This window comes from Streptomyces sp. WM6378 (assembly GCF_001279695.1).
Classification (GTDB): Bacteria; Actinomycetota; Actinomycetes; order Streptomycetales; family Streptomycetaceae; genus Streptomyces.
The window spans coordinates 1-54,368 of record NZ_LGDD01000311.1 but is presented as its reverse complement, the minus strand read 5'-3'; the positions used below and the strand labels follow the sequence as shown (position 1 = coordinate 54,368).

General features: G+C 71.3%; 58 protein-coding genes (1 of these 58 running past the window's edge). 31 read left to right on the top strand and 27 right to left on the bottom strand.

The features are described 5' to 3' along the window. The 4 genes from ADK54_RS30785 to ADK54_RS30770 all read right to left on the bottom strand — a co-directional run. Positions 1-1,412, bottom strand: the 5' portion of a protein-coding gene (locus ADK54_RS30785; protein WP_053729029.1) for an SCO6880 family protein. 136 nt of this gene lie to the left of the window's left edge; the window shows 1,412 of its 1,548 coding nt (coding positions 1-1,412); the start codon lies at positions 1,410-1,412; its stop codon lies off the left edge, out of view. Then, a complete protein-coding gene (locus tag ADK54_RS30780) occupies positions 1,409-2,782 on the bottom strand; it encodes a hypothetical protein (RefSeq protein WP_199827064.1) in 1,374 nt (457 codons plus the stop codon). Before ADK54_RS30780 ends, ADK54_RS30785 begins: the two co-directional genes overlap by 4 nt. Continuing rightward, positions 2,772-3,638 carry a hypothetical protein gene (locus ADK54_RS30775; protein ID WP_053729028.1) on the bottom strand — a complete coding sequence of 289 codons (867 nt, stop codon included), beginning with the start codon at positions 3,636-3,638 and terminating at the stop codon, positions 2,772-2,774. The genes ADK54_RS30780 and ADK54_RS30775 overlap by 11 nt, the downstream gene beginning before the upstream one ends. A 174-nt stretch (positions 3,639-3,812) precedes the next feature. After that, on the bottom strand, positions 3,813-4,121 hold the full coding sequence (locus tag ADK54_RS30770; protein WP_053729027.1) for a hypothetical protein: 309 nt from the start codon (positions 4,119-4,121) through the stop codon (positions 3,813-3,815). Between the two features lie 439 nt (positions 4,122-4,560). On the opposite strand from ADK54_RS30770, the gene ADK54_RS30765 reads away from it, so the two are divergent. The 3 genes from ADK54_RS30765 (at position 4,561) to ADK54_RS30755 (ending at position 7,459) form a co-directional block, all read left to right on the top strand. Further along, positions 4,561-5,460 carry a trypsin-like serine peptidase gene (locus ADK54_RS30765; protein ID WP_063802083.1) on the top strand — a complete coding sequence of 300 codons (900 nt, stop codon included), beginning with the start codon at positions 4,561-4,563 and terminating at the stop codon, positions 5,458-5,460. Between the two features lie 84 nt (positions 5,461-5,544). Next, on the top strand, positions 5,545-6,552 hold the full coding sequence (locus ADK54_RS30760) for a bifunctional lytic transglycosylase/C40 family peptidase (protein ID WP_324610205.1): 1,008 nt from the start codon (positions 5,545-5,547) through the stop codon (positions 6,550-6,552). 202 nt (positions 6,553-6,754) lie between these two features. Next, complete coding sequence (locus ADK54_RS30755; RefSeq protein ID WP_053729026.1) at positions 6,755-7,459, top strand: phosphatase PAP2 family protein; 705 nt, start codon at positions 6,755-6,757, stop codon at positions 7,457-7,459. Between the two features lie 12 nt (positions 7,460-7,471). Here the strand turns inward: ADK54_RS30755 and ADK54_RS30750 are convergent, their stop codons facing one another. Both ADK54_RS30750 and ADK54_RS46900 read right to left on the bottom strand, forming a co-directional pair. Next, positions 7,472-9,028 (bottom strand): FAD-binding oxidoreductase, encoded by a 1,557-nt coding sequence (locus ADK54_RS30750; protein WP_053729025.1) that lies wholly within the window; start codon positions 9,026-9,028, stop codon positions 7,472-7,474. Positions 9,029-9,406: 378 nt separating this feature from the next. Beyond that, positions 9,407-9,559, bottom strand: coding sequence for a hypothetical protein (locus ADK54_RS46900; protein WP_199827063.1), 153 nt, complete (start codon positions 9,557-9,559; stop codon positions 9,407-9,409). 89 nt (positions 9,560-9,648) lie between these two features. Here ADK54_RS46900 and ADK54_RS30745 point away from each other — a divergent pair, with 89 nt between their 5' ends. After that, entirely contained in the window at positions 9,649-10,440 is a 792-nt protein-coding gene (locus ADK54_RS30745; RefSeq protein ID WP_053729037.1) for a hypothetical protein, read from the top strand. A 138-nt stretch (positions 10,441-10,578) separates the two neighbouring features. Continuing rightward, entirely contained in the window at positions 10,579-10,776 is a 198-nt protein-coding gene (locus ADK54_RS30740; RefSeq protein WP_053729024.1) for a hypothetical protein, read from the top strand. Positions 10,777-10,898: 122 nt separating this feature from the next. On the opposite strand, the gene ADK54_RS30735 is transcribed toward ADK54_RS30740, so the two are convergent. After that, a complete protein-coding gene (locus ADK54_RS30735; RefSeq protein ID WP_053729023.1) occupies positions 10,899-11,243 on the bottom strand; it encodes a metal-sensitive transcriptional regulator in 345 nt (114 codons plus the stop codon). A 221-nt stretch (positions 11,244-11,464) separates the two neighbouring features. On the opposite strand from ADK54_RS30735, the gene ADK54_RS30730 reads away from it, so the two are divergent. Beyond that, positions 11,465-12,085: a DUF47 domain-containing protein gene (locus ADK54_RS30730; protein WP_053729022.1), complete on the top strand. Its 621-nt coding sequence runs from the start codon at positions 11,465-11,467 to the stop codon at positions 12,083-12,085. 5 nt (positions 12,086-12,090) lie between these two features. Next, a complete protein-coding gene (locus ADK54_RS30725) occupies positions 12,091-13,089 on the top strand; it encodes an inorganic phosphate transporter (RefSeq protein ID WP_053729021.1) in 999 nt (332 codons plus the stop codon). Positions 13,090-13,644: 555 nt separating this feature from the next. Here the strand turns inward: ADK54_RS30725 and pstB are convergent. The 13 genes from pstB to ADK54_RS30660 form a co-directional block, all read right to left on the bottom strand. Next, a complete protein-coding gene (gene pstB / locus ADK54_RS30720; RefSeq protein ID WP_053729020.1) occupies positions 13,645-14,421 on the bottom strand; it encodes a phosphate ABC transporter ATP-binding protein PstB in 777 nt (258 codons plus the stop codon). A 53-nt stretch (positions 14,422-14,474) separates the two neighbouring features. After that, positions 14,475-15,548 carry a phosphate ABC transporter permease PstA gene (pstA, locus tag ADK54_RS30715; protein WP_053729019.1) on the bottom strand — a complete coding sequence of 358 codons (1,074 nt, stop codon included), beginning with the start codon at positions 15,546-15,548 and terminating at the stop codon, positions 14,475-14,477. Between the two features lie 109 nt (positions 15,549-15,657). Next, on the bottom strand, positions 15,658-16,656 hold the full coding sequence (gene pstC / locus ADK54_RS30710) for a phosphate ABC transporter permease subunit PstC (RefSeq protein WP_053729018.1): 999 nt from the start codon (positions 16,654-16,656) through the stop codon (positions 15,658-15,660). Positions 16,657-16,792: 136 nt separating this feature from the next. Continuing rightward, positions 16,793-17,935, bottom strand: a complete 1,143-nt coding sequence (gene pstS / locus ADK54_RS30705) for a phosphate ABC transporter substrate-binding protein PstS (RefSeq protein ID WP_053729017.1) — start codon at positions 17,933-17,935, stop codon at positions 16,793-16,795. A gap of 268 nt (positions 17,936-18,203) precedes the next feature. After that, positions 18,204-18,632: an NUDIX hydrolase gene (locus ADK54_RS30700; protein WP_053729016.1), complete on the bottom strand. Its 429-nt coding sequence runs from the start codon at positions 18,630-18,632 to the stop codon at positions 18,204-18,206. Beyond that, positions 18,629-19,651, bottom strand: coding sequence for a CHAD domain-containing protein (locus ADK54_RS30695; RefSeq protein ID WP_234392268.1), 1,023 nt, complete (start codon positions 19,649-19,651; stop codon positions 18,629-18,631). The genes ADK54_RS30700 and ADK54_RS30695 overlap by 4 nt, the downstream gene beginning before the upstream one ends. Then, positions 19,638-21,863, bottom strand: a complete 2,226-nt coding sequence (locus ADK54_RS30690) for an RNA degradosome polyphosphate kinase (RefSeq protein ID WP_053729015.1) — start codon at positions 21,861-21,863, stop codon at positions 19,638-19,640. The genes ADK54_RS30695 and ADK54_RS30690 overlap by 14 nt, the downstream gene beginning before the upstream one ends. A gap of 267 nt (positions 21,864-22,130) precedes the next feature. Further along, a complete protein-coding gene (gene mshD / locus ADK54_RS30685) occupies positions 22,131-23,054 on the bottom strand; it encodes a mycothiol synthase (RefSeq protein ID WP_053729014.1) in 924 nt (307 codons plus the stop codon). 78 nt (positions 23,055-23,132) lie between these two features. Further along, entirely contained in the window at positions 23,133-24,533 is a 1,401-nt protein-coding gene (locus tag ADK54_RS30680; RefSeq protein ID WP_053729035.1) for a sensor histidine kinase, read from the bottom strand. Between the two features lie 5 nt (positions 24,534-24,538). After that, positions 24,539-25,270, bottom strand: coding sequence for a response regulator transcription factor (locus ADK54_RS30675; protein ID WP_053729013.1), 732 nt, complete (start codon positions 25,268-25,270; stop codon positions 24,539-24,541). A gap of 92 nt (positions 25,271-25,362) precedes the next feature. Next, on the bottom strand, positions 25,363-26,625 hold the full coding sequence (locus ADK54_RS30670) for a S1C family serine protease (protein ID WP_078966759.1): 1,263 nt from the start codon (positions 26,623-26,625) through the stop codon (positions 25,363-25,365). Positions 26,626-26,736: 111 nt separating this feature from the next. After that, positions 26,737-27,759, bottom strand: coding sequence for a LacI family DNA-binding transcriptional regulator (locus tag ADK54_RS30665; protein ID WP_053729012.1), 1,023 nt, complete (start codon positions 27,757-27,759; stop codon positions 26,737-26,739). Between the two features lie 103 nt (positions 27,760-27,862). Beyond that, the gene (locus tag ADK54_RS30660; RefSeq protein ID WP_053729011.1) at positions 27,863-28,630 is read right to left on the bottom strand and encodes a response regulator transcription factor; all 768 of its coding nucleotides are present in this window, start codon (positions 28,628-28,630) and stop codon (positions 27,863-27,865) included. Positions 28,631-28,894: 264 nt separating this feature from the next. On the opposite strand from ADK54_RS30660, the gene ADK54_RS30655 reads away from it, so the two are divergent. The 8 genes from ADK54_RS30655 to ADK54_RS30625 all read left to right on the top strand — a co-directional run bounded on the left by ADK54_RS30655 (position 28,895) and on the right by ADK54_RS30625 (position 34,568). After that, complete coding sequence (locus tag ADK54_RS30655) at positions 28,895-29,713, top strand: alpha/beta hydrolase (RefSeq protein ID WP_063802082.1); 819 nt, start codon at positions 28,895-28,897, stop codon at positions 29,711-29,713. 32 nt (positions 29,714-29,745) lie between these two features. Beyond that, positions 29,746-30,000, top strand: a complete 255-nt coding sequence (locus ADK54_RS30650) for a MoaD/ThiS family protein (protein WP_053729010.1) — start codon at positions 29,746-29,748, stop codon at positions 29,998-30,000. Between the two features lie 10 nt (positions 30,001-30,010). Next, positions 30,011-31,288, top strand: a complete 1,278-nt coding sequence (locus ADK54_RS30645) for a hypothetical protein (protein ID WP_053729009.1) — start codon at positions 30,011-30,013, stop codon at positions 31,286-31,288. Between the two features lie 127 nt (positions 31,289-31,415). Beyond that, positions 31,416-32,165 carry a DUF2993 domain-containing protein gene (locus tag ADK54_RS30640; protein WP_199827062.1) on the top strand — a complete coding sequence of 250 codons (750 nt, stop codon included), beginning with the start codon at positions 31,416-31,418 and terminating at the stop codon, positions 32,163-32,165. 587 nt (positions 32,166-32,752) lie between these two features. Next, a complete protein-coding gene (locus tag ADK54_RS48915; RefSeq protein WP_350751515.1) occupies positions 32,753-32,833 on the top strand; it encodes an Ms5788A family Cys-rich leader peptide in 81 nt (26 codons plus the stop codon). A gap of 148 nt (positions 32,834-32,981) precedes the next feature. Beyond that, the gene (locus ADK54_RS30635; RefSeq protein ID WP_053729007.1) at positions 32,982-33,827 is read left to right on the top strand and encodes a sulfurtransferase; all 846 of its coding nucleotides are present in this window, start codon (positions 32,982-32,984) and stop codon (positions 33,825-33,827) included. Between the two features lie 45 nt (positions 33,828-33,872). Beyond that, complete coding sequence (locus ADK54_RS30630; RefSeq protein ID WP_030362227.1) at positions 33,873-34,160, top strand: DUF1416 domain-containing protein; 288 nt, start codon at positions 33,873-33,875, stop codon at positions 34,158-34,160. A 150-nt stretch (positions 34,161-34,310) separates the two neighbouring features. Then, positions 34,311-34,568, top strand: coding sequence for a DUF3099 domain-containing protein (locus ADK54_RS30625; protein WP_053729006.1), 258 nt, complete (start codon positions 34,311-34,313; stop codon positions 34,566-34,568). A gap of 31 nt (positions 34,569-34,599) precedes the next feature. On the opposite strand, the gene ADK54_RS30620 is transcribed toward ADK54_RS30625, so the two are convergent. After that, complete coding sequence (locus ADK54_RS30620) at positions 34,600-34,968, bottom strand: DsrE family protein (RefSeq protein ID WP_053729005.1); 369 nt, start codon at positions 34,966-34,968, stop codon at positions 34,600-34,602. 254 nt (positions 34,969-35,222) lie between these two features. Between ADK54_RS30620 and ADK54_RS30615 the strand changes: the two genes are divergently transcribed. The 5 genes from ADK54_RS30615 to ADK54_RS30595 all read left to right on the top strand — a co-directional run bounded on the left by ADK54_RS30615 (position 35,223) and on the right by ADK54_RS30595 (position 38,973). After that, on the top strand, positions 35,223-35,579 hold the full coding sequence (locus ADK54_RS30615) for a hypothetical protein (protein WP_053729004.1): 357 nt from the start codon (positions 35,223-35,225) through the stop codon (positions 35,577-35,579). A gap of 24 nt (positions 35,580-35,603) precedes the next feature. After that, on the top strand, positions 35,604-36,497 hold the full coding sequence (locus ADK54_RS30610; RefSeq protein ID WP_234392267.1) for a hypothetical protein: 894 nt from the start codon (positions 35,604-35,606) through the stop codon (positions 36,495-36,497). A gap of 440 nt (positions 36,498-36,937) precedes the next feature. Then, positions 36,938-37,510 carry an FABP family protein gene (locus ADK54_RS30605; protein WP_053729003.1) on the top strand — a complete coding sequence of 191 codons (573 nt, stop codon included), beginning with the start codon at positions 36,938-36,940 and terminating at the stop codon, positions 37,508-37,510. 49 nt (positions 37,511-37,559) lie between these two features. Further along, positions 37,560-37,997, top strand: coding sequence for a Fur family transcriptional regulator (locus ADK54_RS30600; protein WP_053729002.1), 438 nt, complete (start codon positions 37,560-37,562; stop codon positions 37,995-37,997). A gap of 10 nt (positions 37,998-38,007) precedes the next feature. Continuing rightward, entirely contained in the window at positions 38,008-38,973 is a 966-nt protein-coding gene (locus ADK54_RS30595) for a YgfZ/GcvT domain-containing protein (protein WP_053729001.1), read from the top strand. Positions 38,974-39,019: 46 nt separating this feature from the next. On the opposite strand, the gene dtd is transcribed toward ADK54_RS30595, so the two are convergent. Continuing rightward, complete coding sequence (gene dtd, locus ADK54_RS30590; protein ID WP_053729000.1) at positions 39,020-39,445, bottom strand: D-aminoacyl-tRNA deacylase; 426 nt, start codon at positions 39,443-39,445, stop codon at positions 39,020-39,022. Positions 39,446-39,613: 168 nt separating this feature from the next. On the opposite strand from dtd, the gene ADK54_RS30585 reads away from it, so the two are divergent. From ADK54_RS30585 to ADK54_RS30575, 3 genes are all read left to right on the top strand, one after another. Then, positions 39,614-40,207, top strand: a complete 594-nt coding sequence (locus ADK54_RS30585; protein WP_053728999.1) for a hypothetical protein — start codon at positions 39,614-39,616, stop codon at positions 40,205-40,207. 61 nt (positions 40,208-40,268) lie between these two features. Further along, on the top strand, positions 40,269-41,228 hold the full coding sequence (locus ADK54_RS30580; protein ID WP_053728998.1) for an asparaginase: 960 nt from the start codon (positions 40,269-40,271) through the stop codon (positions 41,226-41,228). 25 nt (positions 41,229-41,253) lie between these two features. Then, positions 41,254-42,513, top strand: a complete 1,260-nt coding sequence (locus ADK54_RS30575) for a GNAT family N-acetyltransferase (protein WP_053728997.1) — start codon at positions 41,254-41,256, stop codon at positions 42,511-42,513. Between the two features lie 123 nt (positions 42,514-42,636). Here the strand turns inward: ADK54_RS30575 and ADK54_RS30570 are convergent, their stop codons facing one another. Then, positions 42,637-43,611, bottom strand: a complete 975-nt coding sequence (locus tag ADK54_RS30570) for a zinc-binding dehydrogenase (protein ID WP_063802084.1) — start codon at positions 43,609-43,611, stop codon at positions 42,637-42,639. A gap of 176 nt (positions 43,612-43,787) precedes the next feature. Here ADK54_RS30570 and ADK54_RS30565 point away from each other — a divergent pair, with 176 nt between their 5' ends. The 3 genes from ADK54_RS30565 (at position 43,788) to ADK54_RS30555 (ending at position 45,704) form a co-directional block, all read left to right on the top strand. Next, positions 43,788-44,393: a TetR/AcrR family transcriptional regulator gene (locus tag ADK54_RS30565; RefSeq protein ID WP_053728995.1), complete on the top strand. Its 606-nt coding sequence runs from the start codon at positions 43,788-43,790 to the stop codon at positions 44,391-44,393. Positions 44,394-44,531: 138 nt separating this feature from the next. Beyond that, positions 44,532-45,218, top strand: a complete 687-nt coding sequence (locus tag ADK54_RS30560) for a class I SAM-dependent DNA methyltransferase (RefSeq protein WP_053728994.1) — start codon at positions 44,532-44,534, stop codon at positions 45,216-45,218. Positions 45,219-45,317: 99 nt separating this feature from the next. Further along, the gene (locus tag ADK54_RS30555) at positions 45,318-45,704 is read left to right on the top strand and encodes a hypothetical protein (RefSeq protein ID WP_053728993.1); all 387 of its coding nucleotides are present in this window, start codon (positions 45,318-45,320) and stop codon (positions 45,702-45,704) included. Between the two features lie 24 nt (positions 45,705-45,728). Here ADK54_RS30555 and ADK54_RS30550 read toward each other — a convergent pair whose 3' ends face one another. Then, complete coding sequence (locus ADK54_RS30550) at positions 45,729-46,337, bottom strand: dihydrofolate reductase family protein (RefSeq protein WP_234392266.1); 609 nt, start codon at positions 46,335-46,337, stop codon at positions 45,729-45,731. A 208-nt stretch (positions 46,338-46,545) separates the two neighbouring features. Here ADK54_RS30550 and ADK54_RS30545 point away from each other — a divergent pair, with 208 nt between their 5' ends. From ADK54_RS30545 to ADK54_RS30535, 3 genes are all read left to right on the top strand, one after another. Beyond that, on the top strand, positions 46,546-46,962 hold the full coding sequence (locus ADK54_RS30545; RefSeq protein WP_053728991.1) for a helix-turn-helix domain-containing protein: 417 nt from the start codon (positions 46,546-46,548) through the stop codon (positions 46,960-46,962). 22 nt (positions 46,963-46,984) lie between these two features. Then, a complete protein-coding gene (locus ADK54_RS30540) occupies positions 46,985-47,572 on the top strand; it encodes a hypothetical protein (protein WP_053728990.1) in 588 nt (195 codons plus the stop codon). Between the two features lie 131 nt (positions 47,573-47,703). Next, entirely contained in the window at positions 47,704-48,048 is a 345-nt protein-coding gene (locus tag ADK54_RS30535) for a DUF2516 family protein (protein ID WP_053729032.1), read from the top strand. Positions 48,049-48,069: 21 nt separating this feature from the next. On the opposite strand, the gene ADK54_RS30530 is transcribed toward ADK54_RS30535, so the two are convergent. The 3 genes from ADK54_RS30530 to ADK54_RS30520 all read right to left on the bottom strand — a co-directional run bounded on the left by ADK54_RS30530 (position 48,070) and on the right by ADK54_RS30520 (position 51,832). Then, positions 48,070-49,311, bottom strand: a complete 1,242-nt coding sequence (locus ADK54_RS30530; RefSeq protein ID WP_053728989.1) for a PP2C family protein-serine/threonine phosphatase — start codon at positions 49,309-49,311, stop codon at positions 48,070-48,072. A gap of 343 nt (positions 49,312-49,654) precedes the next feature. Beyond that, entirely contained in the window at positions 49,655-50,713 is a 1,059-nt protein-coding gene (locus tag ADK54_RS30525) for a C40 family peptidase (protein WP_053729031.1), read from the bottom strand. A gap of 324 nt (positions 50,714-51,037) precedes the next feature. Further along, complete coding sequence (locus tag ADK54_RS30520; protein ID WP_053728988.1) at positions 51,038-51,832, bottom strand: class I SAM-dependent methyltransferase; 795 nt, start codon at positions 51,830-51,832, stop codon at positions 51,038-51,040. A gap of 366 nt (positions 51,833-52,198) precedes the next feature. Between ADK54_RS30520 and mshA the strand changes: the two genes are divergently transcribed. Together mshA and ADK54_RS30510 are read left to right on the top strand one after the other, a co-directional pair. Beyond that, the gene (gene mshA / locus ADK54_RS30515) at positions 52,199-53,542 is read left to right on the top strand and encodes a D-inositol-3-phosphate glycosyltransferase (RefSeq protein ID WP_053728987.1); all 1,344 of its coding nucleotides are present in this window, start codon (positions 52,199-52,201) and stop codon (positions 53,540-53,542) included. A 95-nt stretch (positions 53,543-53,637) separates the two neighbouring features. Continuing rightward, on the top strand, positions 53,638-54,126 hold the full coding sequence (locus ADK54_RS30510) for a YbjN domain-containing protein (protein WP_053728986.1): 489 nt from the start codon (positions 53,638-53,640) through the stop codon (positions 54,124-54,126). Positions 54,127-54,368: the final 242 nt, after the last annotated feature.

Sequence of the window (54,368 nt, the reverse complement as noted above, 5' to 3'; positions counted from 1 at the left end):
GGTGAACGCGAGGACACCGTGATGTAGCCGACCAGGTTGACGCCCGCGGCGCCGCTCGCGAGGTCTTCGCCGCGCTGGTCGAGGCGGCCGTGGGCGGCGATGTCGCGGGGGTCGACGGTGCGGTTCATCTTGGCCGCGCGGGACGCCTCCGCCTCGTCGTTGGTCTTTTCCGTGAGCATTCGCTCAATCGCAACTTCGGTCGGTTCGAGGTCCATGCAGACGGCGACCGTACGGATGACGTCCGGGGTGTGGACGAGCAGCGGGGCAAGGAAGTTGACGCCGACCGGGGTCATCGGCCACTCCTTCACCCACGCGGTGGCGTGGCACCAGGGCGCCCTGGTCGAGGACTCGCGGGTCTTGGCCTGGAGGTACGTCGGCTCCACGGCGTCCAGCTCGGCCGGCCAGGCGTTGCGCTTGGTCATGGCCTGGATGTGGTCGATGGGGTGGTCCGGGTCGTACATGGAGTGCACGAGCGAGGCGAGCCGGCTCTGGCCGAGCGGCTGGCGCACCCGGATGTCGGCCTCCGCCAACCGGGCGCAGATGTCGGTCAGTTCACGCGCCATGACGACCGCGAGCCCCGCGTCCCGGTCGAGCTTGCGGCCGTGCGGGTTCGCGGCGCGGGCCATCGCGTGGGCCTCGGCGGCGAGCTCGCGGCTGTACTGCATGCAGGCCACGAGGTATGCACGGTGCTGCTCGCTGGAGGTGGACACCATCGACTGGAGCTGTTCGTACGACTCCTTCAGCCAGTCCGGGGACTTCGTGTCGCCGCGCTGGGCTACGTCCTTGGCGTGCGCGTCGGGGTCGGCGGGCAGCGTGCGGGCCAGCATCTGAAGCCGCGTCACAAAGCCGTCGCCGTTGGCGACATGCTTGAGCAGCGTGCCGAAGCGGTCGACCAGGGCCTCTTGGTCCTCGCTGTCGCGCAGCCCGACGCCGGGGCCCTCGATCTCGATGGCGGCGGTGACGGTGCGCCGGTCCGCGTGCAGCAGGACCGCGATCTCGTCGGGGCCGAAGGGGGCGGCGAGCCAGCTGATGTGACCGATGCCGGGCGGCGGCCCGACCTCGACCTCGCGCCCGTCGAGGCCCACGCCCGCCTCGGCCGAGCCGGAACGGTAGGTGGTGCCGCGCCGGAGCGAGCGCTTGTAACTGCGGTTGATTTCAAACCACTTGTAGAACGTGCGGTGCTTGTACGGGAGGTACACCGCGGCGAGCGCCAGGAACGGGAAGCCCATCAGGAGCACGATCCGCAGGGACAGGACGGGGACGAGCAGTCCGCACATCATGCCGAGGAAGGCGCCGCCGATGATCAGCACGATCTCGCCGGTCTCGCGGTTCTTGCCGACGACGGCCGACGGCCGGGCGCGGCCGATCAGATACGTACGGCGGGGCGTGACCGGTTGGGACTGGGTCGTCAACGCCCTCCACCTCCAGTGTTCTTGTTACCTGTGCCGCCGGTGTTGTGGCGGTGGGAGTGCGGTGTGCCGGACGTCGGCGCGGAGCCGCTGCGCGGCGGAGGTGCGGCGGAAGGGACAGTTCCGCCGCCGACCCCGCCGCCGGAGCCCCGGCTGCTGTGGGCGGCCACGCCACCGGACATGGGGTTGGCGGGGCGGGCCTGGGCGGCGCCGCCCCCCTGGTTGCCCCGGCCGCTGTGGGTCTTGATGCCCTGCGAGACCAGTGCGGCGGGCGAGGAGATGAGGGCGGCGGCCTGGGAGCCGTCGGTGGCCTGCTTACGGTTCGTACGGGCCGAGGCGATCTCGTCGCCGAAGCCGGGTACGAAGCGGTAGATCATCGCCGAGGCGAAGATCGCGAGCAAGATGATCGCCAGGCCCGAGACGACGGCCGAGAACGAGTCGGGGCCCTTGCCGGAGGAGAGCGCTCCGGCCAGGCCGAGCACGATCACGATGACCGGTTTCACCATGATCACGGCGATCATGATGCCCGCCCAGCGGCGCACGTGGCCCCACATGTTCTTGTCGACGAGCCCCGCGTACACGACGGTGCCGAGCAGCGCGCCGACGTACAACAGGGCGGCGCGGATGACCAGTTCGAGGAACAGCACGCCCGCGGCGAGGATCGAGACCAGGGCGACGACGATCAGCATGATCGGGCCGCCGCCGATGTCCGTGCCCTTCTTGAGCGCGGCCGAGAACGACCCGAAGAACACGTCCGACTGGTTGCCGGTCGCGTTCGCGATGGCCTCGGTCACGGCGTCCGTCGCCGATACGACGGTGTAGAGGATCAGCGGGGTGAACGCGGAGGCCAGCACGGTCAGCCACAGGAAGCCGACGGCTTCCGAGATCGCCGTCGACAGCGGCACCCCACGGATCGCGCGCTTGGCCACGGCCAGGAGCCACAGGACGAGGGTGAGGAAGGTGGCGGCGGCGAAGACGACGGCGTACTGGGTGCGGAAGCTGTCGTTGGTGAAGTCCACGGTTGCGGTGGACTTCACCGCGTCGGAGAGCTTGCCCACGATCCAGGCGGCTGCGTCGGCACAGCCCTTGGCCAGGGAGGTGAGGGGGTCGGCGGCTTGGTTGGGGTCGGTTACGGGTGCGCTGCCCTTGCTGGAGCCGGATTCGCAGTAGTCCCTGGCGGGGCCGCGGATGAGGTCGCACGCGTTGTTGCTCGGGCTGGGACTGGGGCTCGGGCTGCCGCCCGACGCCCCGCTCGGAGTCGGCGTGGGGGAGGGCGCGGCATACGCTCTGCTCGCGAGCAGGATGGCCGCCGTCTGGACGGCCGTGAACGCGGCAGTGACGGAGAAGGCGCGGCGGGGCGGCTTACCGGGCATACGTGAACCCTCCGAACTGCTCCACGGCGTCGGTCATGTCCTTGGCCGGAGCGGCGGCCTGGTCACGGCCGACGGGTGCCGGACCGTCCTTCTGCGTGAAGTCGGCGATCTTCCAGTCCCCGCCGGTCCACTTGAGCTGGAACGTGTTCGTGAACCAGCTCTCGGACACCGGATTCTTGGAGCCCTCGCCCGCCAGCCCGAACAGCGCCGAGTACCAGACCGACACGGTCGCGGTGGCACCGTCGAACTTGTCGGCCTTGGCGCCGACCGGGTTGGTCCGGGAGATGAACGTCTGCCCAGCGGGCGCCGTTCCGTCCGGGTTGAGGCCGATGCGGGTCAGGAAATCCTTCCCGGAGTACACCTTGTCGAGGTCGCCCTGCCGGGCCGTTGCGACGTCGGGGGCGTACACCGTGTTCACGATCTCGTGTCGGCGGCTGGTGCTGAACATCCCGTCGGAACCGAGCGCCACCGCATAGTTGGCCGCAGCCGACTGCGCCCCCTGCTCGGTCTGCGGGAAGCCGGACGCGATTCCGGCCTGCTTGCCGGCCACCGGCTTCGTGCCCGTCGCCGCCGTCGACTGCGGGTCCGGCTTCTTCGCGTTCTGGTTGTCCGAGGTCGAACCGGAATCGCCGCCCCGGTTCGCGAAGGCGATCGCGGCCACCAGCAGGACCACTACGCCCACCACCATCACCAGCGAGCGGGTGTTGCGCGGGGGGCGGCGGGCGCCGCCGTAGATGTCGCCGGTGCCTTCGGGCAGGCGGGTGCGGGTCTGGCGGGTGCCGCCGAGCGTGCTGAAGCGGTCGCCGGCGGGGCCGGGATCGCCTCCGCCGTGGCCCGGCTCGTCGTCGAAACTCATGCCTGCGCCCCCTCGACCGTGTGCGGTTCCGCGTAGTACGACGGTAGCCGTGCTGGTTCCCGCGCGGGCGCGGTGTGGTGACTCGACATCAGGGAGACGCAACCTCTGCCGGTGGGCACGACGGACGGGTGGTGTGAGGGGGGACGGAGAAGGGAACGGTTGGCTGACGCGGGGTCAGACGGCCATCCCGTACACGATGGTGAAGAGCGTGCCCAGTGAGCCGATGATGAAGACTCCGGTCAGGCCGGCCACGATCAGGCCCTTGCCCTGTTCGGCGCTGAAGGTGTCGCGCAGCGCCGTCGCCCCGATCCTCTGTTTGGCCGCGCCCCAGACCGCGATGCCGAGGCAGAGGAGGATGGCGACCGCCATCACCACCTCCACCATGATGCGGGCCTCGTTGCCGAGCGTCCCGAACGGCCCCCAGTTGGGGGCGATTCCGCCGATGATGGTGGTGATGTCGCCTTTTCCGGCTGCCAGGTACATGTAACTCACCGCCCCTGTCGGGTAGTTCGAAGCCCCTGCCCCACGGCATGGGTCAGGTTCTATCTTCGCTGATGAAACCGCCGGAGTAGGACGCCTTGGCGCCTCTCTTTGCGCGACCCTGCACGGCAATGCCGGTCGCACCGCCCTGACCTGCGGTGAACCGGGTGTATGCGAAAACGCGTATGGTCACTCTGTGTATCACGCGGCGTGACTCCGGGCAATTGTTGTCGTTGTTGCACCCTTGGGCCGGTTGTCTTGTCGGCGTGCGTCAGGCGTGCGTCAGGCGTGCGTCAGCGGGCGTCGGCGCAGGTGCGCGGGCGACGGGCCGGTTCATAGAAACTTCTCAGAAAAGCTTCATGGTCGTTCTCAGCCGGGTCCGAGAGGGTCACAGTGTTCGCAGTCCGCAAGCAGGCCCGCCGACCACCAGGAGACGCACCGTATGAAGCGCACTGGCATCTCCGGGATGAAGTTCGCGACCACCACGCGCGGAAGGTTCGGCGCGCTGTCGGCCGTGGCGGTGCTCCTGGTCATACCGATGTACGGGGACCATGACGCCGGGGCCAAGAACCTGACCTCGACAGCGCCGGCCACGGCGGCCAACGCCCGTGTGGGCGCCCTGTTCAACGGGGACCTCGACGGGGGCCACTACTGCACCGCGTCGGTCGTGCACAGCTCGGGCCGTGATCTCATCGTCACCGCCGCGCACTGCCTGCCCGCGGACCAATCGGAGGGCGGCAAGGCGGTGTTCGTGCCGGCCTATCGGGACGGCTCGGCGCCGTACGGGACTTGGCCGGTGCAGTCGGTGTACGCCGACGACAGCTGGAACGAGGACGGCGACCAGGACAGCGACGTCGCCTTCGCGGTGCTCGGGCCCGGCTCCGACGGCGGCAAGAAGGTCGAGGACGCGGTGGGCGCCGCCCCGCTGTTCGCCGGCCGCGCGACCGGCGAGGCCGTGACCATCACCGGATACCCGGGCGACACCGAGGTCCCGCAGGTCTGCACGAACACGTCCGTCGCGTACGGCGACACCCAGCAGCGCATCGACTGCCCCGCCTTCCCCGGCGGCACCAGCGGCAGCCCGTGGGTCGTCGAGGGCGGGGCGATCGCGGGGGTGATCGGCGGGTACGAGTTCGGCGGGGACGACCCCGACGTCTCGTACAGCATCGTCTTCGGGCAGCACACCAAGTCGCTGTACAAGCTCGCGGAGGCGGCCGGCGACCCCAAGCCCGCGGCGCCGGCCTCGACGGCCATCGACCCCCAACCGGCCGCTGCCAGCGAGCCGTTGACGGCACCTCAGGCAGCGAACCAGCCCATCACGTGCGCCTGCATACTTCCCTGATCCACGGACCGCGCCGGCTTCGCCTGTTCGGGATTCCGCGCGAAATGGGCGGTGAACGTGCCACTCATGGGGGAGGGTTGGGGGGTGCGCAAAGTCTGGGTGGTCGGTGGGATCGGGTTCGGGGTGTGCCTGAGCTTCCTTGCGCTGCTCGTCGTGGGCACGTACTCGGCGGCCGCGGGGCTTGCTTCGAGCGGGGCCGGGGCGGTCGGGCTGGCCAAAGGGGCTGTTCCGGCCATGTATTCGCCGCTCGTGCAGAAGTGGGGCAATCTCTGCCCCGCCCTCAACCCCGCGATGCTCGCCGCCCAGCTCTACCAGGAGAGCGGCTGGGACCCCAACGCCAAGAGCCCGGCCAATGCCCTGGGGATCGCGCAGTTCATCCCCGGCACCTGGGCCACGCACGGCATCGACGCGAACGGGGACGGGAAGGCCGACATCTGGGACCCGGCCGACGCCATCCCCTCGGCAGCCTCGTACGACTGTGAACTGTCCAAAGACGTCAAGAGCGTGCCGGGCGATCAGAGCAGCAACATGCTCGCCGCCTACAACGCCGGCGCGTACGCCGTCATCAAGTACGGGGGCGTTCCGCCGTACAGCGAAACCCAGGGCTACGTGAAGACGATCCGCTCCCTTGAGAAGAGCTTCGCCGCCCCCGTCGGCCGGGTGCAGCCCTCGCAGCAGGCGGCCGGGGCCATTTACTACGCGCAGCAGAAGCTCGGGACGCCCTACCTCTGGGGCGGGGAGGGGACGCCCGAACAAGGGGGGCGGTTCGACTGCTCGGGGCTCACGCAGGCCGCGTACGAGAGCGTCGGGATCACGCTGCCGCGCGTCGCCAACGACCAGTACAACGCCGGCCCGCACCCCGCCCGGAACGAACTGCTCCCCGGGGACCTGGTGTTCTTCTCGACCGACCTCAGCAATTCGCGGGCCATCCACCACGTCGGGCTGTACGTGGGCGGCGGGTACATGATCAACGCCCCTTACACCGGCGCCGTCATCCGCTTCGACAAGATCGACGCGCCCGACTACTTCGGCGCGACCCGGGTCACCAAGGACGGTGCGGCCGCCCTGCCCAGCTTCAAACCGGGGGCTTGAACAAGCTCCCCCGATGGCTGGAACTCTCCGTGAAGCCAAGGCCCTGAGCTGCGACGATGAGTCACTCTTCGATAACGTCGGCGTGATCATTCAGTGGAGAGTGGAACGTGATGGGCGCTGAGGGCGTTCCCTGGACAGTGACTGATGTACGTACTGACCACGGGGGTTGGTAGCAGGACGGAACAAGGCAAGGGGCCGCAGCATGGCTGGACTCGCATTCGACGGCGCGAATCCCGATGTCAGCCTGCTCTACGACATCAACGGACTCGCCAAGGACGCCCCGTCCTGGCTCGATCGCGCGATGGCGTTCGTCGGGGAGTACGGGATCCTGCTCGGCCTCGTGCTCGTCGTGCTGTGGTGCTGGTGGAGCGTGCGGCGCGGGGAGGACCGGCAGTCGGCGGTCGCGTCCGTGGCCGGGATCGTGTGGGCGCCGCTGGCCGCCGGGATCGCCGTCCTGGTCAACATCCCCATTCGTGGCTTCGTGGAACGGCCGAGGCCCTTCCTCGACCACAAGGGCCTCGAAGTCCTCGCCGACGGCAAGACCGACTTCTCGTTCGTCTCCGACCACGCCACCCTCGCCATGGCGCTCGCGGCCGGGCTCTTCGTCGCCAACCGGAAGTTCGGCCTCGTCGCGCTCGGTCTCGCCCTGCTCGAAGGGTTCTGCCGGGTCTACATGGGCGTGCACTACCCGACCGACGTCGTGGGCGGCTTCGCGCTCGGCACCGCCGTCGCGCTGCTGCTCGCCCCGCTCGCCCAGCTGCTGCTCACCCCGGTCGTCGCGGCCGTCGCCCGCTCGCCGCGGCTCGGCCGCCTTGTGCACTCGCGCAAAGCGCTGACGGTGGTTCCGGCGGCGGCCGGCGGCACGGTCGAGTACCCCGGCTCCGAGGAGCGCGACCTCGCCGCTTGACCTGACGCTCCATCAGAGCGCTTGGGGGAAGTCGAACAGCCTGGTCGGGTCGTACTGCTTCTTCAGCTGGGCCAGGCGAGGCGCGGCCGAGCCGTAGTAGGCGGTACGCCAGTCGGCGAGCGCCGGGTCCGGATAGTTCTGGTAGGCCGCGCCCGACGCGTACGGGCGCATCGCGCCGTGGGTGCGGGTCAGCCAGGACTGCTGGGTGGCGCCCGGAGTGCCCGCCTGCCATGAGGCGATGTACTGGGCGAGCACCCGCGAGGTGCGGTGTACGAAGGCGGTGGCGTCCGGGGCGATCCGGTTGACGGCGCCGCCGAGCGCGGTGAGCACGATGGTGCCGCCGCCCCCGCCGTCCGCGGCCGCGATGCGGGTGAACTCCTCGGATCCGGTGAGGAGTTGATGTACTCCCGCCGGTGGGAGCGCCTTGGTGTAGAAGTCGGACTTCGCGGCGTACGTCTCGCGCTGGAGCACACCCTGGGGGTTGCGGCCCGGGGTCTTGCCGGGCATATGGCACTGGGCCTGGCTGAACGTGGAGCAGCCCGCGTACAGCAGCATCGCGTCCTGGAAGCCGGTGCGGTGCAGGGACACCGAGGCGGCGGGGGCGCCCGCGCGGTCGGCGAGGCGGTCGAGCGCGTTCTGGAAGTCGCCGTACGAACCGATCGAGAACGCGGCGATGTTGATGGTCGGGTTGCCGCCGCCGGCCGCGCTCGCCAGGTGCGCGGCGGACCAGATCTCGTCCGCCTGGGCCGGGCCCCACTCCTGCCAGGCCTCGATCAGGCCCTGCGCCTGCCGCCAGGGCCAGGTGAGGAAGGCGGTCACACCCTGCGGGGACGGGTGCGTACGGAAGGTGAATCCGGTGACCACCCCGAAGTTGCCGTTGCCCGCGCCGCGCAGGGCCCAGAACAGATCCGGGTTCTGCTTCGCGCTCGCCGTCAGTTTTCGGCCATCGGCGGTGACGAGGCTGACGGAGGTCAGGTTGTCGCAGGTCAGCCCGTACGCGCGGGCCGTGACGCCGTGGCCGCCGCCGAGGGTGAGGCCCGAGACGGCGACGGTGGGGCACGAGCCGCCGGGGATCGCGCGGCCGCTCTCGGCGAGGTCGGTGTAGACGTCGATCAGCCGCGCGCCCGCGCCGATGGTGCCGTCGGCCGCCACGCCGCTCAGCCGCGACACGTCGATGACGAGGCGGCCCGTGCCCGATGACCACCCGGCGTAGTCGTGGCCCCCGCTGCGGACGGAGATCGGGGTGCGGTGGGCTCGGGCGTAGGCGAGGCATTCCTGTACGTCCGCCTCGTGGGCGACGTAGGCGACCGCGTCGGGCTTCTGGTCGTCGTAGCGGGTGTTGTAGAGCTGGCGGGCCGTCGCGTAATCGGCGTCGTCGGGGCGGACGAGCTTGCCCTGCAGGGAGTGGGCGAGGGCGTTCCAGTCCGCGGGCGCGGATGCCGATGCGGATGCGGAGGGGGTGGTGCTGGGTGGGGGCGGTTTGTGCGTGCCGGTGCCGGTGGTGCAGGCTGCTGCGGTGAGGGCGGTCGGGGTGGCCGCGGCGGCGGTCAGGAGGGTGCGGCGGCGCATTCGGGGCTCCCGGGGGCGTGTGGGGCACTGCGCTTGCTCATTCCCCACCCCGCCCCTTCCCTAGACCCTCCGGGGGTGAATCGTTCTGGCTGCGGCCCGGTGGGGGTTCCCTGGGGCTCCGCCCCAGACCCCGGTCGCGCCTGAAGGGCGCTCGTCCTCAAACTCCCCCAAGGCCTTCAGGGCCAGGGGGACCCCCATGACGGGCTGAAGGTGGGCACATGTCCGTGATCCCCTGACGGGCTGAAGACACCGGTGCTGGCCAGAACCCGCGCTGCTAGGGGCGCGGGGATCTGTGCGACCAGCCACTGACGGCCCGCAGTGGAACGACCGCACAACCGCGGGAGGCAGGTGGGGTGGAGGCAGCGCCTCCGGAGCTGGTCAGGCGCCGGACGGGACGGAGAGGGGCGGGCTGTGGGTCTGGGCGTCCGTCCGGGCTCTGTCGCGGCTTCGGCGGGCCGGGCCCGTCCAGCCGCAGGAGCAGCGGGCGATCGCGAAGCTGCCGCGTTCCGTGATGGTGGTCTGGTGGGGCACCTCACCACCGTACTGCGGGCGTGACGGGGGCCGTACCGGAGTCGTTAGGAGTACGGGCTAGGCCAGTGGGCGTTGGGGGTTTGGCGACGATGGTGGTGCAACGGCACGGAGCCGGGCGAGCGGGTGCGATCGCGGTCGCCGCGCTGGTGGGCGGGGTGATCGCGAGCGCCGCCGGGTGCGGCGCGAGCAGCACGGAAGTCGCGAGCGGGGGCACCGCCGACCCGGCGGCGCTGGTGCGCGGCGCCGCCGACCGCCTTGTGGCGGCGGGGAGTTCGAAGGCCACCACCTCCATGGAGATGGCCACCGGCGGCACCCGGGTCGCGATCCGAGGCCAGGGAACGTACGACTTCCGGCACAGGACCGGGCAGTTGACGGTGGTGCTGCCCAACGACGCCGCGGGGGAGGTCGACCACCAGCCGATTACCGAGCTCCTCGCGCCCGGCGCGCTCTACATGAAGAACCGGGGGGCCGGGGTGCCCGCGAACAAGTGGGTGCGGGTCGACACCGCCGCGCTCGCCGACGGCAACCTCGTCACGGGCGGCGTCACCGACCCGTACACGGCCGCCGAGCTGCTGCGCGGCGCGCAGGGCGTGACGTACGTCGGTGAAGAGGAACTGGCCGGGGTGAAGGTGCGGCACTACCGGGGGAGCGCCGTACTGCCCGCGAGCGTGGCGAAAGGGTTCTCCAAGGGGGCGGTGCCGTTCGACGCGTACCTCGACGAGGCGGGGCGGCTGTGCAAGGTGCGCCAGCAGTTCAGTTACGTCAACCGGGGCCGGCCCGTCGCGGTCGCCTCGACGACGCTGCTGTACGCGTTCGGGGCGGCCGTGAGCGTACGGCTGCCGGACGCGCGGGACATCTTCGACGGGAAGATCCAGCCGTAATCAGCCAGAAATGGCCCCCTCAGGTGGGCCTGTGATGGCGGAAATGGTCCGTCCGTGCCATGCGCGGTCCGTGTCCCTCTCCCTACGCTAGGAAGCCGACGATGGCGAGAAGAGCGGGAAGAGGTCGAGGAAGAGGTGATGTGCGTGGCTTCGCTTCGCGGTGCGACCGTCCAGGACCACGTGGCCCTCGTCGAGATCGAGCTGTGCGGTGAACTGATGATCGCGGCGTCCGCCGCGGAGGGGGACCGGCTCAGCCCGGACCTCATCGACGAGGTGCTGAACGTGGGGCAGCCCGGACCGGCCGGGCAGCCGCCGGAACGTAACTCTCGGGGTTAGGTCCTACCGGTCCCTGCTGGGGGCGCCGGTCCCTACGGGGGCAGAGGGCGCGGCCGGTCCGGGCCCGCCGCGCCCCGTTCGTACGGGTGCCTGCTTGCGTCACGTACGGCCGCGTCCTCGCGTCACGTGCGCATCATGCGGGCGATGGCCTTGGTGGCTTCCTCGACCTTGGCGTCGATCTCGTCGCCGCCCTTCACCGCCGCGTCCGCCACGCAGTGCCGCAGGTGCTCCTCCAGGAGCTGGAGGGCGAAGGACTGCAGGGCCTTGGTGGACGCGGAGACCTGGGTGAGTATGTCGATGCAGTAGACGTCCTCGTCGACCATCCGCTGCAGACCGCGGATCTGGCCCTCGATCCGGCGCAGCCGCTTGAGGTGCTCGTCCTTCTGCTTGTGGTAGCCGTGCACGCCGTGGTCGTGATCGGTCACAGGGGTCTCGACCGGGGGGCCGGCTGCCTCGGTGGTCGTCATCGCGTCCTCCCGTTGTCTGCCATGTGCCTGGTGGCCTGCCGTGTGCGGCAAGGGGTTCGATACCCCTCATGGGTATATGGTAACGAATTTCCGGATCCCCGGCGGGGGCCCGTGCTGATCACTGTGCCTGATGGGCGACACTGAAGAACGCCGGTTAGCCGTGGCCGGATGATGCGCCTAGCATCAGCCTGACCGAATCCCAAGCACTCCGAGGACCCCACGTGCGCTTTCGTCTGACCCCCAGGGAGACGAGCTTCTACGACATGTTCTCCGCATCCGCGGACAACATCGTCACGGGCTCGAAGCTCCTCATGGAACTGCTCGGAGCGGACTCCGCGTCCCGGGCCGAGATCGCGGAGCGCATGCGGGCAGCGGAGCACGCGGGGGACGATGCCACCCACGCGATCTTCCACCAGCTGAACTCCTCCTTCATCACGCCGTTCGACCGCGAGGACATCTACAACCTCGCCTCGTGCCTCGACGACATCATGGACTTCATGGAGGAGGCCGTCGACCTGGTCGTCCTCTACAACGTGGAGGAACTGCCCAAGGGCGTCGAGCAGCAGATCGAGGTGCTCAACCGGGCGGCCGTGCTGACCGCCGAGGCGATGCCGAACCTGCGGACGATGTCCAATCTGACCGAGTACTGGATCGAGGTCAACCGTCTGGAGAACCAGGCCGACCAGATCCACCGCAAGCTGCTCGCCCACCTCTTCAACGGCAAGTACGACGCCATCGAGGTGCTGAAGCTCAAGCAGATCGTGGACGTACTCGAAGAGGCGGCGGACGCGTTCGAGCACGTGGCGAACACGGTGGAGACCATCGCCGTCAAGGAGTCCTGACCTCCGTGGACACCTTTGCGTTGATCGTGACCATCGGGGTCGCGCTCGGATTCACGTATACGAACGGCTTTCACGACTCGGCGAACGCCATCGCCACGTCGGTGTCCACGCGGGCACTGACGCCGCGGGCCGCGCTCGCCATGGCTGCCGTCATGAACCTCGCCGGTGCCTTCCTCGGCAGCGGCGTCGCCAAGACCGTGAGCGAGGGGCTCATCTCCACGCCCGAGGGCAACAAGGGGATGGGGATCCTGTTCGCGGCGCTGGTCGGCGCGATCATCTGGAACCTGGTCACCTGGTACTTCGGGCTGCCCTCGTCCTCCTCGCACGCGCTGTTCGGCGGCATGGTCGGGGCGGCGCTCGCGGGCGGCATCACGGTGTACTGGTCCGGGGTGCTCGACAAGATCGTCATCCCGATGTTCGTCTCGCCGGTGGTCGGTCTGATCGTCGGCTACCTCGTGATGTGCGCGATCCTGTGGATGTTCCGCAAGGCCAATCCGCACAAGGCCAAGCGCGGGTTCCGCATCGCGCAGACCGTCTCGGCGGCCGGCATGGCGCTCGGCCACGGCCTCCAGGACGCGCAGAAGACCATGGGCATCGTGGTGATGGCGCTGACCATCGCCAACGTTCAGTCCGCGGGTGACGAGATCCCGATCTGGGTCAAGATCGCGTGCGCGGCGATGCTGTCGCTCGGTACGTACGCGGGTGGCTGGCGGATCATGCGGACGCTGGGGCGGAAGATCATCGAGCTCGATCCGCCGCAGGGGTTCGCCGCGGAGGCGACGGGTGCCTCGATCATGTTCGGGTCCTCCTTCCTGTTCCAGGCGCCCATCTCCACGACGCACGTGATCACCTCGGCGATTATGGGTGTGGGGGCGACGAAGCGGGTCAACGCGGTGCGGTGGGGGGTCGCGAAGAACATCATCCTGGGGTGGTTCATCACGATGCCGGCCGCGGCGGGGGTCGCTGCGCTGAGCTATCTGGTGGTGCGGCTCTTCTTCGGGTAGGCCCCGGTGGGGCGGGGCGGGCTCCTTGGGGCTGCGCCCCAGACCCCGGGGCGTTTGCCCACCCGCCCGCCCGTTGCTCGGGGTTGAATGGCTCGGGCCTCCTGGGGCTCCGCCCCAGACCCCCGCGGGGACTTCGTCCCCTGCCCTCCTCTCGGGGGCTCCGCCCCCGGATCCCCCGCTCGGTTTTCGGCCCCGGGTCGTGTGTGGCTGGTCGCGCAGTTCCCCGCGCCCCTAGCAGGGTTGATGCTGGCCCGCATCGAGCATTTCAGCCTGTCATCGGGGTCCCCCTGAGGCCTTGGGGGAGTTTGAGGACGAGCGCCCTTCAGGCGCGAGCGGGGTCTGGGGCGGAGCCCCAGGAAACCCGGCTTCAGCCCTTTCCCACCCCCCCGGCGGGTTTCGGAGAGGGGTGGGGTGGGGCGTCTCCGGGGTCTGGGGCGGAGCCCCAGGGGGCTGCGCGGGGGCACACGTAAATGGGCCCGCCCCGGGTGTACCGGGGCGGGCCCTTCGTCTTGCGGTGGCACCGCCATGCAGCACCGCAGACGTTCTGGGGCGGGCCTAGCCGAAGCGGCCCGAGATGTAGTCCTCCGTGGCCTGCACGGACGGGTTGGAGAAGATCCGCTCCGTCTCGTCGATCTCGATCAGCTTGCCCGGCTGACCGACCGCCGCGAGGTTGAAGAACGCCGTACGGTCCGAGACCCGCGCCGCCTGCTGCATGTTGTGCGTCACGATCACGATCGTGAAGCGCTCCTTCAGCTCCCCGATCAGGTCCTCGATGGCGAGGGTGGAGATCGGGTCGAGGGCCGAGCAGGGCTCGTCCATCAGGAGGACGTCCGGCTCCACCGCGATCGCCCGCGCGATGCACAGGCGCTGCTGCTGGCCGCCGGAGAGCCCCGAACCGGGCTTGTTCAGGCGGTCCTTGACCTCGTTCCAGAGGTTCGCGCCCTTGAGGGACTTCTCGACGACGTCCGACAGCTCGCTCTTCTTGAACTTGCCGTTCAGGCGCAGCCCCGCCGCCACGTTGTCGAAGATCGACATCGTCGGGAACGGGTTCGGGCGCTGGAACACCATGCCGACCGTGCGGCGCACCGCCACCGGGTCGACCCCGGAGCCGTACAGGTTCTCGTCGTCAAGGAGGACCTTGCCCTCGACGCGGCCGCCGGGGGTCACCTCGTGCATGCGGTTCAGGGTGCGCAGGAACGTGGACTTGCCGCAGCCGGACGGGCCGATGAACGCCGTCACCGAGCGCGGCTCGACCGTCATCGAGATGTCGTCGATCGCCTTGTGGGCGCCGTAGTAGGCGGAGAGGCCCGATACGTCGATTCGCTTGGCCATAACAATCACTGCTTCTTTCGAGCGTGCGAAAAGGGTCGCTGAGGTGGCCGCCGTCAGCGACCGGTCTTCGGGGCCTTCCAGCGGGCGATGCCGCGGGCCACCAGGTTGAGGATCATGACGAAGGCGATCAGGACCAGGGCGGCCGCCCACGCGCGGTCGTACGACGCGTCGCTGCCGACCCGGTACTGCTCCCAGATGTAGAAGGGGAGCGAGGACTGAGCACCCTCGAAGGGGTTCGTGTTGATCAGCTGGTTGCCGAAGACGAGCAGCATGATCGGAGCGGTCTCGCCGGCGATGCGGGCGACCGCGAGCATGAAGCCCGTGGTGATGCCGCCGATCGCGGTCGGGATGACCACCTTCAGGATGGTGCGCCACTTCGGCACGCCGAGGGCGAGCGAGGCCTCGCGCAGCTCGTTCGGGACGAGCTTGAGCATCTCCTCGGTGGAGCGGACCACGACCGGCATCATCAGGATCGAGAGTGCGAGCGAGCCCATGAAGCCCGAGGGCTGCAGGTCGAACATCAGCATCAGGGTCAGGATGAACAGGCCCGCGACGATGGACGGGATGCCCGTCATGACGTCGACGAAGAAGGTGACGGCCTTGGCGAGCGCGCCCTTGCCGTACTCCACCAGGTAGACCGCGGTCAGCAGGCCGAGCGGCGCGGAGATCAGGGTGGCGATGCCGATCTGCTCCAGGGTGCCGATCAGCGCGTGGTAGATGCCGCCGCCCTGCTCGAAGGCGGGGACGCCGGCCATCGAGTGGGTCAGGAAGTATCCGTTGAGGACCTTGGTGCCGCGGCTGATCGTCGTCCACAGGAGGGAGAACAGCGGGATCACGGCGAGGACGAAGCAGACCCAGACCAGGGAGGTCGCCACCCGGTCCTTGGCCTGCCGCTTGTTCTCGACGGCCGTGGTGACCACGTACGAGATGAGGATGAAGAGCAGGGCCGCGATCAGGCCCCACTGGACCTTGCTTTGCAGGTCGAAGGCGAGGCCGATGCCCACGGCGAGCGCGATCGCGACGACCGCGAAGCCGGCGCCGGCCCAGCGGGGCAGGGAGCGGTGGCTGAGGCTGCCCTTGCCGGGGGCCGGGGTGGCCGGGGCTTCCTGAACGGCTACGTGGCTCATGCGGGGCTCCCTTCGGGGGCTCGTCCTGCGGGGTGGAGGTCTCGGCGGGGCCGGCCCCGGTGGGCTGCGGCCGGGGGGCCGGGGGTTGTCCCCCGGGAAGACACCGGGCTCATGCGTTGGCCCCCGAGTACTCCTTGCGGCGGGCGATGATCATGCGGGCGCCGCCGTTGACCAGCAGGGTGAGGACGAAGAGGACCAGGCCGGAGGCGATCAGGGCGTCGCGGCCGAGCTGGTTGGCCTCGTCGAACTTCGCGGCGATGTTCTGCGCGAAGGTGCCGCCGCCGGGGTCGAGGACGTGCAGCGACAGGACGTAGCTCGGGGAGAGGACCGTGGCGACGGCCATCGTCTCGCCGAGCGCGCGGCCCAGGCCCAGCATCGAGGCGGAGATCACGCCCGAGCGGCCGAACGGCAGCACCGAGAGGCGGATGACTTCCCAGCGGGTCGCGCCGAGGGCCAGGGCGGCCTCCTCGTTCATGCGCGGGACCTGGAGGAAGACCTCGCGGCTGACGCTGGTCACGATCGGCAGGATCATGATCGCGAGCAGGATGCCGACGGTGAAGATGGAGCGGGCGACGCCGACCTGGGTCTTCTCGAAGACGACGGTCCAGCCCAGGTACGTGTCGAGCCAGTCGTTGAGGCCGCCGAGGTAGGGCACCAGGAACAGGGCGCCCCAGATGCCGTAGACGATCGACGGCACGGCGGCGAGCAGATCGACGACGTACGCGAGGGGGGCGGCCAGCTTGCGCGGCGCGTAGTGCGAGATGAACAGGGCGATGCCGACGGCGACCGGGACCGCGATGGCCATCGCGATGACGGAGCTGACGACGGTGCCGAAGAGCAGGACCGCGATGCCGAACGCCGGCGGGCTGCCGGCCGGGTTCCAGTCGAAGGTGGTCAGGAAGTTGCCCTGGTCCTTCGAGATCGCGATGCCGGCCCGGATGCTCAGGAAGATGGCGATGGCCGCCATGACGACGAGCAGGAAGATGCCCGAGCCCCGGGAGAGCCCGAGGAAGATCTTGTCGCCCGCGCGGCCGGTGGACTGCTTGCGGCGTGCTGCCGGGGCGGGAGCGGGTGGCGGAGGGGTGTCCGTTGCTATGGAAGAAGCCATGGTCTTTCCGGTCTGTGGGCGGGGACCGACGGGGTCCCCTGGCGGCGGTGCACCGGATGGTGTGCGGCGGGGGCCGGATCGGGGCCCCGCCCCACGCGAGCCGCCGGGTCTTCGGCCCGGCGGCTCAACTGTCCTGCTACGAGAGGGAGTTGATGGTCTCGATGACCTTGGCGTTGATCTCGGACGGGATCGGCGCGTAGCTGGCGTCGGTGAGCAGCTTCTGCCCGTCGGCGCCGGCCGCGTAGGAGAGGAAGGACTTGACCGCGGGGAGGGTGGCGGCCTTGTTGCCCTTGTCGCAGGCGACCTCGTACGTCACGAGGACGATCGGGTAGGCGTTGTCGGCCTTGGTCGCGTAGTCCAGCTTCAGCGCCAGGTCCTTGCCGGTGCCGGCGATCTTCGCGGCGGCGATGGCGGTGGAGGCGTTCGCGGAGCTGGCCTTGACCGGGGCGGAGGCGCCGGTGTTGATGTCGACGGTCTTGATCGACTGGGAGGAGGCGTAGGAGAGCTCGAAGTAGCCGATGGCGCCGTTGGTCTGCTTGACCTGGGCGGCGACGCCGGCGGAGCCGGAGGCGGCCTGGCCACCGGGGGCGGCCCACTTCTTGGCGGGCGCGTACGTCCAGTCGGCCTTCGCGGTGGCGCTGAGGTACTTGGTGAGGTTCTCGGTGGTGCCGGAGTCCTCGGAGCGGTGGAAGGCCTGGATCGCCAGGTCCGGGAGCTTGGCGCCCGGGTTCAGCTTGGCGATGGCCTCGTCGTTCCACTTGGTGATCTTGCCGCTGAAGATCTTGGCGAGGGACGAGGCGTCCAGGACGAGGCTGTCGACGCCCTCGACGTGGAAGCCGATCGCGATCGGGCCGCCGACCATCGGGAGGTTGATGCCCTGGCCGCCGGTGCAGACCTTCTTGGAGTCCTCGACCTGCTGGGCGTTGAGCGGCGAGTCGGAGCCGGCGAAGGCGACCGTGCCCTGGGTGAAGGCGACGATGCCCTCACCGGAGGAGGAGGACTTGTAGTTGATCTGCGCGTCCTTGCAGGCCGCCATGTAGTTCTTGACCCAGAGGTCCATGGCGTTCTTCTGCGCGGAGGAGCCGGAGGCCAGGAGCTGGCCCTTGGCTCCGTCACACTTCACGTTCGACGCAGCGCCGGAGGCCGTGCCACCCGTACCGCCCGTGGTCCCGCCGCCGCTGTTGTTGTCGCTGCCGCACGCCGTGAGGGCCAGGGCGCTGGACACGGCGATGACGCCGAGGGCGGTGGCGCGGAGCCGGTTCTTGCGCTGAAGCTTCACTTTCGGGTGTTCCTTCCGGGAGCCGCCGGTTTCCGTTCGTTTTACGGCGGCGTGCGTGGTGGTGCGGTGAGGGCGGGACGCCGTGCACCGTGTAAGGCCGAAATTAGGCAGAACAGGTGAAGCGGTCGGCGGGGGAGAGTTAACGGAAGGTGAACCGTGGCGGGCAGTGCGGTGCCGGCCGTTACCGGTTCGTGTTCAGTTGGCGTCCGGAACCGATTCTGCGCCCGGGGCGTACCCCCTGTCAGTCCCACGGAAGTGTCAGGAAATGTCAGGCTGAATGCAGCGCGTCGAGCAGCGCCAGGACCAGCTGGCGGTCGCGGGGCTGGGTGAGGCGGTGGTGGGCGGCCGCCGGGGGCAGCCAGAGCAGCCGGTCGACCTCGGAGTTCGCGGTGAACCGGCCCTCGCCCGCCTCGGCGGCCCAGTACTCGACCCGCTTGGGCCGGCCCTGGCCGTCCGTGTAGTGGACGGTGGGCAGCGCCGCGCCGGGCGTGCACTGGTACCCCGTCTCCTCAAGGACCTCGCGCAGCGCCCCCGCGAGCGCCGCCTCGCCCCGCTTCAGCTTGCCCTTGGGGTGCGACCAGTCGTCGTACTTCGGGCGGTGGACGAGGCAGACCTCTATCCCCTCGTCCCCCCACGGGGAGCGGCGCCACAGCACGCACCCCGCGGCGAGGACGGTTCCGTCGGGTGCGGTGCTCATGGTGCGGCCGTGGTCGCCGTGGGTGCTGAAGTCGAGGGTGCGGTTGTCACCGTCACAGGCTGCCAGATCCGCTGGAAGGCGAAGCGGGCCGCCTCCACGTCGTGCCGCTGGTCGGCGTGGAGCACGCCGAGTGCGTACGCGGTGGTCGGCGCGATCCGGGGCGTGCGGGCCGCTGCGGATGCCGCCGCCGCTGCCTCGGCGGCGTCCCGGTGCCGGTCGAGGGCCCGCCCCGCGGCAAGGAGCCGCTCGGCGGGATCCGGCTCTCCGAGCCCGTGGTGCAGCACTTCCTGGGCGTACCGGTGCAGCCGGAGCAGCAGCCGCACCTGGTGCCAGGGGCTGTCCTGGGACTCGCTCTCCTGGACCAGGGCCTCCGCGTTGTACGGATGGGCGGCGCGGGCCAGCGGCAGCGCGGACACCGCCCGGTCAAGGCGGTCCTCGGCGTCCAGGGCCGCGGGCGCGAGCACCTCGCAGGCGTGGGCTGCGGCCGTCGACGCCAGCGGCACCTCGCTCGCGAGCAGCGCGACCGCGTCCGCCACGGCGTGGAAGCGGGACGAGCCGAGCGCCTGGAGCGCCGCCGAGTGGGCCCGGGTGCGGGCCAGGGTCAGCTGGCGGTCGAGCAGCGCGCCGGCGCGGGCGGCGCCCACCGTGAGGGTGCCCGCGTCACCGCGCGGCGGCGGCACCCCGGGACCGGACAGCCGGTGCAGGGCGTCCAGGAGCCGGGTGAGCCGGGCCGAGCAGGCGTGCTCGCCCGCCAACGTGCCCGACAGCCAGGCGAGTTCGGTCCGCAGCTGGTCGGCCCACGCCGGGTCGAGCAGCGGGCGGAAGGTGTGCAGGGTGCCGCTGATGCGGCGGGCGGCCGCGCGCAGGGCGCGGGCTGCCTCCTCGGTGGAGTGGTTGTCGGGCCCCGCCTCACGGTGGAGGCGCAGGCCCCGCAGGAATTCCCCCGCCTGCGCGTGGAGGTAGGGGGCGAGGATCTCGCCAGCCAGCTCCTGTCCGGCGATGTTCTCAGGGCGTTGCACGCCGGCGCCTCCGGGCGTCTATCAGCATCTCCTGTACGTTCCGCAGCGGCTGTCCCTCGGCATCGGTCGAGTGCCGGTTCCAGTTCCCGTCGGCGCCCAGGTGCCAGGACGACGTGGTGTCCGACATCCCGGTCTCCAGGAGCCGGCTCAGGGCCGCGCGGTGGGCCGGGTCGGCGACCCGGACCAGTGCCTCGATGCGTCGGTCGAGGTTGCGGTGCATCATGTCGGCGCTGCCGAACCAGACTTCGGGCTCGCCGCCGTTCCCGAAGGCGAAGACCCGCGAGTGCTCCAGGAAGCGGCCGAGGATCGAGCGGACCCGGATGTTCTCCGAGAGCCCGGTCACGCCCGGCCGTATCGCGCAGATGCCGCGCACCCAGATGTCGACGGGCACGCCGGCCTGGGAGGCCCGGTAGCAGGCGTCGATGACGGCCTCGTCGACCATCGAGTTGACCTTGATGCGGACATAGGCGGGCCGCCCGGCGTGCTGGTGGGCGATCTCCTTGTTGATCCGCGAAACCAGGCCGTCCCGAAGGGACTTGGGGGCTACGAGCAGGCGCCGGTAGGTCTCGCGGCGCGAATATCCGGACAGCCGGTTGAAGAGGTCCGAGAGGTCCGCGCCGACCTGCGGGTCGGCGGTGAGCAGCCCCAGGTCCTCGTACAGGCGGGCCGTCTTGGGGTGGTAGTTTCCGGTCCCGACGTGGCTGTAGCGGCGCAGCGTGTCGCCCTCCTGGCGCACCACGAGGGAGAGCTTGCAGTGCGTCTTGAGGCCGACGAGCCCGTACACGACGTGGCAGCCGGACTCCTCCAGCTTGCGGGCCCACTTGATGTTGGCCTGCTCGTCGAAGCGCGCCTTGATCTCGACGAGGACCAGCACCTGCTTGCCCGACTCGGCCGCGTCTATCAAGGCGTCCACGATCGGCGAGTCGCCCGAAGTCCGGTACAGGGTCTGCTTGATGGCGAGCACGTCCGGGTCGGAGGCGGCCTGCTCCAGGAAGGCCTGCACCGAGGTGGAGAACGAGTCGTAGGGGTGGTGCAGGAGCACGTCGCGTTCGCGCAGGGCGGCGAAGATGTCGGGCGCCGAGGCGGATTCGACCTCGGCGAGGTCGCGGTGGGTGCCCGCCACGAACTTGGGGAACTTCAGCTCCGGCCGGTCGAGCGCGGAGATCCCGAACAGGCCGGTCAGGTCGAGCGGGCCCGGCAGCGGGTAGACCTCGGCGTCCGAGATCTTCAACTCCCGTACCAGCAGGTCGAGTACGTACGGGTCGATGGACTCCTCGACCTCCAGGCGCACCGGCGGCCCGAAGCGGCGCCGCATGAGCTCCTTCTCCAGGGCCTGGAGCAGGTTCTCGGCGTCGTCCTCCTCGACTTCGAGGTCCTCGTTGCGCGTCACCCGGAACATGTGGTGCGCGAGCACCTCCATGCCGGGGAACAGCTCCTCCAGGTGCGCCGCGATGACGTCCTCAAGCGGTACGTAGCGCTGCGGCGAGGCCTCCAGGAAGCGGGAGAGCAGCGGCGGCACCTTCACACGCGCGAAGTGGCGGTGCCCGGAGACCGGGTTGCGCACCACCACGGCGAGGTTGAGCGAGAGCCCCGAGATGTACGGGAAGGGGTGCGCGGGGTCGACGGCCAGCGGGGTGAGGACCGGGAAGATCTGCTGGCGGAACAGGGTGAAGAGGCGGGCCTGCTCCTTCTCGGTGAGCTCCGGCCAGCGGATCAGGTGGATGCCCTCGTCGGCCAGTGCCGGGGCCACGTCCTGCTGGTAGCAGGCGGCGTGCCGGGCCATGAGCTCGCGCGAGCGGGTCCAGATCAGGTCGAGGACCTCGCGCGGCTGGAGACCGGAGGCGGAGCGGGTGGCGACGCCGGTGGCGATGCGGCGCTTGAGTCCGGCCACCCGGACCATGAAGAACTCGTCCAGGTTCGAGGCGAAGATCGCCAGGAAGTTCGCCCGTTCGAGGAGCGGGGTCGCCGGGTCCTCGGCGAGCTCCAGGACGCGCTCGTTGAACGCGAGCCAGCTGCGTTCGCGGTCCAGGAAGCGGCCCGAGGGGAGTTCGTCTCCCTCGCTCTCGTCCTCGTAGGCGTCCAGGTCCGCGTCGATGTCCGGCTCCAGGTCGGAGACGGCGGCCGCAAGCGTGTGCGGCCGGTGCGCGGCTATGGAGCCGACGGACGGCTGGGCGGGCTGGAGCGGGACCTCGGCGCTGGGCTGCTGGCTCATGTCCCCATTGTTCCGCGCGCCGGGGCTGTCCAGCGCGTCGGAGAGGGCGGGAGTGAGTGCCCGGGGGGATCTCGTGGGAGGAACTGTTCCGTTCCGGGTGGCGGGCGCCGGCGGCTTCATTACGCGAGCGTCGCAAGCGTGTCTGAATGGCTGGTTACGAGGACATGACGTGCGGGCAAGCTGACCCCGGCCCGCAGACGTCGCCGCGGGGCTCGCCGCCCGGCCCCCAGGATGCGGCGGCGGCCCGGCGGCGGCAAGAGGGCGGGCTCAGGACTCCGCGCGGTACATCAGGTCCACCTCGTGCGTGGTGAAGCCGAGGCGCTCGTACACGGTGACGGCCGCGGTGTTGTCGGCGTCGACGTACAGCATCGCGGTCGGCAGGCCCTCGGCCGCCAGGTGGCGCAGACCCGTCGCCGTCAGCGCCTTGCCGAGGCCGCCGCCCTGGGCGTCCGGCCGGATCCCGACGACGTACACCTCGCCGAGCTGCTCCTCGGCGTGCACCTTGGTCCAGTGGAAGCCGACGAGCTCGCCGGCGCGCTCCGCGAGGAAGAAGCCCTTGGGGTCGAACCACGGCTCGGCCTTGCGGTCGTCGAGGTCGCGCTGGGTGAGGGAGCCCTGCTCGGGGTGGTGCGCGAAGGCCGCCGCGTTCACCGCGAGCCAGGCCGCGTCGTCCTCGCCCGGCGTGAAGGTGCGCACGGTGACGCCCGCGGGCCAGACCGGCTCCGCGATGTCGAGGGGGCTCAACGGGCGCCGCAGCTGGCGCAGTTCGCGGAACAGGGTCAGGCCCAGGACCTGCGCGAGGTGGCGGGCCGCCGAGTGGCCGCCGTGCGCCCACACCCGCAGCCGCTTGCCGGTCGCGCCGAGCAGCGCGCTGCCCAGCGCCCGGCCGTGCCCGTGGCCGCGGTACGCGGGGTGCACGACGAGCTCGGCGGCGGGCGCCTCGACCGGGTCGGTGTCCTCCAGCTGGGCGTACCCGGCGAGCACGTCGCCCACGGTCAGCAGAAAATGCCGCACGCCCTCGCGCCGGCCCCCGCGCAACTGGAGCCGCCCCTGCTCGGAAACGGCCTGCTGCCCGTCGGCGCGGGCGGCGTCGGCGATGAGGTCGAGGACGGCCTGCGCCTGCGGGTGACTGAGCTCGTCGAGCGTCTGGATCTCGCGGGAGGAGGGGGTGGGGACGGCTGCGTCTGTCATGTCTACGAGGGTACGGCGGGGAGCCTCCCGGACGGGGCCGGGTGCGGGGACCTGGCGCCGGCCGGGTCGCGGCCTTGGCTACGGGGTCTCCGGCGGCGGTGTCGGCGCGCCCGGCAGGGTGATCGTGGCCAGGGTGCCGCCGGCCGGGGCAGCGGCCAGAGTGACTTCGCCGCCCGCGTGTTGCACCGTACGGGCCACGATGGACAGGCCCAGGCCGGACCCGGGCAGGGCCCGCGCCGACGGAGAGCGCCAGAAGCGTTCGAAGACGTGCGGGAGATCCTCGGCGGGGATGCCGGGACCCTGGTCGCGGACGGTCAGGACACCCCGGTCAAGGGCGACCGTGATCGTCCCGCGCGGCGGGCTGAACTTCACCGCGTTGTCGAGCACGTTCACCACCGCCCGCTGCAACGCCGCCGGCTCGGCCCGTACGTACCAGGGCGCCAGCTGGGCCGTGATCGTCAGCTCGGGGCCGCGCAGCCGCGCCCGGTCCAGCGCGATCCGGGTGATGTCGTGCAGGCCGACGACCTCCAGCGGGCCCTCCCGGACCGCGTCCGGACGCGACAGCTCCTGCAAGTCCCCGATGAGCAAGGCGAGTTCGGACATCTGCGCCGTCACCGACGCCATCAGCGCCTTTCGGTCGGCGGGCGGGATGGCCCGTCCCGTCTCCTCGCTCCGGGCGAGCAGTTCGATGTTCGTACGCAGCGAGGTGAGCGGCGTGCGCAGCTCGTGCCCGGCGTCCGCGATGAGCTGCGCCTGCCGGTCCCGGGACGAGGCGAGCGCGGCGGTCATCGCGTTGAACGAGCGGGACAGGCGCGCGATCTCGTCCTCGCCCTCGACCGGGATGCGGACCGTCAGATCCTCGGTCCGCGCCACGTGCTCGACCGCCCCGGTCAGCTTGTCCACGGGCTTCAGCCCGGTCCGCGCGACCCAGAGGCCCGCGGCTCCGGCCGCGATCACGCCGATTCCGGCGAGGCCGGTCAGCAGCAGGGCCAGCCGGTTGAGGGCGGAGTCGACCTCGGTGAGCGGGCGGGACAGCGAGACGGTGACCCACCTGCCGTCGAACTCCTGGAACTGGGTGTGGACCCGTACGTCCATGCCGCCTTCGGTGGTACTGCTGTGCAGCGTCTCGGCCTTGAGGCTGCGGGCGCGGGCCACCGCGATGTCCTGGGGCCTGACCCGTACGGGCGGGGAATCCGGGGCCACGCAGCGGGTGCCGTCCGGAAGGACCACCTGGATGTAGGCGAAGGGCTTCTGCCCAGGGGGCAGGCTGCCCTGCGAGTTGCAGGTCTGGAGCGCGGTCAGCACCAGGCTGGCGGGCGCGCTGGTGTTGCGCAGCGTGGTGTCGAGCTCGGCGCGCAACTGGGCCCGGGTCAGCAGCCAGCAGGTGACCGCGACCGCCGCCACCGCCACCGCCACCGCCGTGGCGACCAGCATCGCGAGCCGGGAGCGCAGCGGCATCGCGCGGTAGCGGCGAAGCAGACGGTTCACTCCGCGCCGCCCGGCCGGAGCGCGTACCCCACGCCCCGCACCGTGTGCACGAGGCGCGGCTCGCCGCCCGCCTCCGTCTTGCGGCGCAGGTACATGACGTACACGTCGAGGGAGTTGGACGACGGCTCGAAGTCGAAGCCCCAGACCGCCTTGAGGATCTGCTCGCGGGTCAGCACCTGGCGGGGGTGGGCGAGGAACATCTCCAGGAGGGTGAACTCGGTGCGGGTCAGCTCCACCACCCGGTTGCCGCGGGTGACCTCGCGGGTCGACAGGTCCATCCTCAGGTCCGCGAAGGTGAGGACGTTCCCGGCGTCCTGCCCGGCCGCCCCCGCGTCGACCGCGTACGAGCTGCGGCGGAGCAACGCCCGGATGCGGGCGAAGAGTTCGTCGAGTTCGAAGGGCTTGACCAGGTAGTCGTCGGCGCCCGCGTCGAGCCCGGTGACGCGGTCGCCGACCGTGTCGCGCGCGGTCAGCATGAGGATGGGCGTGGTGGAGCCGGCCGCGCGAAGCCGGCGGGCCGCGGTGAGCCCGTCCATCCTCGGCATCTGGATGTCGAGGACGATCAGCTCGGGCCGGTACGCCTCCGCCTTCGCGAGGGCGTCGAGGCCGTCGACGGCGACCTCGGTGCCGTATCCCTCGAAGGCGAGACTGCGCTGCAGCGCCTCGCGGACGGCGGGCTCGTCGTCGACGATCAGGATGCGCTGCGGGTCGTCCTCGGCGGGGCTCATGAGCGGGTTCCTTCTTCTGCGTCTTGCGGCTCGGTGACATCAGCCTCGCATGCGGACGGCGGGGCGCGGGGCGGCTCGCTGCCCCGCGCGGATCAGTAGCTGCCGCCGAAGCCGCCGGAGCTGCCGCTGCCCTGGTTGTTGGTGCCGCCGGTGTCGGCGCCGCCGCTGCCGCCGCCGCGCAGGCTGGCGAGGTCGGACTTGACGGTGTTGATCGGGATGGCGAAGCCGAGCCCGACACTGCCGGCCGACGAACCCCCCTGGCTGCTCGAACTCGGCGAGTACATCGCGGAGTTGATGCCGATGATGTTGCCGTTCATGTCGATGAGCGCGCCGCCGGAGTTGCCCGGGTTGAGCGAGGCGTCGGTCTGGAGCGCCTTGTACGTGGTCTTCGAGGAGCCGGTGTCGCCGTTGAACTGCTGCCCGCCGAACTCGAACGGCCAGCCGCCGTTGCCGCGCCCCTGACCCTGGCCCTGTCCTTGACCCTGGCCCTGGTTGCCCTGCTCCTTGGCGACGGTGACGTCGCGGTCGAGGGCGGAGATGATGCCGGAGGTGACGGTGCCGGTGAGGCCCTCGGGGGAGCCGATGGCGACGACCTGGTCGCCGACCGCGATCTTGCTGGAGTCGCCGAGGCTCGCGGGCTTGAGGCCGCTCGCTCCGTCCAGCTTGATCAGCGCGAGGTCCTTGTCGGGGTCGGTGCCGACGACCTTCGCGGTGTAGCTCTTGCCGTTGCTGAGCTTCACCTTGATCGAGGTCGAGCCCGAGATGACGTGGTTGTTGGTGATGATCTCGCCGTTGGCGGTGACGATCACGCCCGCGCCGGTCGACTCGCCCGAGCCGGACGTCGCGTTGATCTCGACGATGCTCGGCATGACGGCCTTGGCGACGCCGGAGACCGTGCCGTTGGTGCTGTTGGAGGCGTTGGTGCCGCTGACCCCGGAGCTGACGGTGGAGCTGTCGTTGCCGACGTAGTGCTCGACGAGGCTCGCGGTGCCGCCGCCTATGGCCGCCGCGATGATGGCCACGGCCGCGAGGAGCCCGACCGAACGCTTGGCGCGGCGCGGCTTGGGGGCGCCCGCCTCGCCACCGGCGAGGTACGCGGTCCCGCCGTCGTTGCCGCCGCCGTGGAACCCGGCGAGGCCGGGCTCGGGGTGGGCGGCCGCGCTGCCCGGCCACACCGTGGTGCCGGGGCCGGTGGTCACCGGGGTGGCCGGCTGGTACGGGGGCGGCGGGGGATAGGCGGCCGCGTAGGCCTCGGCCTCTCGCCGGGCGTCGTCCTTGGCTCGCTGCCAGGACTCATCAGAGTGGTTCGGCTGCTGCTCGGGGTACTCGCCGCTGTGGCGGGGGCTCTCGGTCATGTCTATGACCTTCGGGCGCGTTCATGAGAGCAGTCTGAGGACCGCGTAAGAAGCCCGGCAGAACCGTGTTTGCCCGAAATAAAGGCGCCCCGGCGCCCAGCAGTTGGCGGGTTACCCGCAGCCGCAGGAGCGGCGTACGACGAGCCGCGAGGGGAACTGCTTGAGGCGCTCCCGGCGCGAGCCCGCCACCCGCAGCCCGTCGTCCAGGACCAGGTCGACGGCGGCCCGCGCCATCGCGGGCCGGTCGGAGGCGATCGTGGTCAGCGGCGGATCGGTCAGGGCCGCTTCCTTGACGTCGTCGAAGCCCGCCACGGCGAGCTCGCCCGGCACGTCGATGCGCAGCTCGCGGGCGGCCCGCAGCACGCCGATCGCCTGGTCGTCGGTCGCGCAGAAGATGGCCGGCGGCCGCTGGGGCCCGGCGAGGATCTCCAGGGCCACCTTGTAGGCGTCGTACCGGTTGTACGGGGCCTGGAAGAGGCGGCCTTCGAGGGAGCGGCCGGACTCCAGCATGGCCCGGCGCCAGCCCTCGACGTGGTCGGCCACCGGGTCGCCGACGGCCGGGGTCGACTCGATCCCGCCGAGGCAGGCGACGTACTCATGACCGTGTTCGAGCAGGTGGCGGGTGGCGAGCTGGGCGCCGCCGATGTCGTCCGTGACGACCGCGACGTCGTCGATCGCCTCGGGCCGCTCGTGCAGCAGCACCACGCGGGCGTCCCAGGCGTCGATCTCGGCGGCGGCCCGCTCGCTGGGGCCCTGGCTGACCAGGATGAGGCCCGCGACCCGCATGCCGAGGAAGGCCCGCAGGTAGTGCACCTCGCGGTCGTCGATGTAGTCGGAGTTGCCGACCAGGACCATTTTTCCGCGCTCGGAGGCGGCCTGCTCGACGGCGTGCGCCATCTCCGCGAAGAACGGCTGGCGCGCGTCCGGGACGATCATTCCTATGAGGTCGGTACGCCGCGACGCCATCGCCTGGGCGACCCGGTCCGGCCGGTACCCCAGCTCCTTGATCGCGGCGAGGACACGCTCGCGCGTGGCCGGGGCGACCGGCCGGGGTCCGTTGTTGATGACGTAACTGACGACGGCGGTCGAAGTACCCGCAAGTCGTGCCACGTCGTCCCGCGTCACCTTGGCCACGCGCGGCAGTCTACGCGGGGTGACCCGCCTCTGGGCAGGCCGTATCGCAGGTCGTACCCCATGCGTGATCTGCCGTTCGGGTTACCCCGCCGAGGAACGCGATCTACCGCTTCTGGGAACGGGCCGCGGCTTCCTTGGTCGCGCCGGTGGCCGCGTCCACGACCGCCTTCGCCTTGGCGTCCTCGGAGGTGCGCTCGGGCTTCTCGGGCGTCACGAAGCGGTAGCCGACATTGCGGACGGTGCCGATCAGCGACTCGTGCTCGGGACCGAGCTTGGCCCGCAGCCGCCGTACGTGGACGTCGACCGTGCGGGTGCCGCCGAAGTAGTCGTAGCCCCAGACCTCCTGGAGCAGCTGGGCGCGCGTGAACACCCGGCCCGGGTGCTGGGCCAGGTACTTGAGCAGCTCGAACTCCTTGAAGGTGAGGTCCAGGACCCGCCCCTTCAGCTTCGCGCTGTACGTCGCCTCGTCCACCGAGAGGTCGCCGTTGCGGATCTCCATGGGGGAGTCGTCCGAGGTGGCCTGCGCCCGGCCGGTGGCGAGCCGCAGCCGGGCCTCGACCTCGGCGGGACCGGCGGTGTCGAGCAGGACGTCGTCGATGCCCCAGTCGGCGGTGACGGCGGCCAGGCCGCCCTCGGTCACGACCAGGATCAGCGGACAGCCGGGACCTGTGGAGCGGAGGAGCTGGCACAGCGACCGCACGTGCGGCAGGTCGCGGCGGCCGTCGATCAGGATGACGTCGGCACCAGGGGTGTCGACGAGGGCCGGGCCCTCGGCGGGGGCCACCCGCACACTGTGCAGAAGCAGGCCGAGAGCGGGGAGCACCTCCGTCGACGGCTGAAGGGCATTGGTCAGGAGCAGCAGAGAGCTCATCGCGCTCCTCCTACCCGGATGGTCCGCTTCGTATCGTGCACGGTTCGCTCGCCCATAACGTCGGTTCCTCCTCGGTCCCTGCGGAGGGGATCCCCCCTGCTCCTCAGGAGCTCGGGGGCGTTGCGGCACTGCTTCGTACTTTTCAGGCCTACCCTCAGGCCCTTTGTGTGAGCGTTTGTTCACCCGTCCGTAACAACGACCGGGAAACACAAAAGGACCCGGGGGCTGCGTTGCCCGGATCCTCTGCCAAGGAGAATAGCCCACATGAATGCCGGGGCAGAGGGTCGATTTCACACTTCAGCTGTTTCCTCGATCACTCCCGGACCTCGGCGCGCAACCCTGCGTACGTCCGACGGTGTCCGGATCGAGGCGGTTTACGAGCCCTGGGTGAAGGGCGCCTGCGACACCGCGATCGTGGTCGCGCACGGGTTCACCGGATCGGCCGACCGGCCCGCCGTACGAAGGGCCGCGGGGGTGTTCGCGCAGTACGCGGCTGTGATCACTTTCTCGTTCCGCGGGCACGGAAGGTCCGGCGGCCGCTCGACCGTCGGCGACCGGGAGGTGCTCGACCTGGCGGCGGCCGTCGAGTGGGCGAGATCACTCGGGTACGAACGGGTGGTGACGGTCGGCTTCTCGATGGGCGGCTCCGTGGTGCTGCGGCACGCGGCGACGCACCAGGGGAGCGCGCGGGGGCGCACGGAAGCAGTGGCGGCGGTCAGCGCACCCGCCCGCTGGTACTACCGGGGCACGGCCCCGATGCGGCGGGTGCACTGGCTGATCACCCGGCCCGCCGGGCGGCTCGTGGGCCGCTTCGGCTTGGCGACTCGTATCCACTCACAGGACTGGGACCCGGTGCCGCTCTCGCCCGTCGAGGCCGTCCCGCTGATCGCGCCGACCCCGCTGCTCATCGTGCACGGCGACCGCGACCCGTACTTCCCGGTCGACCACCCGCGCATGCTGGCGGCCGCCGGACCTGCGCAGTTGTGGCTGGAGCAGGGCATGGGGCACGCCGAGAACGCGGCCGGCGAGGAGCTGCTCGGGCGGATCGCGAGCTGGCTGACCGCCGCGCGGCCCGCCGCGTAGCCCATCATGGAGGCGACGAAAGGAGCCTCACCATGGCAGCGGGAACCATCCGCTTCTGGGCCGCGGCCAAGTCCGCCGCCGGTGTCGGCGAGGAGCCGTACGCCGCCGGGACGCTGGCCGAAGCCCTCGACGCGGTGCGCGAACGGCACCCCGGAGAGCTCACGCGCGTACTCCAGCGGTGTTCCTTCCTGGTCGACGGTGACCCCGTCGGGAAGCGGAACCATGAGACCGTACGCCTTGCCGAGGGCGGCACGGTCGAGGTGCTCCCGCCGTTCGCAGGAGGGTGACCCCCACGTCATGAGCGAGCAGTACCCGTATCAGCAGCAGCCCCAGTACGACCAGTACGGGCAGCCCGTACAGCCCCAGCCGCCGTTCCCGTACGAGCCGTACCAGGACCAGCGGCCGTACACGCAGACCTGGGAGGGGCAGACCTGGGACACCCAGTACCAGCCCACGATCCCGCCCGGGCCCGCGCAGCAGCCGGTGGAGCCCGCGCCGCGCCGGGGGCGCCATGCGCAGCCCGCGCCCGGGCAGCCCTGGCAGGAGAGCGCGCCGGAGGCGCCTTACGCGGCGGACACGGCGTACCTGCCGCCGCAGAACATGGCGCAGAACGCGGCGCAGAACGGTGCGGGGACGACATCCGTGCCGCTGCCGCCGGAGGTGCCGATGGCGTCCGGGCCCGCCCCGGCGCCGGTGTACGAGTCGGCCGCGGCCCCGACGCACGTCTCCGTCCCGGTTCCAGGCCCCGTTCACCCTTCCGCTTCCGCCTCCGGCGAGGGTCCGGCGTACGGCTCGCCCACCACCGTCGGCAACGCGCGGATCACCGACGCCCAGCGGGCCCGCGCGGAGGGCCGTTCGCCGGTCATCGCGCCCGGGATGCAGCCCGCCGCGCTCACCGCCGTACTGGGCCTGCTCCTCGCGGTGGCGGCCCCCGTGGGCCCGTACGCCCTGGCCGTACCGCTCATCGTCCTCCAGGCGGTGACGGCGGCGGGCTGGTTCCGGCTGAACGGGATGTGGCCGGCCCGGCAGGGCATCGCGCTCGCCTTCGCGGGCGGGCTCGTCGCCGACGTCGCCCTGCTGGCGCTCGGCCGTGAGCACGCGCCCGCCGCGATCCTGGGCACGCTCGGGGTGTGGGTGCTGCTCACGCTCGTGCTCCAGCTGCGCTCGCACGCCGACCCTGACGAGCGGATGTACGGCCTGATGGCGACGGTCGCCTCGGCGGCGCTCGCGATCCTGGCCGGCGGGTACCTCGCGGCGCCGCCGCACGCGGTGTCCGTCGGCGCGGCGGCAGTGGCCGTCGCCACCCTCGCGCGGGCGCTGCCGCTGCCGTCGGCCGCCTCCGTGGTGGTCGCGCTGCTCGCGGCGGCGGGCGTGGGCATCGCGGCGGGCGGTCTGACCGGCATCGGCGCGGACGGCGCGCTGCTCGGCCTCGCGGCCGGCGGCTGCGGGCTGATCGGCCTGCGGGTCGCCTCGTACGACTACCCGTCCCGGTTCGTCCACATGACGGCGGGCGTCGCCCTGCCGCTCACCGCGGCCGTTCCTGTGCTGTATCTCATCGGGCGGGCCGTGGCGTAGGGAACCGCGGCTAGGCTCGCGATCGTCATTCCGGAGGATTGATCACGAACAGGAGGATCGATCAACCGGAGTTTCTGATCAAAGGGTCGATGGCCGACTGGTGGCCGACTGGTGGGGGACGTAGGCAATGCGCGCACTGCGAATACTTTTGATCATCGCGATTGTTCTGGGCGGCATCTTCGTCGCCGCGGACCGCATCGCGGTGAACATCGCCGAGTCCAAGACGGCCGACAAGATCAAGAGCAGCCAGCGGCTCAGCTCGACCCCCGACGTCGACATCAAGGGCTTCCCCTTCCTGACGCAGGTCCTCGGCAAGGAACTGGACGAGGTCGACGTCTCGCTGTCCGGGGTCACCGCGACGGCCGGCGGCCACTCGGTCAACGTCACCGAGGTGACGGCTGAGCTGTACGCGGTGAAGATCGACAGCTCGTTCTCGTCGGCGGTGGCGGGGCGGGCCGACGGGGCGGCACAGATCTCGTACGCCGACCTGTCGAAGGCCGCGCCCAAGGGGGCGACGGTCGGTTACGCGGGGGCCGACCGGGCGGCGAAGGGACAGGTCAAGGTGACTGGGCCGCTCACGGACTTGCTGGAGGGCCAGGGCGTTGTGCTGCCGGCCACCGTCAAGGCGCTGCTCCAAGGGCGGACGGTGTCGGCGTACAGCACGGTGAGCCTGAACGGGTCGGGGTCGGTGCAGCTGCGGGCGGAGTCGCTGCCGAAGCTGCCGGTGCCGGGGTTCGACCAGCGGCTGCGCAAGGCGGTCGACTACGACCTGAAGATCGACGGGATGCCGTCGAGCATCAAGCTGAACAAGGTGACGGCCACCGAGGCGGGGCTCCGCTTCTCGGGCGAGGGCACGAACGTCCGCCTGGCGGGCTGACCCCGGCCCACGATCCAACGCGGGTCGAGTGCGCGTGGGGCTCCGCCTCAGACCTCGGGGGGGGGCTCGCCCACCCGCCCGCCCGTAACGGGGGTTGGTTGGTTCGGCTTCTGAGGGCTGCGCCCCCAGACCCCCTGCGGGGGCTCCGCCCCTTGCACCCCCGGAGGCCTGCATGGGGGGGGCAGCACGCCAACGGCGATCCCGCCATGGGCAAACCCCGCTAGGGGCGCGGGGAACTGCGCGAGTGCCACGGACGGCCCGCAGTCGGTCGGGCGGCGCTGGGTTCCGGGGCGGAGCCCCAGGGCCCTCGCCCAACCAGCCCTGAGTAACGGGCGGGCGGGTGGGAAAACCCCCAGGGGGCCGGGGCGCAGCCCCGCGCACCCCGCACGCCCCTTGCGCCTTCCTCCGCCCCCGCCCGCATCGTGAGACACCCCCGTCCGCAGGGCAGAAGCACCGCCCGGCACCGGCCACCCCGGAGGGGACCGGGGTGGCCCCGCGCTGCATCGCGTATCAGTATGCGGATGATCGAGTCTCAGTATGCGACACACCGGTGACACGCCCCGGTTTGCCTCCCTACGATCGGACGCATGAAGCGACAGGCGGACCTCACGAAGCGGCGGGCAGTAGACCTGTGCCGCGTCGCCGCCATGCTCTGTCGCCCCTTCTGAGCGGGACGCTCAACTCCCGCATTCCCCGGGCCCTTTGACCGTAAGAGTCAAACGAGAACAGGGCCACCCCGTGCCGCCGTACGCGCGCCGCAGCCGCGTACCCGCACACCTGCACCGCCCCCGCAGACTGCCCCGGAGGAGAAACAACATGAGCCGCAGCGACGTCCTGGTAGACGCCGACTGGGTCGAGGCCCACATCGAGGACCCGAAGGTCGCCATCGTCGAGGTCGACGAGGACACCTCGGCGTACGAGAAGAACCACATCAAGAACGCGATCCGGATCGACTGGACCAAGGACCTCCAGGACCCGGTCCGCCGCGACTTCATCGACCAGGAAGGGTTCGAGGCCCTCCTCTCCGCCAAGGGCATCGGGAACGACACCACCGTCGTCCTCTACGGCGGCAACAACAACTGGTTCGCCTCGTACGCCTTCTGGTACTTCAAGCTCTACGGCCACCAGGACGTCAAGCTCCTCGACGGCGGCCGCAAGAAGTGGGAGCTCGACTCCCGCGACCTCGTGGACGGCGACCAGGTCCCCAGCCGCCCGGCCACGCAGTACAAGGCCAAGCCGCAGGACGCCTCGATCCGCGCCTTCCGCGACGACGTCGTGAACGCGATCGGCACCAAGAACCTCGTCGACGTGCGCTCGCCCGACGAGTTCTCCGGCAAGCTGCTCGCCCCGGCCCACCTCCCGCAGGAGCAGTCGCAGCGCCCGGGCCACGTCCCGTCCGCCCGCAACATCCCGTGGTCGAAGAACGCCAACGACGACGGCACCTTCAAGTCGGACGACGAGCTCAAGGCCCTGTACGAGGACGAGCAGGTCGACCTCGCGAAGGACACCATCGCGTACTGCCGCATCGGCGAGCGCTCGGCCCTGACCTGGTTCGTGCTGCACGAGCTGCTCGGCCAGACCAACGTCAAGAACTACGACGGCTCGTGGACCGAGTACGGCTCCCTCGTCGGCGTGCCGATCGAGCTCGGCGCCAACAAGTAACCCCCGGACCTCCCGTCCATCCGTAAAACCCCTCAGGAGACCCACATGTGTGGAGCGAAGGCCGGCGGGCCCGATGCCTCGACGATCAAGCCCGGTGAGACCACCATCCAGGGCCAGGTGACCCGCGACGGCGAGCCCGTCACCGGTTACGTGCGCCTGCTCGACTCGACCGGCGAGTTCACCGCCGAGGTCCCGACCTCGGCCACCGGACAGTTCCGCTTCTACGCGGCCGAGGGCACCTGGACCGTGCGCGCCCTGGTGCCGGGCGGCAGCGCGGACCGTACGGTCGTCGCTCAGACCGGTGGCCTCGCCGAGGTCGCCATCGCCGTCTGACCGACGGCACACCGCAGTACCGGCCGGAGGGCCGCACCCCGGGGGTTGGACGCCTTGGAATGGGGTGCGGCCCTCCGTGCCGTCCGGCCCCGCCGCACCGGGTGACCGCGAGCCGTTTCCGGCCGGGCTCCGCGGTCGTACGCTGGATTCATGTTGGCCCGGCGCCGGCGCGGCTATTTCTGGATGATGGGCGGCTGCATCCTGCTCTTCGTGTCCGCCTGGGGTTTCGTGCGCCTGTGGTCGGTTCCGGTTGCGGTGGGCATGTGCGTGGTCGCCATGGTGATTCCGCCCGTCGCCGCGATGGTCGCCAACCGGCGCGGCCCCGACGACCGCTGGTGGGACGACCCCTCCGGCGACCCGAAGTCGGACGAGTGGTGGGACGAGCTGGACGGCAAGAAGCGCCGGTGACCCATCCGCCGGGCGCTGCGGCCAGTGGCGGCTAGTACACGAGCGCCTGCACGCCGTCCCCCATGATCTCCTGCACGAAGACCTGCGCGCCCGCGATCCGTACGCCCTCCAGGACGTCCTTCTCCGTGATGTCCCGCCGCGTCGCGCACTGCGTGCACAGCGTGATCCGCCCGCCCGCGCCCTGGATCGACTCGATCAGGTCGGGCAGCGGCGCGGCATGGGGGAGCGAGAACTCCGCGGCCCGGCCCGGCAGGGCGAACCAGGACGATTCGCCCGTCAGCCACAGCGAGACCTCCACCCCGCTGGCCGCTGCCACCGCCGCGACGGTGAAGGCCTGCGAACACCGCTCGGGCGCCTCTGCGCCGGCGGTCACCTTGATCACGAGCTTGTTGTTCGGCATATGCCGAACTGTAATCCGCGACGCCACAACCTCTCCCCGCGGTTGTGGGTCTGCTGTGTGCCGCAGAGAACGGAATCTGCGCTTCGAGGGCCGTAACGGCAGAAGTCCGACGGCGACCTGCGCCGCCTCCTCGTCGCGAAGCCGGACGCCGCGAAGTCCGAAGAGCAGCCCGCCTGGCAGGACCTGCTGCTCTCCTCGGCGGACTACGAGCACCCCGACGGGGCGTTCCGGCAGTTCCTGCGCGACGGATTCCGGTGCAGCGCGACGACCTCCTGGTCCTGGACGGCAAGGTGTACGTCACCGTCCTGCTGACCCAGTTCCGCGACGACACCGCGGTCGTGTCCAAGGACTACGCCCGGCAGCAGCAGGAGTACATGCCGGAGGACGACCACGCCGGCAACTACGGCAAGCCGATCCCGGGCAGCGACAACGGGCACACCTACGTCTTCGACAAGCCGCACACCAAGGCCGGCTACGAGCCGCTGTACGAGGGTCGGGCCTACGCCTGGCGCAACGGCGTCTTCATGGACATCCAGTACAACAACAACTCGGGCCCCGTCTCGGAATCGGCCCTCCAGGCCCTGGCCAAGCAGCAGTTGGAGCGCCTGTGATGACGAACGAGCACGATGAGTCGCATGAGCGCGATGAGCCGAGCGAGCGTGATGAGCCGAACAAGCACGATGGGCCGCGTGAGCCGCATGGGCGACCTGAGCCGCATGGGCTCGCCGAGCCGGCCGAGCCCGCCGACCCCGCCCGCTCCGCCCAAGGACCGCCGCGTCCTGCGTGCCGCGCTGCGCTGGACCGCCGCCGTCGCCGTCTTCGGCGTGCTCGGCACCGGCATCGCGTACGGGATCACCGCGCAGGAGCGCACCGACGTGCCCGGGCTCTCCACCAAGAGCGACGGGCGCTGGGCCTACCCGAAGCTCGTGAAGCCGGCGCTGCCCGCCGGGGCCGCGCTGCCGTACGCCGCCGACAACCCCGGGATGATCCACTACGCCGACCTGGAGCAGCTCCTGCTGCCCGCCCCGGCGGGATCGACCCCCGACCCGACGCTCAAGGGCGACAAGAGCCGGATCACCACCGACCGGTTCCTCCAGGAGTTCGCCGGCGACAACCGCGTACCGAACATGCGCCAGGACCTGGCCCAGGGCGGGCTGCGCCAGATCGCGGCCCGCGGCTGGACCATGCCGGACGGCACCGCCACCCGTATCTACCTGGTGCGCTTCCACAGCTCGGGGTACCAGAACGCGTTCACCACGCTTTACTTCTCCAACACGGGCAGCGCCCCGAGGGTCCTGAAGGACATCGAGGGCGAGTCCGCGCTCGACGACGCCTACATTTCCGGCAACGGCATCCACGTGCGGCACGACGTGTACGTGGAGTCGGCGCCGACCGGACCCGTCCAGGTCCGGCACGCCTACATCGCGGCCGGTGACATCGTCGCCCTGGTCGTCCAGTCGCGGAAGGGCACGGCCGCCGCGGTCCCCTTCCACCAGACGACCGTCCTCCAGGAGCAGCTCCTGGGCTGATCCCCAGGATCGCGCGGGCGCGCCACCGGCGGCCTACCTCACAGAGAGGGCCGGCCCCCCACCCATTAGGCTGGGGGCCGGCCCTGACCGCCCCTACACCCGCTCATGCGAGGAGCCCCCCGTGCTTGAGGCTGTTTTCTCCACCCTCCTTGTCCTGGTCTGCGTCGGCGTCCTCGCCTTCGCCGGGCTGACCGTGAAGAAGCTGTACCAGGGTCAGCGCTAGGGGGGTACCCGGCGGATCTTGTCGGGGCACGCGGGCCCTGGCACGCACATCTGCCGCGTTGTCGTCAATCACCGACGCTCCGCGTCGCCTCAATCCTCCGCCTTGCAGCTGCACGCACCAGACCCCGCTCGGCCGCACTGATCAGTGGTCCGCACCGGGACCCGACCAGATCCGCCGGGCACCCCCACCCCGACCGCAACGAAGAGATCGCAGCCTCATGATCGAGATTCCGTCCGACCTCCACCCCGACCTGGTCCCCCTGGTCTTCCTCCTCGGCACGTGGGAGGGCGTCGGCGTCACCGACTTCCCCGGCGCCGAGAAGGCGAACTTCGGGCAGTCCGTGACCTTCTCCCACGACGGCCGTGACTTCCTGGAGTACGTCTCGCACTCCTGGATCCTGGACGCCGAGGGCAACAAGGTGAAGCCGCTGGAGTCCGAGTCGGGCTACTGGCGCATCGACAAGGACCGCAAGGTCGAGGTCGTCATGGTCCGCGACCAGGGCATCGCCGAGATCTGGTACGGCGAGCTCGCCCACCAGAAGCCGCAGATCGACCTGGTCACTGACGCCGTCGCCCGCACCCCGGGCGCCACCGCGCACACCGGCGGCAAGCGCCTGTACGGCTATGTCAAGAGCGACCTGATGTGGGTCGGCGAGAAGGCGACCCCCGAGGTCGAGCTCCGCCCCTACATGTCGGCGCACCTGAAGAAGGTCGTCACGCCGGAGCAGGTCGCGGAGATGGCCCGGGGCCTGGGAGACCTCCCGGACGACGGCATCGCCTTCTTCAAGTAGGCCGCCCACATCCAGTGGGTGTCACCGCGTTCGCTCCTACACTGGGAGCGTGGTGACCACCGACTGGCAGAGCGACCTCCGCAGGCGCGGGTACCGGCTGACCCCCCAGCGACAGCTCGTCCTGGAGGCCGTCGACGTACTCGAACACGCGACGCCCGACGACATCCTCACCCAGGTGCGGAAGACGGCGGGCGGCGTGAACATCTCCACCGTGTACCGGACCCTTGAGCTCCTGGAGGAGCTGGGTCTGGTCTCGCACGCCCACCTCGGCCACGGCGCTCCGACGTACCACCTGGCCGACCGCCACCACCACATCCACCTGGTGTGCCGCGACTGCACCGAGGTGATCGAGGCCGATGTGGACGTGGCCGCGGACTTCACCGCGAAGCTCAGGGACACCTTCGGCTTCGAGACGGACATGAAGCATTTCGCCATCTTCGGGCGCTGTACGGACTGTGCAAAGAAGGCTTCAAGCGACGGGTCGTAGGCTTGCCCGTATGAAGAGCCCCCTGCTGTCCAAGGCCGGCGCCGTCCCCGCCGAAGGGCGCGACGAAGGAGTCGCGGCGCACTACGGTGACCTGTTCCGCGAGCAGCGCGCGCTCGTCGGCGGCACCGGTCTCGTCGATCTCTCGCACCGCGGCGTTGTCACCGTCACCGGCGGCGACCGGCTGAGCTGGCTGCACCTGCTGCTCACCCAGCACGTCAGCGAGCTGCCCGTCGGGCAGGCCACCGAGGCGCTCATCCTCTCCGCGAACGGGCACGTCGAGCACGCCCTGTACCTCGTCGACGACGGCACGACGGTGTGGATCCACGTCGAGCCCGGCACCGTGGGCGAGCTGATCGCGTACCTGGAGTCGATGAAGTTCTTCTACCGGGTCGAAGTCGCCGACCGCACCGAGGAGTTCGCGGTCGTCCACCTGCCGGCCGGCTCCATCGCCGAGGTGCCGGACGGCGTGGTCGTACGCGAGACGGCGTACGGCCGCGATCTGTTCCTGCCGCGCGCCGACCTGGAGAAGTACGCCGCCGAGGCGGGCCCGCTCGTCGGGATCCTGGCGTACGAGGCGCTCCGCGTCGAGGCGCACCGGCCCCGGCTCGGCTTCGAGACCGACCACCGGACGATCCCGCACGAGGTGGGCTGGATCGGCTCGGCCGTCCACCTTCAGAAGGGCTGCTACCGGGGGCAGGAGACGGTCGCCCGCGTCCACAACCTGGGGAAGCCGCCGCGCCGCCTGGTCTTCCTGCACCTGGACGGCAGCGAGGTGCTGCTTCCCGGGTCCGGCACGCCGGTGCGGCTCGCGGCAGACGGCGCGGAGGGCCGCCAGCTCGGCTTCATCACGACCTCGGCCCGCCACCACGAGCTGGGCCCGATCGCGCTGGCCCTGGTCAAGCGCAACGTCCCGGTCGACGCGGAGCTGCTCGCGGGGAACACGGCGGCGGCCCAGGAGGTCGTGGTCGAGCCGTAGGGCTTTCGCCCGGGCCCTCGCCAGGGCCTTCGAAAACCCGGAGGTCTCAGACCTCGACCAGGACCGTGAACGGGCCGTGGTTGGTGAGGGACACCCGCATGTCCGCGCCGAAGCGGCCCGTCTCCACGTGCGCGCCAAGCGCCCGCAGTTGCGCCACCACCTCGTCGACCAGAGGCTCGGCCACGTCGCCGGGGGCGGCCGCGTTCCACGTGGGGCGGCGGCCCTTGCGGGCGTCCCCGTAGAGAGTGAACTGCGAAATCACCAGCAAGGGCGCATTCACGTCCGAGCAGGACTTCTCGCCCTCAAGGATGCGAACCGACCACAGCTTGCGGGCGAGCTGCGCCGCCTTGTCCGGATTGTCTCCGTGGGTGACTCCGACCAGGACACACAGGCCCTCGCCCGCGATCTCGCCGACCGTCTCACCGGCCACGACGACCTTCGCGCCGTCGACTCTCTGCACCACCGCTCGCATGCGCCCCAACCTATGCCACGGGTCGCTCCGATTTCCGAGCGGCTGAACGGGTGCAGTGCACCTGCACGTGCCGTACCCGGAGTGGCACGATGCGTACAGGCGGTGCTTCCCCTTGGTCCTTCGGGCCCGGGGAGACCCCATGCACCGGTCGAGGGGACGGAAAGACGCATGAGCACACCAGGCGCCGGGCAGTCGCCCGGTCCCGTATCGCTGACCCGGACCAACCCGCGTACCGCCGTGCGACCGCCCGTGCAGCGGGCCGGCGGCACGCTGCCGCCCCAGCGCGACCACGACCTGGCCGCGCTCCGGCTCGCCGAGCTGCGCACCCTGCGCCGTCAGTCGCAGCGCGACGAGGCCGACCTCAGCTACGTACGGCGGCTGCTGCACGGCCGGATCGACATCCTGCGGGCCGAGCTGGCCCGGCGCACCGGGCCGCAGGCGCCGGTGGTGGAGCGGCTCGCCGAGATCCTCACGGACGCGCCGTCCTCGCACCGCGCCTCGGCCCGCCACGTCACGCTGTCCGCGCCGCGCAGCGAGGAGTACCGCATCCTCGCCGCCGAGATGGACGCCGAGGTCGAGCTGTCCGACCTCGCCGCCCGCACGGACGAGGAGCTGCACACCGCCACCGGACGCCTGATCCGCTACGAGCAGCAGGTCTCGCGACGCCGCCAACAGCTGCAGCGGACCGCCGACGATTGCAGTGCGGAGATCGCCCGCAGGTACCGTGATGGTGAAGCACAAGTAGACGATCTGCTCACCTGACCCGCCCGTACCGGAAGCGACCCCTCCGGGGCAGGTCACCCGCCCGGAAGGCCGCACCGCCATGACCGCCCTGACGTCCCCGATACCCCCGGTCCTCGCCGAAGTCGTACGTTCCGGATTCGTCGAGGGCCATCATCGGGGCTCGCTGGTGGTCCTTGCGGAAGACGGCAGTGTCGAGTTCTCGCTCGGCGACCCGGCGGCGCCCGTCTTCCCCCGCTCGTCCAACAAGCCGATGCAGGCCGCCGCCGTGCTGCGGGCCGGCCTTGAGCTTTCGGGCGAGCGCCTGGCCATCGCCGCCGCCAGCCACTCGGGCGAGGGCTTCCACCTCGATCTCGTGCGCAAGATGCTGGCCGAGCACGGGCTGACCCCGGACGACCTCCAGACGCCGCCCGACCTGCCGCTCGACCCCGCCGAGGCCGAGACGTACCTGGCGGCGGGCCGCGTCCGCGAGCGGCTCACCATGAACTGCTCGGGCAAGCACGCGGCGATGCTCGCGGCCTGCAAGCAGAACGGCTGGGACCTCGGGAGCTACCTCGACCCGGCGCATCCGCTCCAGCAGCTGGTCCACGACTCCGTCGAGGCGGCCGCGGGCGAGAAGGTCGCCTCCGTCGGCACCGACGGCTGCGGGGCACCCCTGATGGCGATCAGCCTGACCGGCCTCGCGCGGGCCTTCCGCACCTTCGCGACGGCGGACGCGGACACGGTCGAGGGTCGGGTCGCCGAGGCCATGCGCGCCCACCCCGAGTACGTCGCCGGCACGCGGCGGCCCGACACCTGGCTGATGCGCGAGGTGCCGGGGACGCTGTCGAAGATGGGCGCCGAGGCCGTGCAGGCGGTGGCCCTGGCCGACGGCCGCGCCCTCGCCTTCAAGGTCGACGACGGCGCGATCCGCTCGCTCGGCCCGATCCTGGCCCGCGCGCTCCAACTCCTGGGCGTGGACGGCCCGGTGGTGGACCGGATCGGCCGCGCGCCGCTGTTCGGCGGGGCCGCCGAGGTCGGCGAAATTCGGGCGACATTCTGACCGGGGGCCACCTAGCGTGGCCGGTATGAGCACCCCGGCCAAGCCCGATATCGAGGTCCGTACCGTCGCCGAAGCCGAGTACACCGGCTGGCTCAAGGCGGTCAACCGGGGCTTCCTGCGCCCGCCCGTCGTGAGCGACGAGGAGGCGCGGGCCCGGCTCGCCCACACCGATCTCAGCCGGGTGCAGGGGGCCTTCGAAGCGGGCCGGTGCGTGGCGACGTTCCGGTCCTTCGCGCAGGAGCTGACCTCGGTGGGCGGCGCCGCGCTGCCCGTGACCGCGGTCAGCGGCGTCACCGTCTCGCCCACGCACCGCAGGCGCGGGCTGCTCACCCGGATGATGGCGGCCGAGCTGGCGGCGGCCAGGGAGCGCGGCGAGGTGGCCGCCACGCTGATCGCCGCCGAGTACCCGATCTACGGCCGGTACGGGTTCGGCCCGGCCACCTCGCTCACCGCCTGGGAGATCGACACGGCGCGCACCGGCCTCGACCCGAACCGGTCGGGCCCGGCCGACGGCGGCCGCGTCGACCTGGTGGATCCGGCCGAGGCGGCCAAGGTGGGCCCCGAGATCTTCGAACGGTTCCGGGCGGCGCAGCCCGGCGCGGTCACCCGCGACCGGCGCTGGTGGGACCTGGCCACCGGCGCGGCCCGCCTCGACGGCCCCTGGACCGAGCCGTTCTTCGCGGTGTACCGCACGGCCGGGGGCGAACCGGCCGGCATCGCCGCGTACACGGCCGACGAGCAGTGGAGCGACGCCAAGCTGCCGGAGAACACGGCGACGGTGAAGAGCCTGATCGGCCTGACCCCCGCCGCGGACCGCGCCCTGTGGCACTACCTGTGCTCCATCGACTGGATCCGCAAGGTGCGCACCGGCTACCGCGCCCCCGACGACCTGCTGCCCCTGCTCTTCCCGAACCCGCGCGCGGCCGGGGTCGTGACCCACGCCGACTGCCTGTGGCTGCGGCTGCTCGACGTCGTACGGGTTCTGGAGGCGCGCACGTACGCCACCGAGGGCGCCCTCGTCCTGGAGGTCGAGGACGGCGCGGGCCTGGCGGCGGGCCGCTTCCTGCTTGAGGCGAGCGAGACGGGCGCACGCTGCACGCCCACCACGCGTTCCGCCGAACTGACGCTGGACGTAAGGGAGTTGGCGACCCTGTACCTGGGTGACGAGTCGGCGACGCGGCTGCTCGCGCTCGGCCGGGTCGTGGAGGAGCGGGCGGGGGCGGCGGCGCGCGCGGACGCGCTGTTCCGCGCGGCGCGCCGCCCCTGGTGCCCCGACACGTTCTGACCCCGGTATGCGCCGGGCCCGGTATGCGCCGGGCCCGGAATGCTCCGGCCCCGGAATGCTCCGACCCCCACCCCCGTGGGGGATCGGCGCCATGCGGGGTCCGTGCCGGGTGCGCTGCGGGGCCTATCGGGCGCTGAGCAGCACCTTCCCCACCAGGCCCCGCCCCTCGATCGCCCTGTGCGCGTCGGCGGCGCGCTCCAGCGGGAACACCGCGCCGATCACGGACCGCAGCCGTCCGGCCGCCGCCTCTTCGAGGACCCGGTCGAGGAGCGCGGTGCGGCGCTCGGGCGTCAGCTGTACGTCGCCGATGCCGAGCAGGGTGATGCCGCGCCGCCGGGCCTCGTCCGGGTCGACGGCGGCGAAGCCGGTGCCGGCGGGGGCGCCGTGCGCGGAGAAGCGCCCGCCGTCTGCGGTCAACGGGAAGGCGGCGAAGCCGAGTTGGCCGCCGACGCCGTCCAGGACGAGATCGGCGCCGCCCTCGCCCAGCGCGGCGCGGGCGCCTTCCGGCCAGCCGGAGTCGGCCGCGTCGACGACCTGGTCGGCCCCCAACTCCCGTACCAGCGCGGTCTTTTCGGGCCCACGGGCCACGCCCACCACCCGGGCGCCGAGCGCGCGGGCGAGCTGGACGAGCAGGGTGCCCATGCCGCCGGAGGCGCCGGTGATCAGCACGGTCTCGCCCGGCCTCAGCGCGGTGTTGTCGAGGAGGGCGAGGGCGGTCACCCCGTCGTGGACGAGGGAGGCCGCCTCGCGCAGGCCGACGCCGTCCGGGACGGGGGAGAGGTGGGCGGCGGGGACCGCCATGAGCTCGGCGTAGCTGTCGGCCTGACCGGCCGCGGCCACCCGGAGCCCCACCCAGGCCGGGTCCACGCCGGGGCCGGCGGCGGTGACGGTGCCGGAGGCGCCGCCGGCGGGAACGTAAGGGGGCTTGACGTCGAAGAACTCACCGAAGGCCCCGGCGCGGATCTGGGTCTGCACGAAGAGGGTGTCGATGTGGTCGACGGCCACGAGCACCTCGCCCGCCCCGGCGACCGGATCCGGCGCCTCTGCGGGAACCAGCACCTCGGGCCCGCCGAACTCCCTGACCTGTGCGACACGCATGACGATCACTGCTCCCGCCCGTTGTCCGCGCCGGTGCGCGGTTCGTACGGCGAGTCTTCAACCTCAACAGGGCTTGAGGTCAAGGGTGTTCTGGCGGGCGGTGTTAACGGTGCTGGGATTCCCTTAAAGTGGGGCCCGTCTTCGTTGTCTTCGTTGGACCAGGAACGGGAGTCGCGATGGAGGGCGTGGAGCCGGGGACGGTGCGGCCGGGCGGGCGGACGGCGCGAGTGCGGGCGGCCGTACTCCAGGCGGCCGGGGACGCGCTGGCGGAGCACGGCTTCGACGGACTCGACCTGGCCGATGTCGCGCGCCGGGCGGAGGTCGGCAAGACCACGGTCTACCGGCGCTGGTCCACGACGACGGGTCTGGTCGCCGATCTGTTGGACGACATGGCCGAGCAGTCCTCACCCCGTGCGGACACGGGCTCGCTGGACGGCGACCTGCTGGCGAACGCGCGCCTGGTCGTCAGGACGCTGACCGACCCGCGGCAGGGCGCCCTGTTCAAGGCGGTGATCGCGGCGGCCACCTGCGATCCCCGCGCGGCCCGCGCCCTGCACCGCTTCTACGCGACCCGCATCGAGGAGTGGGCGCCCTGCGTGACGCGGGCCGCCGAACGCGGCGAGGTCCCGCCCGGCACGGACCCGGCGGAAGTGATCCGAGCGGTCTCGGCGCCGCTGTACTACCGCTTCCTGGTGAGCGGTGACGAGCTGGACGAGGGCGCGGCGGACCGCGCGGCGGGGGCGGCGGGGGCGGCGGGGAGGGCGGGGGCGTACGGGAGTTGAGGGCCCGCGCCGGATCCGAGCCGGGTTCAGGTGCGGGCTCTGAGGGCGGCCGGGGGCCGGGCCCGGTGTCAGTGCCGGGGTCTAGGCTCGACGCCCATGACCACGCCGACGCCTATGACCACGCACACGCCAACACCCATGACCGCGCAAGAGGCAGCCGCCGGGGGCGAGTTGCACGCACCCCACCTGCACGCGACACGCACCTTCTACGACACCATCGCGACGGAGTACGCGGAGCGCTTCCGCACCGTGCTCGATGACAGGCCGCTGGACCGGGCGATCCTGGGCGCATTCGCGGAGCTCGTCCTCGCGGCGGGTGGCGGACCGGTCGCCGATCTGGGCAGCGGCCCGGGCCGGGTGACGGCGCATCTGCACGGCCTCGGCCTCGCGGTGTCCGGGATCGACCTGTCGCCCCGGATGGTGGAGATGGCCCGCGCGGACCACGCCGGGGTGCGTTTCGAGGTGGGCTCGCTGACGGACGTGGACGCGGCGGACGGGACGCTGGCGGGTGTGGTGGCCTGGTACTCGATCATCCACACCCCGAGGGAGCGGCTGCCGGAGGTGATGGCGGAGTTCCACCGCGTACTGGCCCCCGGAGGCCACCTGCTGCTCGGCTTCCAGGTGGGCGAGGAACCACTGCGCGTGGCGAACCCGTTCGGCACGGACGTGTCCCTGGACTTCAACCGCCTGTGTCCGGACCATATCGCGACCCTCCTGAAGGAGGCGGGCTTCACGGTGACGACGCGGGCGCGCCGGGAGCCGGAGGCCGCGGAGGCGGTGCCGCAGGCCTACCTCTTCGCGCGCAAGGAGCGCGAAGCGGCGTAACTGGCTGATCATCCCCGGCGTTGGTCCACGGGGGCTGCCGACCGGCCCCCGTGGATCAGGCCCTCTGTCCGCGGGCCGGGATGAAACGGATGAGGCCACATGCACGCAATCATCAGGAAACTCGCCTCGGGAACCGGGGTGGCGGCCGCGGCGCTGGGCTGTGTGATCGTGGCGGGGCCCCCGGCGGCGGCGGACGGCAAGTGGTGCAACAACTCGGTCTGCATCGAGACGTACGACAGCGGCGACTACCTGGGCCGGGTGGAGGTGTCGGTGGTCAACACGGACCGGCCGCGCCGTGTCAGCGCCCGGGTGTGGACGACGAACGGCTGGAGCGCCCGTACGAAGGCGGAGGACGTGGCCAAGTTCCGGACCTACCGCGACCAGGCCTACCCGCAGCGCCACTTCCCCGGAGGCACCCGCCTGTGCGCGGAGGGCTTCCGCGACGGGGAGAGCGCGGGGCTGGCCTGCGTGACGATCACGAACTGACCGCGCCGTTCCGGCCGCTCACGCTCACTCGGTCGCGAGCGGCCGGTACCGCACGTTCACAGTGGCCCCGGGGTCGTCGCCGTTGACCAGCGAGAGTCGTACGGGGGAGCCGTCGGGGTCGTCGAACAGCCGGATGCCGTCGCCGAGGAGTACGGGCGCGATGTGCAGATCGATCTCGTCGATCAGCCCGATGCGGAGGAGCTGCCGGCCGATGGTGGGGGAGAAGACCTCCAGGTTCTTGCCCGCGGCGGCCAGGAGCCCGATCCGGACGGCCTCGGCCGCATCGCAGCTCAGGAACGTCACGCCGTGGGCGGGTTTCGCGTCCTCGGGATGGTGCGTGAGCACGAACAACGGCCCCTGCCAGGCGCCGCCGTAGATGCCGCCGGGATCGGGGCGGGCGTCCCAGCCGTCGCGACCTCCCAGGACCGCGCCAGTGGTCGCGGCGTACTCCTCGACGAGCCCGGGCCGGAACGATGCCCCCGCCATCCAGTCCATGGAATGCCCCGGCCCCGCGACGAACCCGTCGAGCGACATCGTGAAGTGCCAGAGCACCTTGCCTTCGGCGACCTGGGGCTCCATGCCGCCCAGCGGAACACCTTGCGGAACACCCTGCGGGGTCTTTGCGGTGGACATGATCGGTCCCCCTCTGTCCGGGCTGCTCTGTCCATGCTGCGGGCGGTTGCCGTAAGGCGTAGACCCTGCTTGGGCTCGGGACTCATCGGTGACGACTTCCGCCGAGGCGAGCCGGGCCGCGCCGGCCGCAGGGCGCGCCCGACGTGGCGCAGCACACTATTGCAAGCGTCTGCTTGCAATAGTTAGCAGGGCGGTGCACCATCGGGGTATGGCATCGCTCAACGTCGGCAATCTCGGGGAGTACCTGCGCGAGCAGCGGCGCAATGCGCAGCTCTCGCTGCGGCAGCTCGCTGATGCCGCCGGGGTGTCCAATCCGTATCTGAGTCAGATCGAGCGCGGGCTGCGCAAGCCGAGCGCGGACATTCTGCAGCAGCTCGCGAAGGCGCTGCGGATCTCCGCCGAGACGCTGTACGTGCAGGCCGGAATTCTCGACGAGCGGTCTCCCGAGGCCGCCGGGACGCGGAGCGTCATTCTCGCCGACCCCTCGCTCAGCGAGCGTCAGAAGCAGGTTCTGCTCCAGATCTACGAGTCCTTCCGCAAGGAGAACGGGCTCGACGCCGACACGGACACCGACAGCGCCGCCGACCACCCTCAAGACCCCCAAAACCCTCAAGCGAGCAACTGAGCACTGATCCGGGAGGACAGTCATGGCCATCACCGATGACCTGCGCAAGACCCTCACCGACCCCACCCCCCTCTACTTCCTCGCCGGCACGGCGGACATCGCAGGGCAGCAGGCCAAGAAGGTTCCGGCGCTGATCGAGAAGATCCAGGCCGAGGCCCCCGAGCGCATCGAGGCCGTCCGCCGCACCGATCCCAAGGCCGTTCAGGAGAAGGCCGCCGCCCGTGTCAAGGAGGTCCAGGCCGCGGTCACCACCCGCGCCAATGACTTCCTCGGCGCCCTCGACGGCGACCTCAAGAAGCTCGGTGAGAACGCCCAGGACCTCGCGCTGCGTGGCGTCGGCGTCCTCGCCGAGTACGCCGTCAAGGCCCGCGAGGGCTACGACTCGGTCGCCGAGCACGGCCAGGACGTCGTCAAGCAGTGGCGCGGCGAGGCCGCCGACGAGATCGTCGAGATCGCCACGGCCGTCGAGCCCAAGAGCGAGTACAAGGCGGAGGACAAGGCGGAGGTTCCGGCTCAGGGCGAGGCCGACGCCGCCGACAAGTCCGCCGCCAAGAAGGCCGCCCCGCGCAGGACCACGGCCAAGAAGACCGCCGCCAAGTCCGCCGAGTAGTCGGCTTACGCGGTTCGCGGGGCGGGCACCTTCGAGGGGCCCGCCCCGTTGTACTAGTACCTTGGCCGCGAGGCGCTCTCCAGGCTCATCAGGACGCAGTACTCATCAGGACTCATTAGGCGGTGCACGGCATGTTGCTCACGGGATTCAGCCTTCTCACATCGCTGCTCTATCTCGCGATGCTCGTCATCGCCGTGGTGGCGCTTGGCTTCGCCGTCGTGGCCCGGGAGGACGCGTACCGCGCGGCGGACAAGCAGACCAAGCCGTTCTGGCTGATCATCCTCGGCATCACGGTCGTGGTGAACCTGGTCGTGCCGGTGTTGTTCCTGCAGCTCGCGGGGCTCGTCGCCTCGATCGTGTTCATGGTGGACGTGCGGCCCGCGATCCGGCAGGTCTCCGGCGGTGGCCGGGGCGGGCGGCGCGGCGGCGGCTCCAGCAGCGACGGTCCGTACGGGCCCTACAACGGCGGCCGGTAGCCCCGAAGGACCCACCCGGCGTCAGCCCTCCGCGCGCTTGCGTTCCAGGAGGACCACCGCCACGTCGTCCGTCAGCTCGCCCCCGTTGAGCTCGCGGGCCCGGGTCACCGCCGCTTCGAGCAGTGCCTCGCCGCGCAGCCCGGAGGCCAGCTGGCTGTTGATCATCTCCAGCATTCCGTCCTGACCGAGCCGCTGGCTGCCCTCGCCGGTACGGCCCTCGATGAGGCCGTCGGTGTACATCAACAGGCCCCATTCCCGGCCGAGTTCGACCTGCCGGCGCGGCCAGCGGGCGCGCGGCAGTAGGCCGAGCGCCGGGCCGCCGTTCTCGTACGGGAGCAGCTGGGCCCGGCCGCCGAGCGCGATCAGCGGAGAGGGGTGGCCGGCCAGGCAGAGGCCTGCGCTGCGGCCGTCCGGCGCGATGTCGACGGTGCACAGCGTCGCGAAGATCTCCTCGCTGTCGCGCTCGTGCTCCAGGACCTCTTGAAGGGTCGAGAGTAGCTCGTCGCCGCACAGGCCCGCCAGCGTCAACGCCCGCCAGGCGATGCGGAGTTCGACCCCGAGGGCCGCCTCGTCGGGGCCGTGGCCGCAGACGTCGCCGATCATCGCGTGGACGGTTCCGTCCGGCGTGCGCACCGTGTCGTAGAAGTCGCCGCCGAGCAGCGCCCGGGAGCGGCCGGGGCGGTAGCGGGCCGCGAAGCGCAGGTCGGAGCCGTCGAGCAGCGGGGTCGGGAGCAGCCCGCGCTCCAGGCGGGCGTTCTCCTGGGCGTGCAGCCGCGACTTGGCCAGCTTGTACTGGGCGGTGTCGGCGCGCTTGCGCTCCACCGCGTACCGGATGGCGCGGCTGAGCAGCCTGCCGTCCAGCTCGTCGCGGAACAGGTAGTCCTGCGCGCCGACCCGGACCGCTTCCGCCGCCCGCTCCGCGTGCGTGGACGGGGTCAGGGCCAGTACGGCGTGGCGCGGGGCCAGGCGGAGCAGATGGCGCAGGGCCGCGAGCTCGTCGTCCGGGTCGCGGCCCGGCAGCGCCAGGTCCAGGAGTATGCAGTGGACGTCGTCGGTGAGCAGCCGCTCGGCCTCGGTGAGGTTGCGGGCGGTACGGATCCGGACCCGGGTGCCCGCCGCGTCGAGGAGCTCGTGCACGGTGAAGGTGCCCGCCGGGTCGTCCTCGATGACCAGCAGGTTGAGCGGGCCGTCGGCGGCGCTGCCCGTCTGGGGCTCCGGGGCGGCTCGCTGGTGCGGTACGGGTACGTGCTGGGATGCGGGCATCGTCGGTTCCGGAATCCTTCCCTCCCCCCGAGGGCGCGGGGGTGCGCCGGTCGGCGCCCCACCAGCCGGGACCCTAGCGTCATCCACGGGCGCGGCGGAATGGCGTTCGGCGGTTGATCGCCGAGGGGGCGGTTGGCATATGCCGCATGCCTTATTTGTCCGGGCCTCAGGAAGTTGCGGACTGCCCGTACCGCCGGTAAGCGATTGCCCGCCCGGACGCCCCGGAACTGCCCGGCCGGACGTGGCGGGGTGTCCGGCCGGAGGCGATCGACCCGCCGCGAGCGGTCCGTACTCCCGTCCGCCCCCGCCCGTCCGCGCCCTGCTTGTCCCGCTACGCGGCCCGCTACTTGTCGGGGCGTACGACACCCAGGATCGGCATGGAGCCCGCCCCCGTGATCGTCACGGTCCGGCCGGGCCGGGGGGAGTGCACGATCGCGCCGTCGCCGATGTACATCCCGACATGGGTGGCGTCGGCGAAGTAGATGATGAGGTCGCCGGGGCGCATGTCCTTGATCGCGACGTGCGGCAGCTGGGCCCACTGCTCCTGCGAGGTGCGCGGTATGGGGCGCCCGGCCGAGATCCAGGCCTGCGAGGTCAGACCCGAGCAGTCGAAGGTGTCGGGCCCTGCGGCGCCCCAGACGTACCGCTTGCCGATCTGGTCGGTGGCGAACTTCACGGCCTTCTTGCCCTGCTCGCTCGCGCTGCCGTTGATCTCCTTCAGTATGCCCGTGCTCAGCCAGGCCGTCTGGGAGTCGAACTCCTTCTTCCGCTCCAGCTCGGCCAGGCGCTGCTTCTCCTGCTCCTTGAGCTGGTCCTGGAGCTTCTCGGCAGCCGCGATCTTCTCGGTGATGTCCTTCTTCGCGGCTTCCTTCTTGACCCGGTTGGCCTCCAGGTTCTTCCACTGCGCGGTGGCGTCCTTGCTGTATGCCGCCAAGTCGGCCTGCGTGCGGTTCAGTTCGCCGAGCACGCCCTGGGCGGCCTGCTGGCCCTGGCGCAGCGCGTCGGCGCCGTCGAGGAACGTCTCCGGGTCGCCGCTCAGCATCAGCTGGGCGCCGGGCGGAAGGCCGCCGTTGCGGTACTGCATCCGCGCGGTGGCGCCCGCCTGGTCCTTCAGGCGCTTGATCTTGTCCTGGCCCTTCACGATCTCCTGGGCCAGCTGCACGATCTGCGCGGACTGCTGCTTGGTCTGCTCCTCGGCGAGGTTGTACGCGTCGGTGGCCACGGCCGCCTGCCGGTACAGGTCGTCGATCTGCTTGCCCACTTCTTCGAGCGTCCTGGGCTGGGCCGGCGCCGTGGTCGACGGCGTCGGCGCCGGGTCGGCGAACGCCGTGCCCGGCGCCGCCAACGCGGTCAAGGCGCACACCAAGGCGATCGCGGCCGCCAAACGGCGCTGCTTCGGCACTATGAACTCCCCCTCCAGCCGGCCCCGGCCCCACACCGGAACACCGGATACTCCATATGTGATTTACCGTCAGTAACATCACACTGCCCGCGATGCTGCCACGGCCTCCGCCAAAACGACAGAGGCACAAGGGCACCGAACGGGGCACATCCCCCTGCGCGTTCTTCCGCGCGTTCCCCCTCGTGTGACGAACGCCGAGCTCCACGCGTTCCACCGGCCACGGGAGTTCACTCGTACGACGACGCGAACAACGCCGCGAATTGGTCCGGGCGTCACCCGAGCCGGATCAGGGGGCGTCCCAGTCGGATCAGCCGACGCCAGGGCTCAACTGGGCGCCAGTGCCGACCAGTTGACCGTCACCTCACCCTGCCGCCAGCGCCGTACCCCGTCCACGACCGGCCAGTCGGCCGACAGATCCCGTACGGACTTGATCCACCGCTGCCGCGCGCCCAGCGAGGCGTACGGGGCGGCCGCCGCCCACGCCCGGTCGAAGTCACGCAGGAAGGCGTGCACCGGCTCGCCCGGCACATTGCGGTGGATCAGTGCCTTCGGCAGCCGCTCGGCCAGGTCGGAGGGGCGCTCCAGGGAGCCGAGCCGGGTCGCGAAGGTCACCGTGCGCGGGCCGGAACGATCGAGCGCGACCCACACATGGCGGCGGCCGATCTCGTCGCAGGTGCCCTCGACGAGCAGCCCGCCCGGCGCGAGCCGCGCGCACAGCCGGGCCCAGACGGCGGCCACCTCGCCCTCGTCGTACTGGCGCAGCACGTTCGCCGCCCGGATCAGCATCGGCGGCTCGGCCAGCGGCACCTCGAAGCCGCCGTGCCGGAAGGTGAGGCCCTCGCGCTCGTACGGCTTGGCTGCGGCGACCCGGGCCGGCTCGATCTCGATGCCGACCACCGAGACGGCGGGGGCCGCGGTGCGCAGCCGCTGGAGCAGCTCCACCGCGGTCCAGGGGGCGGCTCCGTACCCGAGGTCGACGGCGACCGGCGCGGACGCGCGGCGCAGCGCGGCCCCGTGCGCGTCGGCGATCCAGCGGTCCATGCGACGCAGCCGGTTCGGGTTGGTGGTGCCGCGGGTGACGGTGCCGACGGGGCGCTTCGCGGACGGGGGTGGAGCCATAGGACGAGGGTAGGCGGCGGTCCGACCCGGAAGGTTCGGTGGTTCGGCTGGGACGGTTCGGCGGGTTCGGGCGGGACGGCTCGGCGGTTCGGCTGGGACGGTTCGGCGGGTTCAGGCGGGTTCAGGCGGGTTCAGGCGGGGCGGTTCGGCGGTTCCGGCCGGACGTTTCCGCAGGTCGCCGCGGTGTTTCGCAAACCCTGGCTGACGGTTCCCGGCCTGCGCCGGGCTCCGCCCCGACGAGTCCGGCAACATTTTGGCAAAGTGGAAATGAAAGCGCGGATTCCGGTGTTCGGGGCTTTGGAGGGGCGTGCCCGCATGCCCGCTCCGAGTCCGAAGGCAGTGCCCCGAGCCGAGGAGGGCCTCGACGTGAGCCAGTACGTGTCCCGGTTCGCCGGCACCCTGGCGGGGCCGCCCCGGCTCCGGCTGCCCGGCGGCCACCGCAAGCCGCGCCGGGTCGCCGTGCTCAGCGTCCACACCTCCCCGCTGCACCAGCCGGGGACGGGCGACGCGGGCGGCATGAACGTGTACATCGTCGAGCTCGCCAAGCGCCTCGCCGCGATCAACATCGAGGTCGAGATCTTCACCCGGGCCACCACGGGCGGCCTCGCGCCGACCGTCGAGATGGCGCCCGGGGTGCTGGTGCGGCACGTCGACGCGGGACCGTACGAGGGCCTCGCCAAGGAAGAGCTGCCGGCCCAGCTCTGTGCCTTCACGCACGGGGTGATGCAGGCCTGGGCGCACCACCGGCCCGGCTACTACGACCTGGTCCACTCCCATTACTGGCTCTCCGGGCACGTCGGCTGGCTCGCCGCCGAACGCTGGGGGGTGCCCCTCGTCCACGCCATGCACACCATGGCCAAGGTCAAGAACGCGGCGCTCGCCGAGGGCGACACCCCCGAGCCCGCCGCACGCGTCATCGGCGAGACCCAGATCGTGAACGCGGCGGACCGCCTGATCGCCAACACCGCCGAGGAGGCCGACGAACTCGTCCGCTTCTACGACGCCGACCCCGGCAAGGTCGCCGTCGTCCACCCCGGTGTGAACCTCGACCGGTTCCGCCCGGCGGACGGCAGGACCGCGGCGCGGGACCGGCTCGGGCTTCCCCGGGACGCGTTCATCCCGCTCTTCGCGGGCCGCATCCAGCCGCTGAAGGCGCCGGACATCCTGCTGCGCGCGACGGCCGAACTCCTGGAGCGCGACCCCTCCCTGCGCTCGCGGATGATCGTGCCGATCGTGGGCGGTCCTTCCGGGAGCGGCCTGGCCAAGCCGGAGGGCCTGCAGAAGCTGGCGGCCAAGCTCGGCATCAGCGACGTCGTACGGTTCAGACCGCCGGTCGGCCAGGACCGGCTCGCGGACTGGTTCCGGGCGGCGTCCGTCCTGGTCATGCCCTCGTACAGCGAATCGTTCGGCCTGGTCGCCATAGAGGCGCAGGCGGCCGGCACGCCGGTGGTCGCGGCATCGGTCGGCGGGCTCCCGGTGGCGGTGCGGGACGGCTCGACGGGATTCCTGGTGCAGGGCCACGACCCCGAGGACTACGCGACCGCCCTGCGCCGCTTCGTCCAGGACCCCACGCTGGTGCGGCGGATGGGCGAGGCGGCCGCCCGGCACGCGCAGTCCTTCGGCTGGGGAACGGCGGCTTCGGCGACGGCGGACGTGTACACGGCGGCGATGGCTGAACACCGGCGTCGGGTTCGGTCGCATCACGGGTGAGGCCCGGCTCGACAGGAGCTGTGCGGGGGCTCGCGTCCATGCGGGGTTCGCACGCGACCCGGGGTGCGTCCGGGGCCTTCGCGTAGGCTCGCGGCATGGCTGACGTGCGGCAGGTCATCGAAACGGCCCTCAAGGACGCGGAGCTCTCGTGGGAGTCCCCGGAGCCCGGTACGTATGTCGTGACCCTGCCGGGCACGCGCAAGCTCTCCACCACCTGCTCGCTGCGGGTCGGCCGCCACGCCCTCTCCGTGAACGCGTTCGTCGTGCGGCACCCCGACGAGAACGAGCCGGCCGTCCATCGCTGGCTCCTCGAACGCAACCTCCGCCTGTACGGGGTGAGTTACGCGGTCGACCGGCTCGGGGACGTGTACCTGGCGGGCAAGGTCCCGCTGGCCTCCGTCACGCCGGAGGAACTCGACCGGCTGCTCGGGGTCGTCCTGGAGGAGGCGGACGGGTCCTTCAACACCCTGCTGGAGCTGGGGTTCGCGTCGGCGATCCGGCGGGAGTACGCGTGGCGGGTGTCGCGGGGGGAGTCCACGCGGAACCTCGACGCGTTTACGCATCTGACGGGTGGGGCGGGTTGAGCCTCCGGGTGCGGCGAGGCTGAACGCGGGGGTCTGCCCACCCGCCCGCCCGTTGCTCAGCGCGGAATGGCTGAGCCCTGGGGCTGCGCCCCACACCCCGCTTCGGGGCTCCGCCCCGGACCCCCGGGGAGTTTGCCCACCCGCCCGCCCGTGCAGGGGGTGGAGAGGGGTGAGCTCCGGGGCTGCGCCCCAGACCCCCGCGGGGGACTTCGTCCCCCTGCACCCCCTGAGAGGCTCCGCCC

Bases quoted from the DNA above. Each gene is read 5' to 3' on its own strand.
- pstB (WP_053729020.1), bottom strand. From the start codon at position 14,421: ATGGCCAAGCGAATCGACGTATCGGGCCTCTCCGCCTACTACGGCGCC.
- ADK54_RS30700 (WP_053729016.1), bottom strand. From the start codon at position 18,632: ATGAGCACCGCACCCGACGGAACCGTCCTCGCCGCGGGGTGCGTGCTG.
- ADK54_RS30770 (WP_053729027.1), bottom strand. From the start codon at position 4,121: ATGTACCTGGCAGCCGGAAAAGGCGACATCACCACCATCATCGGCGGA.
- ADK54_RS30555 (WP_053728993.1), top strand. From the start codon at position 45,318: ATGCACGCAATCATCAGGAAACTCGCCTCGGGAACCGGGGTGGCGGCC.
- ADK54_RS30650 (WP_053729010.1), top strand. From the start codon at position 29,746: ATGGCAGCGGGAACCATCCGCTTCTGGGCCGCGGCCAAGTCCGCCGCC.
- ADK54_RS30625 (WP_053729006.1), top strand. From the start codon at position 34,311: ATGTTGGCCCGGCGCCGGCGCGGCTATTTCTGGATGATGGGCGGCTGC.
- ADK54_RS30740 (WP_053729024.1), top strand. From the start codon at position 10,579: ATGTGCGTGGCTTCGCTTCGCGGTGCGACCGTCCAGGACCACGTGGCC.
- ADK54_RS30535 (WP_053729032.1), top strand. From the start codon at position 47,704: ATGTTGCTCACGGGATTCAGCCTTCTCACATCGCTGCTCTATCTCGCG.
- ADK54_RS30575 (WP_053728997.1), top strand. From the start codon at position 41,254: ATGAGCACCCCGGCCAAGCCCGATATCGAGGTCCGTACCGTCGCCGAA.
- ADK54_RS30510 (WP_053728986.1), top strand. From the start codon at position 53,638: ATGGCTGACGTGCGGCAGGTCATCGAAACGGCCCTCAAGGACGCGGAG.
- ADK54_RS30635 (WP_053729007.1), top strand. From the start codon at position 32,982: ATGAGCCGCAGCGACGTCCTGGTAGACGCCGACTGGGTCGAGGCCCAC.
- mshD (WP_053729014.1), bottom strand. From the start codon at position 23,054: ATGACAGACGCAGCCGTCCCCACCCCCTCCTCCCGCGAGATCCAGACG.
- ADK54_RS30570 (WP_063802084.1), bottom strand. From the start codon at position 43,611: ATGCGTGTCGCACAGGTCAGGGAGTTCGGCGGGCCCGAGGTGCTGGTT.
- ADK54_RS30645 (WP_053729009.1), top strand. From the start codon at position 30,011: ATGAGCGAGCAGTACCCGTATCAGCAGCAGCCCCAGTACGACCAGTAC.
- ADK54_RS30545 (WP_053728991.1), top strand. From the start codon at position 46,546: ATGGCATCGCTCAACGTCGGCAATCTCGGGGAGTACCTGCGCGAGCAG.
- ADK54_RS30675 (WP_053729013.1), bottom strand. From the start codon at position 25,270: ATGAGCCCCGCCGAGGACGACCCGCAGCGCATCCTGATCGTCGACGAC.
- ADK54_RS30520 (WP_053728988.1), bottom strand. From the start codon at position 51,832: ATGGCTCCACCCCCGTCCGCGAAGCGCCCCGTCGGCACCGTCACCCGC.
- pstC (WP_053729018.1), bottom strand. From the start codon at position 16,656: ATGGCTTCTTCCATAGCAACGGACACCCCTCCGCCACCCGCTCCCGCC.
- ADK54_RS30560 (WP_053728994.1), top strand. From the start codon at position 44,532: ATGACCGCGCAAGAGGCAGCCGCCGGGGGCGAGTTGCACGCACCCCAC.
- ADK54_RS30605 (WP_053729003.1), top strand. From the start codon at position 36,938: ATGATCGAGATTCCGTCCGACCTCCACCCCGACCTGGTCCCCCTGGTC.
- ADK54_RS30620 (WP_053729005.1), bottom strand. From the start codon at position 34,968: ATGCCGAACAACAAGCTCGTGATCAAGGTGACCGCCGGCGCAGAGGCG.
- ADK54_RS30660 (WP_053729011.1), bottom strand. From the start codon at position 28,630: ATGAGCTCTCTGCTGCTCCTGACCAATGCCCTTCAGCCGTCGACGGAG.
- ADK54_RS30595 (WP_053729001.1), top strand. From the start codon at position 38,008: ATGAAGAGCCCCCTGCTGTCCAAGGCCGGCGCCGTCCCCGCCGAAGGG.
- ADK54_RS30565 (WP_053728995.1), top strand. From the start codon at position 43,788: ATGGAGGGCGTGGAGCCGGGGACGGTGCGGCCGGGCGGGCGGACGGCG.
- ADK54_RS30530 (WP_053728989.1), bottom strand. From the start codon at position 49,311: ATGCCCGCATCCCAGCACGTACCCGTACCGCACCAGCGAGCCGCCCCG.
- ADK54_RS30755 (WP_053729026.1), top strand. From the start codon at position 6,755: ATGGCTGGACTCGCATTCGACGGCGCGAATCCCGATGTCAGCCTGCTC.
- ADK54_RS30745 (WP_053729037.1), top strand. From the start codon at position 9,649: ATGGTGGTGCAACGGCACGGAGCCGGGCGAGCGGGTGCGATCGCGGTC.
- ADK54_RS30690 (WP_053729015.1), bottom strand. From the start codon at position 21,863: ATGAGCCAGCAGCCCAGCGCCGAGGTCCCGCTCCAGCCCGCCCAGCCG.
- ADK54_RS30640 (WP_199827062.1), top strand. From the start codon at position 31,416: ATGCGCGCACTGCGAATACTTTTGATCATCGCGATTGTTCTGGGCGGC.
- ADK54_RS30630 (WP_030362227.1), top strand. From the start codon at position 33,873: ATGTGTGGAGCGAAGGCCGGCGGGCCCGATGCCTCGACGATCAAGCCC.
- dtd (WP_053729000.1), bottom strand. From the start codon at position 39,445: ATGCGAGCGGTGGTGCAGAGAGTCGACGGCGCGAAGGTCGTCGTGGCC.
- ADK54_RS30610 (WP_234392267.1), top strand. From the start codon at position 35,604: ATGAGCGCGATGAGCCGAGCGAGCGTGATGAGCCGAACAAGCACGATG.
- ADK54_RS30655 (WP_063802082.1), top strand. From the start codon at position 28,895: ATGAATGCCGGGGCAGAGGGTCGATTTCACACTTCAGCTGTTTCCTCG.
- ADK54_RS30550 (WP_234392266.1), bottom strand. From the start codon at position 46,337: ATGTCCACCGCAAAGACCCCGCAGGGTGTTCCGCAAGGTGTTCCGCTG.
- ADK54_RS30540 (WP_053728990.1), top strand. From the start codon at position 46,985: ATGGCCATCACCGATGACCTGCGCAAGACCCTCACCGACCCCACCCCC.
- ADK54_RS30750 (WP_053729025.1), bottom strand. From the start codon at position 9,028: ATGCGCCGCCGCACCCTCCTGACCGCCGCCGCGGCCACCCCGACCGCC.
- ADK54_RS48915 (WP_350751515.1), top strand. From the start codon at position 32,753: ATGAAGCGACAGGCGGACCTCACGAAGCGGCGGGCAGTAGACCTGTGC.
- ADK54_RS30670 (WP_078966759.1), bottom strand. From the start codon at position 26,625: ATGACCGAGAGCCCCCGCCACAGCGGCGAGTACCCCGAGCAGCAGCCG.
- ADK54_RS30780 (WP_199827064.1), bottom strand. From the start codon at position 2,782: ATGCCCGGTAAGCCGCCCCGCCGCGCCTTCTCCGTCACTGCCGCGTTC.
- ADK54_RS30775 (WP_053729028.1), bottom strand. From the start codon at position 3,638: ATGAGTTTCGACGACGAGCCGGGCCACGGCGGAGGCGATCCCGGCCCC.
- ADK54_RS30580 (WP_053728998.1), top strand. From the start codon at position 40,269: ATGACCGCCCTGACGTCCCCGATACCCCCGGTCCTCGCCGAAGTCGTA.
- ADK54_RS30765 (WP_063802083.1), top strand. From the start codon at position 4,561: ATGAAGCGCACTGGCATCTCCGGGATGAAGTTCGCGACCACCACGCGC.
- pstA (WP_053729019.1), bottom strand. From the start codon at position 15,548: ATGAGCCACGTAGCCGTTCAGGAAGCCCCGGCCACCCCGGCCCCCGGC.
- ADK54_RS30735 (WP_053729023.1), bottom strand. From the start codon at position 11,243: ATGACGACCACCGAGGCAGCCGGCCCCCCGGTCGAGACCCCTGTGACC.
- ADK54_RS30585 (WP_053728999.1), top strand. From the start codon at position 39,614: ATGAGCACACCAGGCGCCGGGCAGTCGCCCGGTCCCGTATCGCTGACC.